52 protein-coding genes and 1 other RNA gene (1 of these 53 running past the window's edge) are annotated in these 57671 nt (G+C 48.7%); 26 read left to right on the top strand and 27 right to left on the bottom strand.

The genetic code is table 11. The features are described from left to right. Window positions 1-690, bottom strand: the 5' portion of a protein-coding gene (locus ACKFKF_RS05125; protein ID WP_446866701.1) for a murein hydrolase activator EnvC family protein. It extends 489 nt beyond the left edge of the window; the window shows 690 of its 1179 coding nt (coding positions 1-690); it begins with the start codon at window positions 688-690; the stop codon falls past the left edge of the window. A 331-nt stretch (window positions 691-1021) separates the two neighbouring features. On the opposite strand from ACKFKF_RS05125, the gene ACKFKF_RS05120 reads away from it, so the two are divergent. The 3 genes from ACKFKF_RS05120 to ACKFKF_RS05110 all read left to right on the top strand — a co-directional run bounded on the left by ACKFKF_RS05120 (window position 1022) and on the right by ACKFKF_RS05110 (window position 5512). Then, on the top strand, window positions 1022-1327 hold the full coding sequence (locus tag ACKFKF_RS05120; RefSeq protein ID WP_446859002.1) for a hypothetical protein: 306 nt from the start codon (window positions 1022-1024) through the stop codon (window positions 1325-1327). A 108-nt stretch (window positions 1328-1435) separates the two neighbouring features. Further along, window positions 1436-4537: a valine--tRNA ligase gene (locus tag ACKFKF_RS05115; protein WP_446866700.1), complete on the top strand. Its 3102-nt coding sequence runs from the start codon at window positions 1436-1438 to the stop codon at window positions 4535-4537. 417 nt (window positions 4538-4954) lie between these two features. Then, window positions 4955-5512 carry a hypothetical protein gene (locus ACKFKF_RS05110; protein ID WP_446866699.1) on the top strand — a complete coding sequence of 186 codons (558 nt, stop codon included), beginning with the start codon at window positions 4955-4957 and terminating at the stop codon, window positions 5510-5512. 79 nt (window positions 5513-5591) lie between these two features. On the opposite strand, the gene ACKFKF_RS05105 is transcribed toward ACKFKF_RS05110, so the two are convergent. Next, window positions 5592-7586, bottom strand: a complete 1995-nt coding sequence (locus ACKFKF_RS05105) for an ABC1 kinase family protein (protein WP_446859005.1) — start codon at window positions 7584-7586, stop codon at window positions 5592-5594. Window positions 7587-7841: 255 nt separating this feature from the next. Continuing rightward, entirely contained in the window at window positions 7842-8009 is a 168-nt protein-coding gene (locus ACKFKF_RS05100) for a hypothetical protein (RefSeq protein ID WP_446859006.1), read from the bottom strand. Between ACKFKF_RS05100 and recN the strand changes: the two genes are divergently transcribed. Further along, window positions 8008-9924 carry a DNA repair protein RecN gene (recN, locus tag ACKFKF_RS05095; RefSeq protein ID WP_446866698.1) on the top strand — a complete coding sequence of 639 codons (1917 nt, stop codon included), beginning with the start codon at window positions 8008-8010 and terminating at the stop codon, window positions 9922-9924. The two genes, ACKFKF_RS05100 and recN, sit on opposite strands and share 2 nt — an antisense overlap. Window positions 9925-10000: 76 nt before the next feature. On the opposite strand, the gene ACKFKF_RS05090 is transcribed toward recN, so the two are convergent. The 3 genes from ACKFKF_RS05090 to psbP form a co-directional block, all read right to left on the bottom strand. After that, entirely contained in the window at window positions 10001-11080 is a 1080-nt protein-coding gene (locus ACKFKF_RS05090) for a protein kinase domain-containing protein (protein ID WP_446859008.1), read from the bottom strand. A 114-nt stretch (window positions 11081-11194) separates the two neighbouring features. Continuing rightward, on the bottom strand, window positions 11195-11866 hold the full coding sequence (locus ACKFKF_RS05085; RefSeq protein WP_446866697.1) for a nucleoside triphosphate pyrophosphatase: 672 nt from the start codon (window positions 11864-11866) through the stop codon (window positions 11195-11197). A 56-nt stretch (window positions 11867-11922) separates the two neighbouring features. Then, entirely contained in the window at window positions 11923-12465 is a 543-nt protein-coding gene (gene psbP / locus ACKFKF_RS05080; protein ID WP_446866696.1) for a photosystem II reaction center PsbP, read from the bottom strand. Window positions 12466-12980: 515 nt separating this feature from the next. Between psbP and ACKFKF_RS05075 the strand changes: the two genes are divergently transcribed. The 7 genes from ACKFKF_RS05075 to ACKFKF_RS05045 all read left to right on the top strand — a co-directional run bounded on the left by ACKFKF_RS05075 (window position 12981) and on the right by ACKFKF_RS05045 (window position 21217). Continuing rightward, on the top strand, window positions 12981-13607 hold the full coding sequence (locus ACKFKF_RS05075) for a DUF3038 domain-containing protein (RefSeq protein ID WP_446859011.1): 627 nt from the start codon (window positions 12981-12983) through the stop codon (window positions 13605-13607). Continuing rightward, the gene (locus ACKFKF_RS05070; protein ID WP_446866695.1) at window positions 13604-15100 is read left to right on the top strand and encodes a DUF4335 domain-containing protein; all 1497 of its coding nucleotides are present in this window, start codon (window positions 13604-13606) and stop codon (window positions 15098-15100) included. Before ACKFKF_RS05075 ends, ACKFKF_RS05070 begins: the two co-directional genes overlap by 4 nt. Window positions 15101-15270: 170 nt before the next feature. Then, the gene (locus ACKFKF_RS05065) at window positions 15271-15636 is read left to right on the top strand and encodes a DUF6464 family protein (RefSeq protein ID WP_446866693.1); all 366 of its coding nucleotides are present in this window, start codon (window positions 15271-15273) and stop codon (window positions 15634-15636) included. Window positions 15637-15968: 332 nt separating this feature from the next. After that, on the top strand, window positions 15969-16187 hold the full coding sequence (locus ACKFKF_RS05060; protein ID WP_446859014.1) for a hypothetical protein: 219 nt from the start codon (window positions 15969-15971) through the stop codon (window positions 16185-16187). Between the two features lie 248 nt (window positions 16188-16435). After that, window positions 16436-18064, top strand: a complete 1629-nt coding sequence (locus tag ACKFKF_RS05055) for a B12-binding domain-containing radical SAM protein (RefSeq protein WP_446866692.1) — start codon at window positions 16436-16438, stop codon at window positions 18062-18064. 15 nt (window positions 18065-18079) lie between these two features. Next, on the top strand, window positions 18080-19084 hold the full coding sequence (locus ACKFKF_RS05050; RefSeq protein WP_446866691.1) for a glycosyltransferase family 2 protein: 1005 nt from the start codon (window positions 18080-18082) through the stop codon (window positions 19082-19084). 171 nt (window positions 19085-19255) lie between these two features. Continuing rightward, window positions 19256-21217 carry a heavy metal translocating P-type ATPase gene (locus ACKFKF_RS05045; RefSeq protein ID WP_446866690.1) on the top strand — a complete coding sequence of 654 codons (1962 nt, stop codon included), beginning with the start codon at window positions 19256-19258 and terminating at the stop codon, window positions 21215-21217. Window positions 21218-21243: 26 nt separating this feature from the next. Here ACKFKF_RS05045 and ACKFKF_RS05040 read toward each other — a convergent pair whose 3' ends face one another. From ACKFKF_RS05040 to topA, 4 genes are all read right to left on the bottom strand, one after another. Then, the gene (locus ACKFKF_RS05040) at window positions 21244-22560 is read right to left on the bottom strand and encodes an Nramp family divalent metal transporter (RefSeq protein WP_446866689.1); all 1317 of its coding nucleotides are present in this window, start codon (window positions 22558-22560) and stop codon (window positions 21244-21246) included. A gap of 221 nt (window positions 22561-22781) precedes the next feature. Continuing rightward, window positions 22782-23921, bottom strand: a complete 1140-nt coding sequence (locus tag ACKFKF_RS05035; protein ID WP_446866688.1) for a glycosyltransferase — start codon at window positions 23919-23921, stop codon at window positions 22782-22784. A gap of 19 nt (window positions 23922-23940) precedes the next feature. Then, a complete protein-coding gene (locus tag ACKFKF_RS05030) occupies window positions 23941-24090 on the bottom strand; it encodes a hypothetical protein (RefSeq protein WP_446866687.1) in 150 nt (49 codons plus the stop codon). A 28-nt stretch (window positions 24091-24118) separates the two neighbouring features. Next, window positions 24119-26920 (bottom strand): type I DNA topoisomerase, encoded by a 2802-nt coding sequence (topA, locus tag ACKFKF_RS05025; RefSeq protein ID WP_446866686.1) that lies wholly within the window; start codon window positions 26918-26920, stop codon window positions 24119-24121. Window positions 26921-27593: 673 nt separating this feature from the next. Here topA and ACKFKF_RS05020 point away from each other — a divergent pair. Then, window positions 27594-29159 (top strand): NAD(P)H-quinone oxidoreductase subunit N, encoded by a 1566-nt coding sequence (locus ACKFKF_RS05020; RefSeq protein ID WP_446859020.1) that lies wholly within the window; start codon window positions 27594-27596, stop codon window positions 29157-29159. Window positions 29160-29287: 128 nt separating this feature from the next. On the opposite strand, the gene ACKFKF_RS05015 is transcribed toward ACKFKF_RS05020, so the two are convergent. The 8 genes from ACKFKF_RS05015 to ACKFKF_RS04980 form a co-directional block, all read right to left on the bottom strand. Further along, entirely contained in the window at window positions 29288-29578 is a 291-nt protein-coding gene (locus ACKFKF_RS05015) for a DUF5615 family PIN-like protein (RefSeq protein WP_446866685.1), read from the bottom strand. Between the two features lie 3 nt (window positions 29579-29581). Then, window positions 29582-29737: a DUF433 domain-containing protein gene (locus ACKFKF_RS05010; RefSeq protein WP_446866683.1), complete on the bottom strand. Its 156-nt coding sequence runs from the start codon at window positions 29735-29737 to the stop codon at window positions 29582-29584. Beyond that, the gene (locus ACKFKF_RS05005) at window positions 29728-29907 is read right to left on the bottom strand and encodes a hypothetical protein (protein ID WP_446866682.1); all 180 of its coding nucleotides are present in this window, start codon (window positions 29905-29907) and stop codon (window positions 29728-29730) included. Before ACKFKF_RS05005 ends, ACKFKF_RS05010 begins: the two co-directional genes overlap by 10 nt. 74 nt (window positions 29908-29981) lie before the next feature. Further along, the gene (gene rnc, locus ACKFKF_RS05000) at window positions 29982-30662 is read right to left on the bottom strand and encodes a ribonuclease III (protein WP_446866681.1); all 681 of its coding nucleotides are present in this window, start codon (window positions 30660-30662) and stop codon (window positions 29982-29984) included. A gap of 37 nt (window positions 30663-30699) precedes the next feature. Continuing rightward, a complete protein-coding gene (locus ACKFKF_RS04995) occupies window positions 30700-31128 on the bottom strand; it encodes an NYN domain-containing protein (protein ID WP_446866680.1) in 429 nt (142 codons plus the stop codon). Between the two features lie 368 nt (window positions 31129-31496). After that, a complete protein-coding gene (locus tag ACKFKF_RS04990) occupies window positions 31497-33044 on the bottom strand; it encodes a hypothetical protein (RefSeq protein ID WP_446866679.1) in 1548 nt (515 codons plus the stop codon). A 10-nt stretch (window positions 33045-33054) separates the two neighbouring features. Further along, on the bottom strand, window positions 33055-33816 hold the full coding sequence (locus ACKFKF_RS04985; protein WP_446866678.1) for an ABC transporter ATP-binding protein: 762 nt from the start codon (window positions 33814-33816) through the stop codon (window positions 33055-33057). 62 nt (window positions 33817-33878) lie between these two features. Next, entirely contained in the window at window positions 33879-34397 is a 519-nt protein-coding gene (locus ACKFKF_RS04980) for a hypothetical protein (RefSeq protein ID WP_446866677.1), read from the bottom strand. 804 nt (window positions 34398-35201) lie between these two features. On the opposite strand from ACKFKF_RS04980, the gene ACKFKF_RS04975 reads away from it, so the two are divergent. The 7 genes from ACKFKF_RS04975 to ACKFKF_RS04945 all read left to right on the top strand — a co-directional run bounded on the left by ACKFKF_RS04975 (window position 35202) and on the right by ACKFKF_RS04945 (window position 41602). Next, window positions 35202-35966: a cobalamin biosynthesis protein gene (locus tag ACKFKF_RS04975; RefSeq protein ID WP_446866676.1), complete on the top strand. Its 765-nt coding sequence runs from the start codon at window positions 35202-35204 to the stop codon at window positions 35964-35966. Window positions 35967-35996: 30 nt separating this feature from the next. Beyond that, window positions 35997-36527 carry a pentapeptide repeat-containing protein gene (locus ACKFKF_RS04970; RefSeq protein WP_446866675.1) on the top strand — a complete coding sequence of 177 codons (531 nt, stop codon included), beginning with the start codon at window positions 35997-35999 and terminating at the stop codon, window positions 36525-36527. Window positions 36528-36743: 216 nt separating this feature from the next. Further along, window positions 36744-37235 carry a pentapeptide repeat-containing protein gene (locus tag ACKFKF_RS04965; RefSeq protein WP_446859027.1) on the top strand — a complete coding sequence of 164 codons (492 nt, stop codon included), beginning with the start codon at window positions 36744-36746 and terminating at the stop codon, window positions 37233-37235. Window positions 37236-37245: 10 nt separating this feature from the next. Beyond that, the gene (locus tag ACKFKF_RS04960; protein WP_446866673.1) at window positions 37246-38385 is read left to right on the top strand and encodes a 5-(carboxyamino)imidazole ribonucleotide synthase; all 1140 of its coding nucleotides are present in this window, start codon (window positions 37246-37248) and stop codon (window positions 38383-38385) included. A gap of 99 nt (window positions 38386-38484) precedes the next feature. Then, window positions 38485-38668: non-coding RNA, 6S RNA (gene ssrS, locus ACKFKF_RS04955), on the top strand. Between the two features lie 247 nt (window positions 38669-38915). Beyond that, a complete protein-coding gene (locus ACKFKF_RS04950; RefSeq protein ID WP_446866672.1) occupies window positions 38916-40259 on the top strand; it encodes a M16 family metallopeptidase in 1344 nt (447 codons plus the stop codon). A gap of 62 nt (window positions 40260-40321) precedes the next feature. Further along, complete coding sequence (locus ACKFKF_RS04945; protein WP_446866671.1) at window positions 40322-41602, top strand: M16 family metallopeptidase; 1281 nt, start codon at window positions 40322-40324, stop codon at window positions 41600-41602. Between the two features lie 200 nt (window positions 41603-41802). Here the strand turns inward: ACKFKF_RS04945 and ACKFKF_RS04940 are convergent, their stop codons facing one another. The 5 genes from ACKFKF_RS04940 to ACKFKF_RS04920 form a co-directional block, all read right to left on the bottom strand. Then, complete coding sequence (locus ACKFKF_RS04940; protein WP_446866670.1) at window positions 41803-42492, bottom strand: pentapeptide repeat-containing protein; 690 nt, start codon at window positions 42490-42492, stop codon at window positions 41803-41805. Between the two features lie 498 nt (window positions 42493-42990). Further along, window positions 42991-43182 (bottom strand): hypothetical protein, encoded by a 192-nt coding sequence (locus ACKFKF_RS04935; RefSeq protein WP_446866669.1) that lies wholly within the window; start codon window positions 43180-43182, stop codon window positions 42991-42993. Between the two features lie 205 nt (window positions 43183-43387). Next, on the bottom strand, window positions 43388-46078 hold the full coding sequence (locus tag ACKFKF_RS04930; protein ID WP_446866668.1) for a GAF domain-containing protein: 2691 nt from the start codon (window positions 46076-46078) through the stop codon (window positions 43388-43390). Between the two features lie 610 nt (window positions 46079-46688). Beyond that, window positions 46689-47366, bottom strand: coding sequence for a response regulator transcription factor (locus tag ACKFKF_RS04925; RefSeq protein WP_446866667.1), 678 nt, complete (start codon window positions 47364-47366; stop codon window positions 46689-46691). Further along, window positions 47363-48799 carry a sensor histidine kinase gene (locus ACKFKF_RS04920; RefSeq protein ID WP_446866666.1) on the bottom strand — a complete coding sequence of 479 codons (1437 nt, stop codon included), beginning with the start codon at window positions 48797-48799 and terminating at the stop codon, window positions 47363-47365. The genes ACKFKF_RS04925 and ACKFKF_RS04920 overlap by 4 nt, the downstream gene beginning before the upstream one ends. 209 nt (window positions 48800-49008) lie before the next feature. Between ACKFKF_RS04920 and ACKFKF_RS04915 the strand changes: the two genes are divergently transcribed. The 5 genes from ACKFKF_RS04915 (at window position 49009) to ACKFKF_RS04895 (ending at window position 51860) form a co-directional block, all read left to right on the top strand. Continuing rightward, on the top strand, window positions 49009-49857 hold the full coding sequence (locus tag ACKFKF_RS04915) for a hypothetical protein (RefSeq protein ID WP_446866665.1): 849 nt from the start codon (window positions 49009-49011) through the stop codon (window positions 49855-49857). 63 nt (window positions 49858-49920) lie between these two features. Continuing rightward, window positions 49921-50565 (top strand): hypothetical protein, encoded by a 645-nt coding sequence (locus tag ACKFKF_RS04910; protein WP_446866664.1) that lies wholly within the window; start codon window positions 49921-49923, stop codon window positions 50563-50565. 15 nt (window positions 50566-50580) lie between these two features. Next, on the top strand, window positions 50581-51039 hold the full coding sequence (locus tag ACKFKF_RS04905) for a hypothetical protein (protein WP_446866663.1): 459 nt from the start codon (window positions 50581-50583) through the stop codon (window positions 51037-51039). A 31-nt stretch (window positions 51040-51070) separates the two neighbouring features. Then, window positions 51071-51355 (top strand): hypothetical protein, encoded by a 285-nt coding sequence (locus ACKFKF_RS04900; RefSeq protein ID WP_446866662.1) that lies wholly within the window; start codon window positions 51071-51073, stop codon window positions 51353-51355. A 157-nt stretch (window positions 51356-51512) separates the two neighbouring features. Further along, complete coding sequence (locus tag ACKFKF_RS04895) at window positions 51513-51860, top strand: hypothetical protein (RefSeq protein WP_446866661.1); 348 nt, start codon at window positions 51513-51515, stop codon at window positions 51858-51860. Between the two features lie 216 nt (window positions 51861-52076). On the opposite strand, the gene ACKFKF_RS04890 is transcribed toward ACKFKF_RS04895, so the two are convergent. Then, window positions 52077-52235, bottom strand: a complete 159-nt coding sequence (locus ACKFKF_RS04890; RefSeq protein ID WP_446866660.1) for a hypothetical protein — start codon at window positions 52233-52235, stop codon at window positions 52077-52079. On the opposite strand from ACKFKF_RS04890, the gene ACKFKF_RS04885 reads away from it, so the two are divergent. Then, entirely contained in the window at window positions 52166-52432 is a 267-nt protein-coding gene (locus tag ACKFKF_RS04885) for a DUF4351 domain-containing protein (protein ID WP_446866743.1), read from the top strand. The genes ACKFKF_RS04890 and ACKFKF_RS04885 overlap by 70 nt on opposite strands. A 36-nt stretch (window positions 52433-52468) precedes the next feature. Further along, window positions 52469-52615 (top strand): hypothetical protein, encoded by a 147-nt coding sequence (locus tag ACKFKF_RS04880; RefSeq protein WP_446866659.1) that lies wholly within the window; start codon window positions 52469-52471, stop codon window positions 52613-52615. Here ACKFKF_RS04880 and ACKFKF_RS04875 read toward each other — a convergent pair. From ACKFKF_RS04875 to ACKFKF_RS04865, 3 genes are all read right to left on the bottom strand, one after another. After that, a complete protein-coding gene (locus ACKFKF_RS04875) occupies window positions 52605-53519 on the bottom strand; it encodes an ABC transporter substrate-binding protein (RefSeq protein WP_446866658.1) in 915 nt (304 codons plus the stop codon). The two genes, ACKFKF_RS04880 and ACKFKF_RS04875, sit on opposite strands and share 11 nt — an antisense overlap. A 119-nt stretch (window positions 53520-53638) precedes the next feature. Further along, complete coding sequence (locus tag ACKFKF_RS04870) at window positions 53639-56164, bottom strand: TonB-dependent siderophore receptor (RefSeq protein WP_446866657.1); 2526 nt, start codon at window positions 56162-56164, stop codon at window positions 53639-53641. Between the two features lie 136 nt (window positions 56165-56300). Beyond that, window positions 56301-57296 carry a helix-turn-helix domain-containing protein gene (locus tag ACKFKF_RS04865; protein ID WP_446866656.1) on the bottom strand — a complete coding sequence of 332 codons (996 nt, stop codon included), beginning with the start codon at window positions 57294-57296 and terminating at the stop codon, window positions 56301-56303. Window positions 57297-57671 lie beyond the last annotated feature (375 nt).

Raw genomic sequence — 57671 nt, 5'->3', positions numbered from 1 at the left:
GAGGGCACTGCGATCGCTCTTTAATCGCTCCACAACTTGTTTTTGATAATCAGCCTGTGCCTCAAATTCTGATTTTTGAGCGAGTAGCTGTTGAGTCAGGAGAGCAATGTCGTTTTTTTGCTGTTCGATCTGGCTACGCTTGCGATCGAGGCGATCGGCATCCGTCTTCAGGCTAGCGAGAATTTTGCGATCGGCTTGAAAGATCCGCTTGAGTTGATAGCGGCGATCGAGAAAATCATTCAGATTGCGACTTTGCAACAATACCGCCCACCCGCGACTTCCTTGCTGACGCTGAAGAAACTGAAGGCGAGAAATTGTCGAACTTTGGCGAGTGCGATAAATCTTCTCGGTCGCTTCTAGCGAAACTTCTAGCTTTTTGAGTTGCTGAGTGGCCGTGTTGAGTCTGGCTTCGCCGAGTTGAATCTGAGCCGCCGTCGCCTGAATATTTTTGCGAAGTCCTTTGAGGTTGGTTTGGGCAGACTGTTCGAGTTTTTGTAAGCGATCGCGCTCTTTTTGAATCAACGATCGCTGTTGATCAATCTGTTGCTGCTGCTGTTTGAGCGCGTCCACTTCCTGACTGACTCCCGGTTGAGCAAACAGCCATACCGCAAAGCTCAAGCAAATCACTCCCAAGAGAATGACCCACTTAAACCGCCGAATTTCTGTTGTTTTAGGCAACCAGGTCAGCATTCTTCACCAATGGCGCAAGACAAGACACCATTATCTCCATAGATGCGATTTCAGCAAGCCTGGATTAAAGTGAGTCGCCTTGCTGAATAAATTTCTCGCATCATCACAGAAAGACCTGTACCTCATCCCTTGATTAAAACGATCGCAGGAACTTTGAAGATGACTACTAGAAAGTTGGAGAGCGCAAATCGATCGGGAGTATTTTTACATTCTCTTTACAAACAACTTTCAGACTCGCCGACTCATTACGAAATTTGGTGCAATCTGCTGAGAGGTCAGACATTTCACGCTAAGGTGAACAGCAAATTATCAGCCTGTTGACGCAATCTGCATGAAGTATTTTTTCCTTTCGGAGGGGTGGGAAGTCGGTCGCGTCTGGGAACTTGGCGGACTTTGGAACGAAATCGCCTGGAGACGCAAGCCCCAAATCGAGCAAATGACCGTATGCATCTGGGAAAACAACGAAAAACTCTGGCTTTACCGCGTTGAAGATGCTGTTCTTATGGTCGAAGTCAAGCCAACTCCGGTTGCGGTGACCGTGACTCCAGAAAACGCGATCGGTCAAGTCGTTCTCAAGCGTCTAATTTCGGGAGATCAAGCGATCGAAATTCTCTGTGCCAACCAGTTTCCAAAATAATCTACAAAATAGACCAAATCAGGAACCGCAAACTAACCCTCACCTCACGCCCTTTGCCTCCTCCCGGTTTATCATGGCTAAATACGCAAAAACGCCCCCAGTCCTTCCATGACCGCAACGCCTCCCATGCTGTCCAGCCAGTACGATCCCGCCAGTGCCGATGCCAAGTGGCAGAAATTTTGGGAAGAACATCAAGTCTTTAAAGCTGACCCCAACGCATCCGGTGAGCCTTACTGTGTCGTGATCCCGCCGCCCAACGTCACGGGTAGCTTGCACATGGGTCACGCTTTTGAAAGTTCGCTGATCGATGTGTTGGTACGCTATCACCGCATGATCGGACGCAACACACTCTGGCTTCCAGGAACGGATCACGCCAGTATTGCAGTGCAAACGATTTTAGAGCGGCAGCTTAAGGCAGAAGGCAAGACGCGGCAAGATTTGGGGCGAGACGCTTTTCTAGATCGCGCTTGGAAGTGGAAAGCCGAATCTGGGGGAACGATCGTCAACCAACTGCGGCGACTGGGCGTTTCGGTCGATTGGTCACGCGAACGATTCACACTGGACGAAGGGCTATCAAAAGCGGTGCTGGATGCTTTCGCTATGCTCTATGAAGAAAAGCTGATCTATCGGGGCAAATATTTGGTCAACTGGTGCCCAGCGAGTCAGTCTGCTGTTTCTGATCTCGAAGTCGAAAACCAAGAGGTCAACGGTCATCTCTGGCATTTCAGGTATCCGCTTTTGGATGGGGATGGCTATGTCGAAGTGGCGACAACCCGACCGGAGACGATGTTGGGCGATACCGCAGTGTCCGTTAATCCGCAGGACGATCGCTACAAACATTTAATCGGTCAAACGCTGATTTTGCCTTTGGTGTATCGAGAAATTCCGATCATTGGCGATGAATTTGTCGATCCCAGCTTTGGAACGGGCTGCGTGAAAGTGACTCCGGCCCACGATCCCAACGATTTTGAGATGGGCAAGCGCAACAATTTGCAGTTCATCAACATTTTGAACAAAGACGGCACGCTCAACGAAAACGCTGGAGAGTTTCAGGGGCAGGATCGCTTCGTCGCCCGCAAAAATGTGGTCAAGCGGCTCGACGCAGAAGGTCTGTTGGTCAAAATTGAGGATTACAAGCACACGGTTCCCTATAGCGATCGTGGCAAAGTTCCGATAGAGCCGCTGCTTTCGACCCAATGGTTTGTCAAAATTCGTCCCCTTGCAGAACGGGCTTTAGCTGATTTGGATCAGCAATCTTCACCGCGATTTGTGCCCGATCGCTGGACAAAAGTTTACCGAGACTGGTTGGTCAGCCTGAAAGACTGGTGCATCTCTCGCCAACTGTGGTGGGGGCATCAGATCCCCGCGTGGTATGCCGTGAGTGAAACGGGCGGAGTGATCACCGATGAAACCCCGTTTATGGTGGCGCGAGATAAAACAGAGGCTAGAAAGAAAGCGATCGCGCTATTTGGTGAAACCGTTCAGTTAGAGCAAGATCCTGACGTGTTGGATACCTGGTTTTCTGCTGGTTTGTGGCCCTTCTCGACGCTGGGCTGGCCGCAAGAGACGGCTGATTTCGATCGCTACTATCCCACTACCACGCTGGTCACAGGCTTTGACATTATTTTCTTCTGGGTCGCCCGGATGACAATGATGGCCAAACACTTCACAGACAAAATGCCCTTCCAAACGGTTTACATTCACGGGCTGGTGCGGGATGAAAACAACAAAAAGATGTCTAAATCTGCCAACAATGGCATCGATCCCCTGATTTTGATCGACAAGTATGGGACAGATGCGCTGCGCTACACGCTGATTCGCGAAGTCACCGGAGCAGGGCAGGACATTCGATTAGAATACAACCGCAAAACGGATGAGTCGGCTTCTGTTGAAGCGTCACGCAACTTCACCAACAAATTGTGGAACGCCTCGCGGTTTGTTTTGATGAATCTGGACGGCAAATCGCCAGAACAGTTAGGGCTACCAGATTTCGACCAATTAGAACTGAGCGATCGCTGGATTCTCTCGCGCTTTAACCAAGTTTCTCAACAGATTCGAGACAATCTCGACAACTACGGCTTGGGCGAGTCAGCCAAACTGCTGTATGAATTCATTTGGGGCGATTTTTGCGACTGGTATATCGAACTCGTCAAACCTCGATTTCAAAGTGAGAACGCGACTTCTCGCAGGGTTGCCCAACAAACGATCGCCCAGGTTTTAGAAGGCATTTTGAAACTGCTGCACCCCTTCATGCCGCACATCACCGAGGAAATCTGGCACACCCTGACTCAAACTGAGGAATCGTCGGGAAAAGCCCTTGCTCTCCAGTCTTATCCAGTGCCCGATCCCGTCCGGATTGACGCTTCTCTAGAGCAGCAGTTTGATCTCCTCATTGGCACGATTCGCACAATTCGCAATCTGCGAGCCGAGGCAGACATCAAGCCCGGAGCCAAAATCGATGCCTTTTTGCAAACCGAGAGTCCGTCAGAAAAGCAGATTCTAATCGCGGGTCAGTCCTACATTCAAGACCTGTGTAAAGTCAAGACGCTGACTGTCAACCAGCCCGATGTTCTGACTCAGACTCAGACTCAGACAATGCAGGTTTCTGAATCTGAGGAGACGATTTTTACAGGCGTTGAGTCCTTCCTTCAAACAAATCGGCGGTTTCTCTCGACGATCGGACTCATTCTCCTGACCCTGATCACCCTCAAACTCCTGGGCGGCATTGTCGAAGGCATTCATCAAGTTCCGCTGTTACCCACTTTCACTGAATTGGTCGGGATCGCCTACAGCGTTTGGTTTGCGCGGAGAAACTTGCTGAGTCGGAGCGATCGTCAGCACTTATCACGCCAAATTCAACAGCTTAAAACCGAAATTGTTGGAGAATCTCTGTCCCCTCTGCCTCAAGTGATCCAAATTGCACCCTCTCCAGTGGATGGGGAGTCAGAGCAAACGATCGTTGGCGTTGTCGGAACGGTACAAGTCTCAATTCCGCTGGCAGGTTTAGTAGATCTCGTGGCAATGCGGGCCAAAACTGAGAAAGATCTCAACAAAGTGGAAGCCGAGACTCAGGCACTGTCTGCGAGATTGAGCAATTCTAAATTTGTAGACAAAGCTCCTCCTGAAGTCGTGCAAGCTGCGCGAGACGCTCTAGCCGAAGCCCAAAAGCAAGCGGAGATTCTACGGGCAAAACTCGATCGGCTCGAATAAAGAGATTTCAATTTGATGAAATTTTTCGCCTTTGTCATCCCGAAGCTTCCAGAATCAGGGAGTTGCAGCGTAGAAGCACTCAACAGCAAAGCGAAAAACCGTGTCGAACTGACCTTTATTCAGGGCATTCTGAAGCTGTGGCTGACAAGTTTCTATGACAGCAGACGGTCTAGAGTGGCGTTATACTATTTTGCATAGCGCGATCGCCACTTGACCTGGCTGTTCTCTGTCTTTCGACTGCTGCCTTGCGACACAAGACTCTTGAGAATGTAATCTAGAGGCAGATCGACTTTTTATTTCGTTACCAAGGTATAAAATTCTAGACAGACAGCTTTGCAACTGGTTGACCCTCCATTGCAGAGGCGGAGACATACTCTTATTGTGGTTCCCAACAGAGACAAGTAGAGAGAACAAGTAATGCTGCACTTGGCTCAAGTTCAAAAAAAAGGCTATTTAGGTAAGGCAGGTTTACACTTGCTGGCAACTCAGAAGTCTGAAAATATCTGGGTCGTTAATGCTGAAGAAGAAGTAATCCTGGCATCAGAAGCAAACGTCTACAGCGAAAATATGCTCGTTCTGGTCGAGCTGTCTAATACTCAACAGGTTCTCAGCATCCAAAATGCTAAGGACTGGGTGGTCGATCTCGTACAAAAGTTTTTGATTAACGGGGTTACACCCGCATTTTTGCATCAAGAAACCGAACGCGCCGAGCAATGGAGACAATCTCTCACCCTTCAAAGTCAAGAACTCGATCGCCGCGCCCTAGAACTTGAAGCCCGCCGAGAACAAATTCAATCCCTCGAAGAAGATCTGAAGCGCGAAAAGAAGCAGTTTGAGTCTTTGTCCCAAGAGCTAGAGTCCAAAAAACAGGAACTTGAGTCTTTGGCCCAAGAGCTAGAGTCCAAAAAACAAGAACTCGATCGTTCTTCTGATCCGATCAACCCGCCTCCAGAGTCCGATTCACCTAAAAAATAAGGGCAGCCACAGAAGCGCTACCCCTACTGTAGGTTAATTGAAGCCGACACCAAGCAACTTGCTTTCAGTGGAGAAACGCCTAACCTTTCGCGGCAGGCAATGCAGGTAAGGGCATTGGGTGACCGTTATGAACATCTGGCTGGTTCGCTAATAAGAACTCGCGGAGAAGCCGAACAGCCACTCTCTGAGCAAGTCCACCCACAACCTGTTGTCCCATTTTCTGAGTTTCGGGTCTGGCTAATAGTCGAGGCACTAATAAAAGCACTTTGTTCTGGTCAAATCCGCGCGTTTCCTGCAAGATATTCCAGACGCGCTTGAGATGATCGAGGGTTTGCTGATTTTCGGAAGGAATGGCAGGACGCTCCACGGTCAGTCCAACGCGCTCCCGCAGACCGTAGGTTAAGTTGTGCCACACGGTTTGCCCGATCGTATCCAGTCCCTTGATAATCTCATTGACTAGATTGTTGCGAATAAAGTCGCCTCGCTCAGAAAATAAGAAGTCAGCCGCCTGGTTGATTGCCAGATCCAGATCATAATCCTGGTTGCTGCGGGCGTTCTTCAGCAGGTTTTCTAATCGATTCCAGCGAAAGCTACCGTCTTTGAACAACAGATCGCGCAGAGAGAGCCGCAGTTCGGGAGCCGGATCGGTCAGCAAGCGCTTGGCCACGTAGGGATAGGCTTTGCTCAGAACTTTGAAATCGGGATCAACTTTAATCGCAATGCCTTCCAGGGTGACGAGCGATCGAATAATCAGCGCAAAAAATGCCGGAACCTGAAACGGATAGTCATACATCAGACCAGACAGCTTATCAGTAATGCTTTTGATGTTGATTTCGGCAACGCTTGCCCCCAACGCATCATTAAAGACTTCAGCCAGGGCGGGAATGATCGGACTCAGATCAGTCGTCGGCGAGAGAAACTCTAAATTTACATAGTCTCTGGCCAGACCTTCAAAGTCTCGATTGACCAAGTGAACGATCGCTTCGATTAATCCATACCGTTGATAAGGCTTAATTTCGCTCATCATGCCAAAATCCAGGTAGGCGAGTCGTCCGTCAGCCATCGCTAACAGGTTGCCTGGATGGGGATCGGCATGAAAAAACCCACTTTCTAATAACTGCCGCAGCGAGCACTGGACTCCTAAATCGATTAAGTGAGTGGGATCGATGCCCTGCGCTTTGATTTCGTCTAATTGAGTGAGCTTGGTTCCAGTGATCCACTCCATTGTCAAAACGCGCCGACCCGTGTACTGCCAATAGATTTGAGGAACGTAGATTTCTGGCATGTGCCCATAGAGTTCAGCAAACCGCTCGGCGTTGCGGCCTTCCTGGGTGTAGTCCAGTTCTTCAAAGATGCGGGTCGCAAGCTCGTCGGTGATGGCTACAAGATCACTTTTGACACGCTTAATATTTTTCATCGCCCAGACCGCCAATCCTCTAAGGATGTACATATCCAGTGCGATATTTTGGGCCAGTCCGGGGCGCTGAACTTTAACCGCAACGGTTTCCCCAGTCTTGAGTTTGCCTTTATAAACCTGTCCTAAAGAAGCGGCGGCGATCGGCAACGCGCTCAATTCTGCGTAGATCACTTCAGGACGATCGCCCAATTCTTCCTCAATAAACTGAAAGGCAATCTCGTTGGGAAAGGGAGGCAACTGATCCTGTAGCTTGGTGAGTTCTTCTAGATAATCAGGGGGCACCAGGTCGGGGCGAGTAGACAGCGCTTGTCCAATTTTGATGAAAGCTGGCCCCAATCGAGTCAGCATTTCTCTCAGGTGAACCGCTTGCTTTTGCTGATTATTTTGATTGCCTGTGAAGCGATCGACCCACAACCGCAGACCAAACACTAGAAACGGCAAAAAGATACTCAGCGCTCGACCCCAGACGCTCAAAGGACGCTGGCGATATTCAGCCGCAATCACGTCTGGGTCATACTGCAAAGCTGGCAATTGAGCCAACGTCGGTCTAAGTTCCTCTTGAGTCAAGACGATCGGCAAGCTTGATTCAAAATCAGCACCATAAGAGGGAGCGATCGCGGGTTCAGCAGAAGCAGGCTTGACGTTCGTGACATTCATGAGTGGAAACCAGATAAGCCTTAATGTGAAGTATTGTAACAACTCTAGAGGAACATTCTCCTAATTCCAGTTAATCATTTCTTCACGAATCCGAAAGCAATTGAGCCTTCTGGATTTCCGAACGATCTGATCAGGAAAACTGCCCTGTCGGGATTCAACTTTTCTCAAGTTAGCGTCGATCGCGAGATTCTCCCTCTTCAAAAAGCCTGAAACGTCCTCTTCCCTGGGTTTAGGACAAATTTACTATCAGCCGCACTAAAAAGAAGTCTTCAGACGTTCGGTGACAGTTAACATAAAGTTAGGTGCCTGCACGGCCCAAATTGCTCTAGAAAAGCTTTTCACAGACAAAAATCGCTTGTTAGATTCGGATGGATCAACCATTGGATCGATCGACGGTTTGCCCTCAGCCTGAAAGTTGCCCATGTTGCTGTCTTTGCGGATCGAAAATTTTGCGTTGATTGACCAGCTAGAACTGGAGTTTGGTTCAGGCTTGCACGTTTTGACTGGGGAGACGGGTGCAGGAAAATCGATTATTTTAGACGCGATCGACGCAGCCCTTGGTGGCAAAGTTACCAGTCGAGCCGTGCGTACTGGGGCAGACCGGGCGGCGATCGAAGCCACATTTCAGCTTGATCCCAGTCTTGAAGCGTGGTTGTCTAAAGAGCAAATTGAGCCGATCGAGGGCAATTCTCTAATCTGTAGTCGAGAAATTGTGGCCAGTCCCGCTCGCAATCGATCGCGGGTGAATGGCATTCTCGTCAACAAACAGCAAATGGAGTCGCTGCGCGATCGTCTGGTTGAAATCACCGCCCAAGGGCAAACGGTGCAACTGGGTCAGCCTGGATTACAGCGCGATTGGCTAGACAGTTTTGGCGGTAGCGCTTTGCTCAAACAGCGAGAAAAAGTTAGCGCGGCATATTCTCTCTACCAGCAAGCCTCTCAAGCGCTAGAGAAACGTCGCCAGTCCGAGCAGCAACGCCTGCAACAGCTTGACTTATTTGAGTATCAGCTTCGTGAATTGAATGCAGCCAGTTTGAGCGATCCTGATGAATTGGAGCAGCTTGAACAAGAACGCAAACGTCTTGGACACAGCGTCGAGCTACAGCAGCAAAGCTATCAGGTGTATCAGGCACTCTATCAAAATGAAACCGGAGACAAGGCGTGTTCTGATCTGTTGGCTAAGGCTGAATCGCTGCTGACAGATATGTTGCGCTACGACGAACAGCTTCGGCCGATTTTGGAACTAGTCACGTCGGCGCTGGCTCAAGTGCAAGAAGCAGGGCAAGAAATCAACGCCTACGGAGACGATTTAGAAACCGATCCTCAACGTTTACAAGAAGTCGAAGAGCGCATCATCGAACTCAAACAAATTTGCCGAAAATACGGCCCGACCTTGGGGGAAGCGATCGCCCTTCAGCAGTCTCTCCAAACCGAACTCGAAGAGATCACCGGAGCCGGACAATCGCTCGAAGATCTGGAAAAAACAGCCGAAGCGCGCAAAGCTGACCTGACTCAAACCTGCGAGAAACTCACCCAACTGCGACAGACGGCCGCCCAAGATCTCGAAAATCGCCTGATCGCCGAACTCAAACCTCTCGCAATGGAGAAAGTGCAGTTTCAAGTCGGCATTACGTCGATCGCTCCCACACCCGGAGGAGCCGATCGCATCACCTATCTGTTTAGCCCCAACCCCGGCGAACCGTTGCAACCTTTGACGGAGACCGCTTCTGGCGGTGAGATGAGTCGCTTTCTTTTGGCGCTACAGGCCTGCTTTTCTCAAGTCGAATCGGTGGGCACGCTGGTTTTTGACGAAATTGATGTCGGCGTTTCGGGACGAGTAGCCCAAGCGATCGCCGAAAAACTCCATCAACTCAGCCGTCACCATCAAGTGCTCTGTGTGACTCACCAGCCGATCGTTGCGGCGATGGCCGACCAGCACTTTCATGTAGACAAGCAGGTGATCGATCTGGGCAACGGGCATTCGGGAACGGGAACCAAAAAACAGAAAAAAGCAGCGCAGAATGGGTCGAGTGCTGATTCGATGTCTGAACCTTTGGCTACCACTTCAGAGGTGCGAACGGTGGTCAGGGTAAATCAACTCGATCGCCAGCAGCGTCAGCAAGAATTGGCTCAATTGGCGGGCGGACAGTCTAACGGTGACCACAATGGCTCCACGGATGGGGCAGCTTATGCGTTTGCAGAATCGCTCTTGGCTCAAGCCGCCACACTTCGAGAAACGCCCTCTGTCTCGGTGAATTCTGAAGCGCAGTCTGAACAGCCCGCCAAATCGGAGCCAAAACCCCGATCGCGCCGCTCCAAAACCGCAAAAAAGTCGTAAAGTGTGCGATCGCAGAAGTTTGAAACAATGTGAATGCATTGAAAGCGCAATCGCCCTACCCGACAAACCCCTGCAATCACCCTTCCGAAGACAACTGCTCGATCGCCGCCTGGAGTTCTCGTCTCGCTTGCAAACGCTCTTGCCACTCGCGAATCGCGATCGCCGTCCGAATCAAAGGGGGAATGTAGCCCTGATTGTTGGTCGATGGCAGACCACTGGAGGAGCGAGGCTGACTCGTCATGCAGGGCAAAAGATGATCGAGATAGGGTTCTAGTTCGATCGATCGCAGCACTTCTTCGGCAGATTGGTAGCGATCGCGAGGAGAAATCCTCAGCATCTTGTCCAAAACTTTTGCAAAATGGTCGCTGACTCGCACCAGACCGCGCCACTTCACCTCACCCGTTGTAAATTCGTACTCAAACTCCAGAGGAGCCTTGCCCGTCAACAAATAGAGACAGGTCATGCCCAACGCATACACATCGCTGGCAAACAAAGGACGCATCGACAACTGCTCTGGCGGCGCAAACCCAACCGTACCCACAAACTGAGTTGAAGTGCGAACGCTGGACTGCTCAATGCCAATAATCCGTTCTTTGACCGCTCCAAAATCGATTAATACCAGCCGTCCGTCGTCTTCACAGCGCAGCAGATTGGGCGGCTTGATGTCTCGATGAATGACGCGATTTTTGTGAACGTACTGCAACAGCGGCAAAAACTCCACCAAAAAATCTTTGACTTCTGCTTCTGAAAATAAGCCCGATCGCCGCACTTCTTTATTCAATGTGCTGCCGCGAATATATTCCTGCACTAGATAAAACTCGCCATTCACCTCAAAGTAGTCCAGCAGTTGCGGAATTTGAGAATGACAACCCAGCTTACTGAGGGTTTTGGCCTCCTGCTCAAACCGTTGGCGAGCCTTTTTGAGAGAAGCAGGATCTTGGACTTTGGGGCACAGTTGCTTGATCACACACCAGGGTTGGGCTGGCAGTTTGCGATCGCGCGCCAAAAACGTTACGCCAAACCCGCCTCTGCCCAAAATCTTGTGAATCTCATAGCGATCGCGAAACAACTGTTGAGAACCACAGATCTGCCCTAAGTATGTGTTGTGTAATACATCAGAGCGAAAGTTAGAGAAACTAGCGGGCGGACGGTTCATCGCGGTCACGGTTGGGTCATACCAGGATTCTGAATTGCTACCAGTCTAAGTATTGATTCGAGGAACTAGTGAAATCTTTAAACTTAAGATCCTTAAACTTAAGGTCTTCAAAACTCAAGATGCCCAAAAGTCCGTTACGTCATGCCCCAATTCTGCCAGCATTTGTCTAAGAAGCGGCATACTCAACCCAATGACATTTGTATGACAACCCTCAATTTTTTCGATAAACAGACTTCCCTTCCCTTCTAGTGCAAAACATCCAGCACAACTGAGCGGTTCCCCGGTAGCGACATAGGCGGCGATTTGACGATCGCTCACATCCGCAAAAAACACCCGCGTCATTTGAGCGCGCACGATCGGCGTAGGGGGCATCAGCAATCCCTGTTCTGAGTAGGTCGAAAACAGCGCATGACCTGTGTAGAGTTCTCCCATCTGACCGCGCATCAGTTTCCAACGGGCGATCGCCTCAGCAGGGTCAGCAGGCTTGCCATGAATTTCTCCCTTGATCGATAGAACTGAATCGCATCCCAAAATCACACCCGGTGTGCGAGAAAACAGCCGTCCCAGCCCAGCTAACTGCAATTCTCCTCGCTGCTCCCAGAGCGACTGCATGGAAGTTGCCGCCTTCTGCTCTGCCAGGATTTTGACCAACTCAGCCGGATCATTGGACTGAATCTGAGACTCATCAAAATTGCTGGGATGACCGATCGCATCAATGCCCACCATTTTTAGGAGCCGTCTACGGGCCGGCGAAGCAGAGGCCAAAACAAAGAGAGAAGGTGTCATGAAGAAAATTGGATCAGCAACCACTGATTAGACAATTTAGCTCACCTAAGCCAGAACTAATCGACCGAAAAAGATTTGACAGCCAATTGCAAAAGATCCTTCATTCTGCCCCAGCGATCTTCTGGAGTCGAAGCGTTGAAGGTGTAAAGTTTACCGCGATAAACGGTGGCGCTGGCTAGATTGTGCCGCTCTTGATTGTTGGGCAGTTTCACCACATATTCCAGTAAATAATAGAGCTTGTCCCCTACCTCGCGCTCCTCAGCATTGACCAGTTCGGCGGTGCGTCCAGAATCGGGAGGAGCGATCGCGCTCTTGCCCAATCGATAGCCCACTTCACTCGGAGTCCCTAGATCCGTCAGTTTTTTCTGACCCTGCGTAGGATTGATCACAACGCTGACATTCTCCGTCGGCTGGATAATATCGTGAAACACCACATCCGGGCCGTTGGCAACCTGCACCTGCGACCAACCGTTGGGGTACAAAAACCGATAGCCATCCGTACTGTCTGCAAAGCTTTTTAAGCCTCCGACTCCCGACACACAGCCCTGCAAACCGAGACTAAAGACCACCAGCAATACCGCGACGAATCGTTTGAGCATTTCCCTATTTCCTATCAACTTGGCTGTAGGTACGAAGTGAGCTACGTCCCTATTCGACCCAATTTTTCTATTCTCCCATCTCTGCTGCACCGATCAATCGGGAATGAGTAAATGAATCCACCTATCTCTGAATATTTTTTACACGTATTTTCAAAGAAACCTTAGAATTGAATGTTGGACGTTCTAATCCCTTAAACGTGGGTTAGATGTTCTTCTAAACGAGGCACTCTGCAATATAGTTCGGAATTTTAACGTTTCTGCTGCTAAATTGGCATGGGCGCAGGCTCCTTCTTAAATTGTTGACTAACAAATGGCAAGGATTCTCGTTAATTTCCAGGATTTTTCACCTGAGATCCTGATTTCGGTAGAATGCTTCTGGATGTTGAGCCACTAGGGTTAATTGTTGAGCCAAATTGCCCAGCCTGGAAACAGGAACTTTGAGAAATTAATCTGTATCCAGATTGACGACTTTTGTTTTCCGATCGCCTTCGACAGACCCCCTACTCGCAATTGGAATGAGTGTTTCCGTGAGCGTAATGCAGTTGAATAGTCCATCCGCCCCGACAACTCCGCTAATTTTAGACAGTTTGCCCGATCCGCCCGTCTCAGAGGGTGTTTGTCCCCGGCGGACTCGGTTACAGATCGATCTGCTGCTGCTGGCGATCGAGGCGTTAGATCTGGGTGGCTCAGAAGCAATTTTGGCGGTTGCCGCCGATCTAGATCTTCGGAGCGTGATCAAAAATCGGGTAGTTCTCTGGAGATTACGCAGCACCAACCCCTTTAGACGCTACAGCCAGCGCCGACCTTTGACCTTACTAGAAGCAAAAGCCCTGGTGGTGATTACCTGCTCTCTGGCCCGGCGGCTGACGGTTTTGATTCGCCAATTGCTCCTCGCTTATCAGCAACTCAGCGACAAACAGCTTTCTCCTGATCATCATTTCCGACTGGCTGAGTATTTAGAACGCTTCCGCGCCCATTTTCGCAGCCGAATGAATTCGCGGCGGGCGGGCGTGATGGCGTACAGTTCTGACGAAACGCTGAATGAACTGGCGCTCGAATTGCTCGGACAACTGCTGTTTTGCACCGGAACGTCAGGAATACAGCGTTTGTGGATCAGCTTGTTTGACGGAGAAGTGTCATGACCATCCAGCGCCAGTACAGTTTGCCCAATTGCATCCTGGTTTTGGAGGGGTTGTCTGATGCAGCAGCGGCTCAAACTGAGTTTCGTCCCGTGATGTCTCTGCTGATCAATGCAGAATGCCATCTCCCAGGTCAAGAAAAGCCTTTGAGCGGAGGGCGTGAGTTTTTTGAAAGTTTGGTGACGGCGGTGAGCTTGTATGCTCAAGAATTTTTGAGTGGAGTCCATTTGCCGCGCCACACCTACAGCGATAAGCCTTCGTTTGTGAAGTTAGAGCGGATCAACCGCACCCATCACCGCATCAGTGTAGAACCCAGCGCCGACCACAAAACGACTTCTGCTCAAGCGGTTGATATCAATACCGTTCAACTCTTTGATCTGGTAGAAGCGATCGACCAGTTTGTGGCTGATACCCAAACCTTACCGTTCTGGTCGCTCAATCTGGCCCCAGTGCCCAAAAAGTATGCCGGGTCTCGTGAATCTGTGTCCAAGCAGGCTGTTCCAGCGGCGATCGGAGTGTCTGGATTAGCGCTGGCGGCGATCGCTTTTCTCGCGTTGCCCATGCCCAGAGTCAACAAACCCGCCTGCTTGACGGCTGGAGAATGCCCGACTTCGACCGCCTCGCCCAATCCAACGGCCAGTCCTGCGGTCAGCCCCAGCCCAACATCCAGCCCAACGGCCAGTCCGACTTCTAGCCCGATCGCCACTGCCTCGCCCGACCTGGCTCAGTTAGAAACTGCCTTGAACGCGGCTCCTGCGATCACCGACCCTCAAGAGTTGGATGCTTTGAGACAAAAGCTCACTGATCAAATCAGCAGCAAATGGAAGGCAACTCCAACCTTTACAGAAAATTTGGTCTATCGAGTCGGCGTGGGTAAAGATGGCGCGATCGTGGGCTACAAACCCGACAATCAAGCCGCACTCGACCAGGTAAAACAAACGCCCCTATTGGATTTGCTCTACCTGCCAGTCGGGGGAAGTGTGCCGTCTCAAGACCCGATCGCTCAGTTCAAAGTAATCTTTACGCCCCAAGGCAAGCTAGAAGTGACTCCCTGGGAAGGGGCTTCTGTCAGCACTTCGCCTGCTCCTGAAACATCACCCAGCCCGCAGGTGGCGGCTTCTCCCAGTCCGGAGGCATTGCCCAGTCCGGAGGCAGCGGTGAGTGCTGTTTCGGGATCACCTGTAGAGATTACAGAAAAGTCTCAGCTTGAGAACTTGCAGCCCAAACTGTACGACCAGATCGACCAAAACTGGAAGGGAACGCCTTCGTTTGAAAAAGATTTGGTGTTTCGTGTCAGGGTCAAAGCAGATGGCACGATCGCTGACTATGAGCCTGACAGCCAACTCGCCAACGACAACACCAAAGCTACGCCTCTTCCACAACTGAGCAAGCCAGCTGATCCAAACGCGACTCCTTCTGAATCGCTGGCTTCGTTTAAAGTTGTCTTCAAACCCAGTGGTGTCTTGCAGGTCAACCCGTGGCATGGGAGACGGTAGCGCAAAAGTGAGGAAAAAAGTGGGGTTTGTTAGTGGGGTTTGTGGATGCTTTTTACGCCTCACCCCTCACCCCTCACTAATTCTGTGCAGAATCTAAACTCAAAGTCATCTTGGGAACGATCGCGATACCATCAAGAAGCTTTGATGTCAGCCACAACACCTCTATCCCTATGGAGCAACCCTCACTGCCGACGGAGTTGATTTTGACGCATCCGCTTCGCACGATCAAGATGCTGCAATTGGATTGGTCACCTCAACCAGGAGCCTATCTCGATGTGGAGGGCGAAACTTACGCAGTCTTAGAGCGCCATCATCGCTATCAGCTTAAGGCAGGGCGCTATCATCTTCACAAAGTTGCGCTGTATGTGCAGGTGGTTCAACGTCCGAGTGAACGAACTTTATTTGAGGGGCGTTGGGTGTTGGGAGATGCTACCTGTCGGTTTAACGCCCATTCTGAACTGATTCGCTGTGCAGTTAATCCCGCTGGGCTGTGCGAACAGTGCAAATTCTACGAAAAATCTGCGGAAGAGCTTTAGGCGTTGAACCTTTGACAGAAGACCGAGGCACCGAAAATTAAAGGCCTCTAAAACTACTTTTTCCAAAATCTAGAGTTCAAGGTCTAAAGTTCAGCGTCCAAAATCTCTTACTAGACTTGCTGAGATTTCTCTCTTTAGCGGTTGACAAGTCTGGGATTTATTGGATTGAATCAGTGAATCGCGAAAGCCATGAAATGCAGACGTTGTAAGCGTTGAAGCCGCTGCTCTCGTGATCGTGTCGTTCTGTATTGATCCGTGAATGTTGTGTCAAAACTCACCACAAACTGAAAAACTGTGTAAATATAAAGAAAATCTTAAGAGATACAGAATCTATGCTGACTCCAACCATGATTCGTCGTCTGTGGACACTGATCGAATCGACCCAAACCACCATCCTGCTTCAGTTTGAAGACTCGGCTCTGGTGCAGTTGTTGCTCAACCAATTTACAGATCAGCAGCCGATCGACGATCAAGCCGCCGTTTATCTCAATTCTTACATTCAACAACGATTGCCTTTGATTCGAGATACGGCAGAAGGGAGAGCGCTTTAGTAGGGATGAGGGAGAACTTTGATGATCTGTTCCCCTTTTGGGGTAATCCGCTTGCGATGAAGGATGAGGGATGAAGCAGTCAGGTAGTCTTCATTTCGGGTTCGGTCTCCTCAGATTTGGTAGGTTGCACTGGGGTCAGGAATTGAATGGGCGATCGCGTCTGGCGTAACAAGGGAGTTCATTTCATAATTGGGTAGGTTGACCAAAACCTCTAAGCCCTCTTCTTTGTTGTGTGAGAAGGAACCGAAATGACAGGTTTGCTTGCATCTTCCCAAGAGACGACTTCTAACCATTCTTTTGAGTCCAGACAAAAGTTTTATACGCCACAAAACCATCGCAAAGTTCTGTGTGTATTTCCTGAATACAGTCGATCATTTGGCACACTACACCACGCCTACCCCTTGATGCGGAATGTGCGAGCCTTTATGCCGCCGCAGGGTCTGTTGATTGTGGCCGCTTATTTACCCCAAGCGTGGGACGTGCGATTTGTGGACGAAAATGTGCGAGCAACAACTCCCAGCGATTATCAGTGGGCTGATGTTGTGATCGTAAGTGGAATGCACATTCAGCGTCCTCAAATTAATCGAATTAATCAACTGGCGCATCAGGCAGGAAAGCTGACGATCGTGGGCGGGCCATCGGTTTCAGGCTGTCCAGAGTATTATCCTGACTTTGATATTTTGCACATTGGCGAATTGGGAGATGCCACCGATCGGTTGATCAAATGGCTGGATCAGAGGATTGAACGTCCCGATCAGCAGCTTCGATTTGAGACGCAGAATCGGCTGCCCTTGAGTGATTTTCCGGTTCCCGCCTACGACAAGCTAGAATTAAATCGCTATTTTTTGACCAACATTCAGTTTTCGAGTGGGTGCCCTTACCGCTGTGAGTTTTGCGACATTCCCGAACTCTACGGGCGCAATCCTCGAATGAAAACGCCAGAACAAGTGATGCGTGAGCTAGATGCCATGCTCAAGGTGGGCAATCCGGGGGCTGTGTATTTTGTGGATGACAACTTTGTGGGCGATCGCCGCGCCGTGATGAATCTGTTACCCCATCTGATCGACTGGCAAAAACAAAATGGCTATCCTGTACAGTTTGCCTGTGAAGCGACGCTCAATCTGGCCCAGAGTCCAAAACTGCTGGAAATGATGCGGGAAGCGTATTTTTGCACCGTTTTTTGTGGGATCGAAACGCCAGAGCCGCAAGCGCTGAAGTCGATTTCTAAAGACCAGAATTTGAGTATGCCGATCGTCGAGGCGGTGAAAACGTTAAATCGATACGGCATGGAGGTGGTTTCTGGGATTATTTTGGGATTGGATACCGACACGCCAGAAACGGGCGATCGCATTCTAGAATTTATCCGGCTTTCTCAGATTCCCATGTTGACGATCAATCTGCTGTATGCGTTGCCCAAGACTCCTCTCTGGCGACGGCTTGAGGCAGAAGGACGACTGATTTTGGACGAGGGACGAGAATCGAATGTGGCGTTTTTGATGCCTTACGATCGAGTCATCGAAATGTGGCGGCGGTGCATCACTGAGGCTTACGATCCCGAATTTTTATTTGAGCGATTTGCTTATCAGTGCGAACACACCTATCCCAATCGCATTCAGGTGCCCAACAGTCCAGCGCGGGTGTCAAAAGCGAATATCCTCAAGGGTTTGACGATGTTGAGCAAGATTTTGCTGCGGGTGGGCGTGTTGGGCAACTATCGCAAAACGTTCTGGAAAATGGCCAAACCTGCGCTACAAAAAGGACAAATCGAACAGGTGATTCACATCGGATTGGTGGCCCATCATCTGATTCAGTTTACGCAGGAGTGTGCGATCGGAGAAGAATCCGCGTCGTTTTATTCGCAAAAGTTTCGTCGATAAAGTGAGGTGTGCGGGGTGAGGGGTGAGGCGCGTCAGTGGGATGTAAAAACGGTTGAGGGGTTGAGTTTTTCGATCATTCTCGAAACTGAGAATTTGGCAAATGCGGATTTCAATGGATTGGTGAAGTCGATCGAATCTTTAGCGCAACAAGATCCGCCCCCGACCTGTGCCAATGAGGTGTTGCTGATCGACAGTGGAGATACGCCAACTGAGTTGCTCGATCGTTTGTGTCAACAATATGCCTGGATCAAGGTTCACGAGGCACCTCCAGGGACGGGCTACTATGGCTCCAAAATGCTAGGGGCAACGCTGGCAACAGGCGACATCATTGTTTACTACGACTCAGACTGCATCTACGAGCCAACTTGGTTGAGAACAATGCTCACCAGTTTTTCTCACGCCTCTGCCCCCCAAATCATCGCTGGAGAAACCACCACTCGCGGCTTTGGCCCTTATGCGACAGCGATGTCTATGACTTACATTTTTCCGCAATATTCCGGTCAGAAAACCCTGATCCCCAGTTCTCAGTACTTTTTGAATAACGTGGCGTTTCGGCGATCGTTTCTCTTAGCCAACCCCATCCCCACCGATCTGCCACTTTATCGAGGCAACTGTGTCATTCACGCTCAGGAGCTATCTGAGAAGGCTTACACCATCTGGCGACAGCCCCAAGCACGAGCGACCCACGCCCCTCCCAACGGGCTATCTCATTTCTTTTGGCGATTTTTGCTGATTGGGCATGATTACTATTGGCAAAAACGAATTCTCAGAGCGCGAGGATTTCAAAAAGTCAACGATCCCGCTATGTCGAGTCAGGGGAAAATTCAGATTTTTAGCGATCGCATTAGCAAATTATTTGTGAACGACCCGCGTCATGCCCTTTTCTTTCCTCTGGCCGTCCCGATTATGGTTGCCTCAGCGATGCTCATTTACCTGGGCTATTCCATTACAGTTCGTAATCCAAACTATCTTTTGAAGGCTTACAGTAGGGTTTTGAGCGATCGTGAATTGAGGTCATGAAGTCAAATTTAGAGGCTTGAGTCCAGTTTGAACCGTCGCTTCTACCTCAACAGCAAAGCACTTCCCTTGAAGCCTCACAATGATTATCATTCTGAATCTATGAATATATGTTCAGATGTTACTTTAATTGACTATAATCAGAACCAATATTTCTCTAGTCCCAATCAGCTTATGAAACCTTCACCTTCAAGCTGCTGTAGCTGTCGTGACGATCATCACGATCGACCTCCTCAAGACCATGACCACGATCATGACCATGACCACGGTGCCGCAGATTTCAACTTAAAGCGAGAACTATTGCCGTTGGTTGTAGTGATAGCTCTGTTGAGTCTAGGAATGGTCTTTGAAAGCCCCCTACACAATACCTTTTTCTCAATTGGCGAGTATGCCCTATTCATCCCAGCCTATTTAATTAGCGGTTGGAGTGTGTTGACGAGTGCTGGACGTAATTTGCTCAAGGGGCGAGCTTTTGATGAGAACTTTTTGATGACGGTGGCAACTTTGGGGGCGATCGCCATTCATCAACTACCCGAAGCGGTGGGCGTGATGCTGTTTTTTAAGGTAGGAGAATTGTTTCAGGAGATGGCGGTGAGTCAGTCCCGTCGCTCTATCAAATCGCTCTTAGAAGTTCGCCCTGACTCTGCCCACCTTAAAACTGAGCATGGTGTTCAAACGGTTCCCCCAGACTCTGTGAATGTTGGCGATACTATTCTGGTCAAACCAGGGGAAAAGGTGCCACTGGATGGTGAAGTTTTAGAAGGCAAGTCGCAGGTCGATACTTCTGCGCTCACGGGCGAGTCCGTTCCTCGAACCATTCACCAGGGAGGAGTAATCCTGGCAGGAATGATCAATCAAACTGGGCTTCTAACTGTAGAGGTTACAAAACGCTTTGAGGAATCCTCCATTGCTAAGATTTTGAACCTGGTTGAAAACGCCAGCAGCAAAAAAGCGGAAACTCAGAAGTTCATCACTCAATTTGCCCAGCGTTACACGCCCATTGTTGTATTTCTATCGCTGGCAGTGGCGCTATTGCCTCCCTTGCTGATTTCAGGTGCAACTTCCAGAGAATGGGTCTATCGAGCCTTGGTGCTATTGGTAATTTCTTGCCCCTGTGGACTCGTGATCAGCATTCCCCTGGGCTACTTTGGCGGGATTGGAGGAGCGGCCAAACGAGGCATTTTGGTCAAAGGATCAGCGTTTTTAGATGTGTTAGCGGCTGTCACCGCGATCGCATTTGACAAGACTGGCACGTTGACCGAGGGGGTGTTCAAAGTTTCTCAGATTGTGCCCTACAACGGTTTCAATCAAGACGATTTACTACGACTAGCCGCAGCAGCAGAATCACACTCTAATCACCCGATCGCTAAATCGATTCGAGAAGCCTACAGCCAGCCGATTCATGAATCAATTATTTCTGACTACACAGAGATTGCAGGCTGCGGTATTCAAGCAAAAGTCGAAAACCGTTTGGTCATTGTCGGCAACGATCGACTGCTGCATCGAGAAAATATTGTCCATGATACCTGTCAGATAGAGGGAACTGTGGTGCATTTAGCGGTCGATCGTCTCTACGCCGGATACCTGATGATCGCTGATCAGCTAAAGTCGGATGCTGCAAGTGCTGTTCAATCTCTAAAAGCACTCAACGTCAAAACGATTGTGATGCTGACGGGAGATGCTCAAGCTGTTGCTCAACGAGTCGCTGAAACGCTGAATATAAGCGCTTATCATGCTGAATTATTACCTGAAGACAAGGTGACTGCAATTGAAGCCCTGCTCCGCAAAGTTGGGCAAAATGGCAAAGTTGCTTTTGTCGGAGATGGGATTAACGATGCGCCCGTGATTGCTAGAGCCGATGTCGGGATCGCAATGGGTGGATTGGGTTCAGATGCTGCGATCGAGACGGCAGATGTCGTTTTGATGACCGATGCCCCTTCTAAAGTGGCAGAAGCGATTCAAATCGCTCGAAAGACCCGTCGAATTGTTTGGCAAAACATCATCATGGCAATGTCTGTGAAGGGTCTGTTCATTACGCTAGGCATCTTTGGTGTTGCTACCATGTGGGAGGCTGTATTTGCAGATGTGGGTGTCGCATTGTTAGCCGTCTTCAATGCAACTAGAGTTTTGAGATAAAGCTTTTATTTCAAGGTTTGATGATGCTAAACAAGCCACCCTGAGAAGGTTTGTAGCAATAACCAAGCATTTAATCCAACGATGACAGTTGCGACTGCATAAGCGGTTACTTTGAGCCAGCGAGGATTGACAAACTCTCCCATTAGCCGACGATCGCTGGTAAACATAATGAGTGGAATGACTGCAAACGGAAGCTGAAAACTCAGAATCACTTGACTCAGAATCAGCAAATTGGTTGTACTTCCTTCACCAAAGAAAATAATTGTCACAAGGGCTGGAACGATCGCAACCAGGCGAGTCAGTAAACGACGCAGCCAGGGCTTTAAACGGATCTGGAGAAATCCTTCCATCACAATCTGCCCAGCCATCGTTGCAGTTAAGGTAGAGTTTTGCCCGGATGCCAGCAAAGCGATCGCGAAAATCACACTGGCAGTCCCAACCCCAAGCAGGGGAGATAGAAGCTTGTAAGCATCTTGGATTTCTGCCACGTCTTGATAACCAGAGAAGTGAAAGCTAGCAGCAGACAAAATCAAAATCGCTGAGTTGATAAATAAAGCAATTGACAACGCAACGGTTGAATCAATAGTTCCAAATCTAATGGCTTCATGCTTTTTCTCTGAGGTATCTTGCCAATCGCGTGTTTGAACGATCGCAGAGTGGAGATAAAGGTTATGTGGCATGACCGTTGCCCCTAAAATCCCGATCGCAATGTAGAGTGCTTCAGGATTTTGCACCACTTTTGCTTGAGGAAGATAACCTTGTAAAACGCCTGCCAAATCAGGACGAGCAAAGATTAGTTCAGCAATAAAGCACCCTCCAATCACGATGATCACCGCGATTACTAGCGCTTCAATATAGCGAAAGCCCTTGTTTTGTAGGAACAGCACCACAAAGATATCTAGAGCAGTGATGCAGACACCTACGGCTAGTGGAATGTCAAACAAGAGTTGTAGTGCGATCGCACTTCCAACTAATTCTGCTAAGTCACAAGCGGAAATTGCAATCTCACACACAATCCACAAGCAAAAGCTAACACGCGGACTGAAGTAGTCTCGACAAGCTTGCGCCAAGTCCCGTCCGGTTGCGACTCCTAGTTTGACGCAAAGTGCTTGCAACAAGATTGCCATCAAGTTAGAAACCAAGATGACACTCAAAAGGGTATAGCCAAATTTAGCGCCACCTGCCAAATCGGTGGCCCAGTTGCCAGGATCCATGTAACCCACAGAAACTAAATATCCTGGGCCCGCATAGGCAAACATTTTGCGCCAGAACTTACCTTGAGTGGGAACCTTGATGGTGCGATGCACTTCTGGCAGAGAAGGAATGCGATCGGGTTGAGTCATCAGTGCTTATTTCACAATCATTTCATAATCTACAAATATACCACCCAGAGTTCATCTTTTTTTGTGAGTAGGCTGAACGATCGTTCCACTTCAGACAATCCAGCAGCAGCGATTCAAAGCAGCCTCCAGCATTGCTCAACTGTATTGGCAGAACTGTATTGGCAGGAGCAAATGTAGCGCTACTGGCAGTTTCCAAAGCGATCTGCTTTGAGGTGAATGCTCTACTGCTCCCAGGGCTTAATAATGCCATCACCTTCAATTTTTAACTTGCGACCGCGCCAATATACGCCTCGCCCAAATGCGCCGATCGCCCAAACACCCAAACTCAAACTATCCCGCAAAGGCAACGCCCAAAACCAGCGCACCAGCTTCGGACAACCCATATTCAACGCAGCGATGAATGCTTGAAGGTAGCGAACGGCGAACGTAAAGAGAGTCACTGCGATCGCCCAGTTTGCAAACCCTGACAGCAAAAGTAGAGGAATGCAAAAGACAACACCGTAACAAAAGACGATCGTGTAGTAAATAGCACCCCGATTAAAGCGAATGGTTCTTGACCAGCGCAACTCTCGCTGAAACAGTTGATCAATGCTCTCGCGCCCGGTGTCAGATTCCAGCAGCAAATCAGAGAGCTTGATTTGATATCCCGCTTGAGCGGCCCGTTTACCCAGGTTGTAGTCTGAGCCAATGCGATCGAGATGGAGTCCGCCAAAGTCTGCCAGCGTTGATTTGCGCGTGGCGATCGTGGCTCCGATGGCAAATTTTAGACCGCGATCGAGCTTCTGAGCCACCAGCGCACTAGGAATAAAATCACAGCAACGCCCCAAAGCAGCCAGCGCCGATCCTAAGAATTCGGGATTGTGAGCCACAAACGCACAGGTAACAAGCCCCACTTTTGGATCAGCAAGAGGAGCCGTCACCGTCTGAACGTAGTCGGGTCTAACCTGAATATCACTGTCTGCAAAGATAATCACCTCATGTTGCGCTTCTTCCAGCAGATAGCTGAGGGTGCTGTCTTTGTGATTGATGCCACGAGGAGTGAGTCCGGTGAAAAGGTGGACGCGATCGGGAGACAGGTTGACCAGCTTTTCAAGCATCGGAATAGCCGGATCATCCAAATCGACCACCCCAAACAGCACTTCATAGCAGGGATAATCTTGTTTACAAAAAGCTGACCAGTTTTCCCAGGCTGCCTCGTCTAGACCACAGATTGGCACCATCAGAGACACGGCATCTTGGACGGAAGTTGTGAGCGATTTAGGAGCGGTAAAAAACTGATAGGCAACCAGGGCGCAGGCAACATAGAAGACGATCGAGCCAGCAATTAGAACCAGCAAAACAATTTGCAGCAGAGTAATCATTTCGCGTTAGCAAACCTTTCTAACCAGCGACGAGTCGTTGAGCTTGAGCAATCAGAAGGTGTTTGAGAATTTGCAAACGGGCGAGCGATCGCGCTTTGTCATAATTCTGCAAATAGAGTGCAAATAGAAACCGTCTTGCGCTTACCACGATTTGAGTGGAAACGACCATGTGAACGATCGCTCCTCGACAGAACCTTCTACTCTTCAGCCGTTTGTAGCTTTTTGCGGGTTGTACTGGTCGTTTTTTTGGCGGCTGCGGCAGTCTTGCGAGTGGTTGTTTTTTTGGCGGTAGACTTGGTAGCTGCCTTCTTGGTGGTTTTCTTTTCAGCTACTTCAGAATCGTCGTCTGCGGTCTTTTTGGATGCGGTCTTTTTGGATGCGGTTGTTTTGGAGGTAGCGGCTTTTGATTTAGTCGTGCCAGATTTTTTGCCTTTGGTGCCTGCTTTGGCATTGAGCGCTTCTACCGCCACCTCCATTGAGATTTCCTCGACGGTCTGACCTTCTGGCAGTGAGGCATTCACCTTGCCATGCTTGATGTAAGCTCCATAGGGCCCGTCGTAAATGTTTACAGGCTCATTGTCTTCAGGGTGGGCACCGAGTTCTCGCAACGGTTTGGCTGCGCCTCGTTTACCACGGGTGGCTTTGGGTTCGGCTAGGAGTGCTAAGGCGCGATCAAAGCTAATCGACAACACATCATCATCCCCTTTGAGCGATCGGTATTCCTTCACGCCTTTGCCCTGGTCATGCACGATGTAAGGGCCAAATCGTCCCAAGCTTGCCTGAACCTTGCCGCCGTCGGGGTGCATTCCCAAGTTGCGGGGCAGCGCGAGTAGCCCAACTGCTTGCTCTAAAGTGACGGTATCGGTGGTCACGCCTTTGGGTAAGGAAGCCCGTTTGGGTTTGGGATTTTCATCCGTCGCGTCGCCAAGCTGAACGTAAGGGCCATACGCGCCGATCAGAACGTAGATTGGTTCACCCGTCTCAGGATGAAAACCGAGTTTGTCCGGGCCTTCTGTCTTTTGTCGGAGCAGCGTTTCGACCTGTTCGGGATCAAGATCAGCGGGAGTGAGATCTTTTGGAATGGAAGCTTTGACCATCCCATCGCCGTTCTCGACTTCGATGTAGGCCCCATAGCGACCAATCCGAACTTTGGCAGCGAGTTGTTCTAGTTCAACCGTGCGGGCTTCGGTGGGATCAATCTGACTTTCGCGATCGCGTACCTGCGTTTCCAATCCATCGTCCCCCAGGTAAAATTCCTTGAGATAGGGCAGCCACTGCACCTCACCTGTCGAAATATCATCCAGCGTGCGCTCCATTTTGGCGGTGAAGCTAGTGTCTACCAGATCGGGGAAATGCTTCTCTAATAAAGAGGTGACAGCAAAGGCGGTAAACGTGGGGATCAACGCATTGCTGACCAATTGAGCGTAGCCGCGATCGATAATCGTGCTGATAATGCTGGCGTAGGTACTCGGACGACCAATGCCTTCACTTTCGAGCATTTTGACAAGGGAAGCTTCGGTGTAGCGGGCGGGGGGTTGGGTTTCGTGGCCGATCGCGTCCAGGCTGCGGCAGTTGGGATGGTCGCCGACACGCATGGCGGGGAGAATGATTTCCTGGTTCTCGATCGCCGCATTGGGATCATCGGAGCCTTCAACGTATGCTCGAAAGAAGCCCGGAAAGTCAATCCGCTTACCGCTGGCGCGAAATCCAGCATCCTCTACCTGAATCTGCACCGAGATCTGGGTCTGACGAGCATCGGCCATTTGAGTCGCCACAGTCCGCTTCCAGATCAGATCGTAGAGTTGAAACTCTCGCCCACTCAGTCCAGTCTGCTGAGGCGTGCGGAAACTACTACCTGCCGGACGAATCGCCTCGTGGGCCTCCTGTGCGCCTTTGCTCTTGGTCGTGAACTGACGTGGCTGAGGACTGAGATAGTTGGCACCATACATTTGCTCAACACACTCACGAGCAGCAGAAACGGCCTGACTCGACAAATGTACTGAATCCGTTCTCATGTAGGTAATGTAGCCCTGCTCATACAAACTTTGCGCCGTCCGCATTGTGTCACGAGCCGAGAGACTGAGCTTGCGGTTTGATTCTTGTTGCAGCGTTGAGGTTGTGAAGGGCGGGGAAGGTTTGCGCGTGACGGGGCGCTCTTCGAGATCCGCAACCGTCCAGGCTTTGTCTGTCAGTCGTTCTTGGAGCGCTCTGGCTTCGATTTCGTTGAGCAAAACGACATTGCGACCTGCGGCAACTTGTCCGGTTGCTTCGTCAAAGTCGGCACCTGTGGCCAGTTTGCGTCCCGCCAGCGTGGTTAGCTTTGCTTCAAACTGGTTGTCGGGCTTGTCGGAATGGGTGGATTCTCCGATCGCCAACAGCGCTTTGAGATCCCAGTAAGCCCCTTTGCGGAAGGCTCGACGCTGCCGTTCACGAGTCACCAACAGCCGCACCGCAACCGATTGCACCCGCCCAGCAGACAGCCCGTAAGCAACTTTCTTCCAGAGCAAGGGAGAAAGCGTGTAGCCAACTAAGCGATCGAGGATGCGCCGCGTCTCTTGCGCCCTGACCAGTCCTTCGTCAATATCTCGACAATTATTGATCGCTTCTCGGATCGCTTCTTGCGTGATCTCGTGAAACACCATGCGCTTGACAGGCACCTTGGGCTTGAGAAGCTGCAACAGATGCCAGCTAATGCTTTCCCCTTCACGGTCTTCGTCAGTCGCCAGCACCAACTCCGTCGCGTCCTTAAGGGCATCCTTTAGGGTTTTGACAATTTTGGCTTTGTCTTTGGGCACTAGATAAATCGGCTCAAAGTCCGCATCCACATTCACGCCCATCTCTCTGACCTTCTTATCAGTGATCGAGGCAGGAACGTCGCTAGTAGACTGAGGCAAATCGCGGACGTGCCCCATCGACGCTTCTACCCGATAGCTAGAAGGCAGATAGTTGCGAATGGTGCGGGCTTTAGTGGGGGATTCGACGATGACAAGCGTTGACATGAGTCTCGTTAGCTTCCAGAGAAAAGAGCGATCGGGCAGGCGATTAAATCAGTTAAATCAGTGAGGGAGATTTCAGGATGACGTATCTCATCAATAACACCAAATCTGAATAGATTGCAGAATCTTGGATTTGGTAAGTCCAGTGTAGAAACTAAGTTAAAGGCTTTTTGTGCCTCAAATCTAAAAAGATTGCTAAATCTCCATTTTTATAGGGGATTTCGACAATTGACAAAACGCACAATCGAAGAGCCTATCTCTCCTAACTTATAACCATACCCACAGCCCAGGAGATTTCACCACAAAGATTTTTGGCGGATCTCTCTACTATCTGCGCCGGGTTTCTCGCTCAACCGCAGGTTTTCTCTCCAAAAAACGTAAACTTTACGAGGGGTTCTCCTCAACGTTAAGTTTTAATTTCTAGTCGTCAACCCAAGATAAACCGTTCTCTTGTCCCTTGTGCTTTCTCTATGCATCATCGAGATCCATAAACTCAATTAGATGCCAGCTTCTCAGAGAACCAATCTCGGTTTGAGCACGGATCGCAGAAATTAACGGGATCTAGAGTACCGGGCACGTTAAAATCCGTAAAAGATCTGTACTAACTTAGGATTCTCTTGTCTTTAAGGCGTTGAGTTCCTAAATTTTCGTTAACCGCTCAATCGGACTCAGCTTTATGGACTTTGCTACTCTTGCAGCCCAGTTAAACGCGGGAACGATCTTGCCAGAGGGAATCGTCATCGTCACGATTCTGTTGGTGATCGTGGGTGACTTGATTGTGGGGCGCACCGCCTCCGCCCGTTGGACTCCTTATGTGGCGATCGGGGGCTTGCTGTCCGCCGTCTTCGCCCTCTACCAGCGCTGGGACTCCACCAGCCCGATTTCTTTTTTTGGAGAGTTTAACGCCGACAACATGAGTGTGGTCTTCCGGGGGATCATTGCGCTCTCGGCGGCTGTGACGATTTTGATGTCGATTCGCTATGTCGAGCAGTCGGGCACGGCTCTGGCAGAATTTCTCACCATCTTGCTCACGGCTGTTTTGGGCGGCATGTTCCTCTCTGGCTCAGACGAGCTAGTGTCGGTCTATGTCTCGCTCGAAACGCTCAGTATTTCTTCTTATTTGTTAACGGGCTATACCAAACGTGACCCGCGATCGAATGAGGCTGCGCTCAAATATCTGCTGATTGGGGCATCGAGTTCGGCGATTTTCCTCTATGGTGCGTCGTTGCTGTATGGGCTATCGGGTGGAGAAACTCGTCTGAGTGCCATCTCTACCAGCATTGGGGCAGCGGGCTTAGAGAACTCGATCGGTCTGGTGATTGCGCTGGTATTTGCGATCGCGGGCATCGCTTTCAAAATTGCCGCCGTTCCCTTTCACCAGTGGACTCCAGATGTGTATGAGGGGTCACCGACTCCCGTGGTTGCCTTCTTATCGGTGGGGTCAAAGGCGGCTGGATTTGCGCTGGCGATTCGGCTGCTTGTGACGGCCTTCCCGCTGGTGACGGAGCAGTGGCACCTGGTCATGACAACTCTCGCTCTCTTGAGTATGGTGTTGGGCAACGTGGTCGCTCTGGCGCAAACGAGTATGAAGCGGCTTTTGGCCTATTCGTCGATCGGTCAAGCAGGTTTCGTCATGATTGGGCTGGTGATTGGCACCGATGCCGGATATGCCAGCATGATCTTCTACCTGATGATCTATCTGTTCATGAACTTGGGCGCATTTACCTGCATTATTCTCTTCACGTTGAGAACGGGAACTGACCAGATCAGCGAATACTCTGGTTTGTATCAGAAAGATCCGCTGTTGACGTTGGCTCTCAGCGTCTGTCTCCTGTCTCTGGGTGGCATTCCGCCTCTGGCTGGCTTCTTTGGTAAGCTGTATCTCTTTTGGGCAGGTTGGCAAGCGGGCGCGTATCCGTTGGTACTGTTGGGTTTGGTAGCGAGTGTGATTTCGATCTACTACTACATTCGTGTGGTGAAGATGATGGTCGTCAAAGAGCCGCAGGAAATGTCTGAATCGGTGAAAAACTATCCTGCGATTCGCTGGGATTTGCCGGGGATGCGTCCTTTGCAAGTCGGTTTGATCATGACGCTGATCGCGACGACGGTGGCTGGCATTCTCTCCAATCCGCTGTTTACGCTGGCAAACAACTCGGTGACACAAACGCCGATGCTGCAAGCGGCTGACAAACCTGCTCTGCAAGTGAGCAAAGATGTAGAGAGATCTCCCTTGAATCTGTAAATTTTGGCTTGAAGACCGATCGCTCTTGAGTGCTTAAACTTGAGGGCGATTTTTTTGTGCAATTAACCAGGACGATTAACTCGAATTAACTTGCCATTTAGAGGTTCAGAAAGGGCGATCTCTTCGAGTTACCCGCAAGGGGTCGCTTCACTGATTCGATTTGCCATGCTTGCGCGATCGGACTCGTCTCGACAAATCACAATCCCAGCATGGTCGGGTTGCACCTGATGCAATCGAATCAAGTGACGAGGATTGAGGGTCAAAACGGCTCTTCCAGTCATCGTGGCAAAGCTCAAAACTTCCTCGTCAGACAGTCCTCGATTGTTTGCTTCTTGAACGGTGAGTACGTTGTGCTGTAGAAATCGTAGCCCTTCAACCACTCGTTGAGGAAATTGCTCATCGGCATCGAGGTCAGCCACTAATCACGCTTCCTCGTTTTCTCGAATCGTCGCTGCAATCTCCTCAGAATGCGCGTCTGCATAGACCCAGGCGTTTGCTAGATCCGTTGCAGAGATAGTGGGATAGTCTTTCAGAAGATCCATTTCGCTGATTCCCAGATTTCTCGCTTCTACCAGCACCCAGACTGGAATGCGCGTTCCTTCGATGCAAGCGTCGCCCCACAGACTCCTGGCGTTTTGGTGATGCCGCGCCAATTGCTGCTGAGGCTGCGCGTCAAGATCTGAATCGCTTCGGCTTTTTCGGAAGGACTGAGCGAGAGTAGCTGTGCCTGAAGTTCTTTGAGCGTCATGGCGATTTCTCAAGCAAAAAGCGGCTTCTTTATTGTGAGGGATTTGGAGGAGCGATCGTCTTAATCTCGATCGCTCAAATCAAGCCTCGTTTTTTGAGTTTGGCAAGTGCATCTTCGGCTGCTCGTTTTTCAGCATCTTTTTTGCTGGTGCCTTTGCCTTCTCCATACACTTTGTCACCGACCAAAACTTTAGAGATAAATTCTGGTTTGTGATCCATTCCTCCGGCTTTTTCTGTGTGATATTTAGGTGGCGTTGAACTGATGTTTGCTTGTACCACTTCTTGAAGTCGATTTTTAGAATCTACGCTAGAGCGAGACACGACGATTCCTTCAGGAACTGAGTCAAAAAATTGCTCGATCAAAGGGCGAACTTTTTCAATATCTCGATCGCAATCCAAGTAGTAAGCAGCGACAACTGCCTCAAAGGTACTGCTCAACAAATTTGGATTTTGATAGCCCCCGTCTTGAATCGTGCCTCTGCCCAACCGCATTCTAAAATCGATGCCAACTTCTATTGCAAATTTGGCTAATTGTCTTTCGTCAACGAGTGCCGATCGTCGTCGGGTCATTTCGTCTTCTCCCATTTCTGGATGGCGACGATACAGATATTCTCCACTCAAGAAAGTCAGGATTGCGTCTCCCAAAAATTCCAGCCGTTCATTCTGCATTTCCCCTGGATTTTCGTTGATATAAGAACGATGGGTCAGTGCATGACGCAACAGGTTTTCATTGTGAAATGTCAGAAGTTTGTGCATTGTAATCCCTTCTCTCTTGAGTAGATTTTCTACCTGATTAAGCAGCTTGTTTGAAAAGCTCACTCACGTAGCGAAACTCGTTAGCTAATTCACGTAGTTTCTTACTAACGTTGCCTTGAGCAATGATGATGACCCATTTCCCTTTAGCTTTTAGGTCACGAACTAATGGTGCAAAATCTTTATCTCCAGAGACAAGAATCACAACATCAATCTGTGGATTATTCAAAGCTTGGCTTCTACAATCTTGAATCAGTTGGTCATCCACACTGTTCTTTTGACGTGAGGGGATGTTGACGCACTCAAGTCCAATTTTGTAGAGGAACTCTTCGCGTTGCTCGTTTTCACGCCGCCAGTAAGCGTAAGCTTTTTTGCTCTTCAGGTTAAATACAATGTCTGCCCAACGACCAAGTTGAGCGGCGACGAGAAAACTAGAGCGAAGCGAAAAACCTCCAAATCGCCGCTCCAACGACTTGTTAGCTGGCTGCAACTTCAATCTAACCTTAAACCCCAACGAAGACATACAGCACTTTGCAGATAGATGAAGTACAAAATAAATGGCTGAAACTTCTAGAGGATGAAGTTTTTTGCTAACTCAACTGTACTTCACCAAGTAGAAATCTGCTGTAACCCTCTTAAATCACTCTGGGTAAACCAAATCAGCTTATAAACGCCGAAAGACTTCTCTAGCAACCTATCTAGCATTCGCACTTCATTTCCCACTCTTTTGAAGGAATAGAAACAAGTTGTGAATGCTAAAACACTGACTGAAAAGGGGTTACATCGTTTTTTGGCGGTTTTACTTCCTCTAGAGTGACATAAGAGGGGTAATGTAGTTCACAATAGCTGAGTTGAAGTGCCAATTTGACGACTTCGCAAGTAAAAGACGATAACAATCAACAATGCAACAGTTATACAAACGCAAGTCCAGTCTAATTTCCCTTGAGAAATAGTGTAAGAGATTGCAGCCCAAACAAACAATAGAATTAATTCTAAGACTCTAAACAAGAAATCCTTTTGACGAACTTTACGGACTTTAAAGGGATCATTCGTAATGACAGGGTGAGCGCTCCAAAAGCCTAGAACTACTGAATATAAGGCTATTCCTAAAACCATAGTTAATAGGTCGAGAAAGTCAACTTTGTTCATCATTAGAACAATAGAAATTGGGACAAGCAGAAAATAGGTAGGGACTAAAGCCGCCAAAATCTTAAATTTTCGTAAACTTAAACCATTGAAAGGTGATGCTTTCAATAAATCAGGAGCCTCTTCTTTTGAGATACAAAAATGAATAAACTTATTTACTAAAGTGCCGCTGATGACTGTTGCTACTGGAATTAATTTTGCAGAAGAATCTCCCAAGTAATCAAAATATGCACCCTGCTGGACAACTAGTATAGCAATAGCAAAATAAAAAGTTAGTAAAAGAACTTCTAAAGCGAAGTTCTCTTCCCGCCACATTAAGCGCCATTCTTTCAGTAGTAAAGTATTGTGGAAACTGGTGCTGTAAGATTTATTCCGAGAGTACTGTTGATTCTGGGAGTTGTAGGAAATGGCTTGCTGAAAGCCTTGTACAAAAGGCTGATGCATAGTTAGAACTACTCCTCCAAATAGCCCTAAACCTGCCAAAATAGTGAAGAAAAGAGATGACGGATCGAAAAAGACTGCACGAACTGGAAACCATATCCAACTACTAGTATCTAACAAACCCCAATGGTCAAATAGCCTCCACAACCAAAACGGCATCATTATTTCATGAGGAGCCACTGCGTTCGACAATCGATTGATTTGAAAGAGGACAAGAAAAAATACGATTAAGAAGGCATACCTAAGAAACTGAGCAGATGATTGAGCTTTTCTCAATCCTAACCATCGAACCAAACTTAAGCATAGTAGCATTGCAAAGCTAGTAACTGCTAACGTTAAGCTAATCAATGTAGGATAAATACCAAGTAATAAGGGAATTCTAAAAAATAAAATTAGAAGGCTTAGAGGAATTACAAACAAGCAACACTGTAAAAAAAGCTTAAAGGCGATACCAAGTAATCGACTTGCAAAAATCACCTGGCTATTAAGTGGAGATGATAACAACAAGTTAAGCTCTCCACGCTGAGAAATTGCGATCATACTCAGGTTTATCGCTTGGGTGAAGATATAGAAACCAGCAAAAAAACAAGCGCTAAGGGTAGACCAGAATACCGTTGAAGAAGTAGTGGATTCAACAGCTAACTGCTCACTTCTAATTAGCAAAAAGTACTGACCAACTACTAGAGTGATAACGACGAGTACCAAGAACATCATGACGAACTTTATGGTTTTATCAGTTTCGCGCCACCATAGTTTTAGTTCCTGCTGAATCAACCAACTCAGAGTGCCAGTCTGCATAATCTTACTCTTAGTTTGTGGAATTTTCGTTAGCTGTTTGATTCTTTGTAAGCTCTAGTAATACGGATTCTAAAGTGCCACCCGCTTGGTTACTCTGGCTCTTCAAGTCGTCGAAGGTTCCCTCAGCAATAAGCTGCCCATCGTGAATAATCCCAATCCGCTCTGCCATTTTTTCGGCGATTTCCATAATATGAGTGGTTATAATAACTGTGTTGCCACTGTCCACATACTGCTTTAGTTTATCTTTGACTTTTTTTACAGAAACAACATCAAGACCTGAAAGAGGTTCGTCTAGAATCACGACTTTAGGCTCGTGAATAAATGCTCCAGCAATAGAAACCTTTTGCCTTTCACCTTTATTTAAGACTTCACAAAATTGATTGGCATCACCTGAAAACCCTACATTTTCCAGCAATTGATTAGCTGTTTCCGCTACTTTTTTAGCTGGAATTCCCCAAAGACCTGCAACAAACTCTAGGTATTCTAGAGGGGTCAACTTACCGTAAAGTAGTGGCTCATCTGGTACATAAGCTAAATTCTTCTTTGCTTTAGCTGGAGATTGTTTGACACTTTCTCCTAATATAAATGTGTCGCCATCATCAGCTTGAAGCAATCCTGCAAGCATACGTAGAGTAGTAGTTTTTCCAGCACCATTGCGTCCTAACAAGGCATAACACTCACCTCTCCTAATTGAAAGATTTAGGGAATTGACTGCTTGCTTTTCTCCAAACCGCTTACTCAGGTTTTTCACCTGTAACGCCTCTGCTGCCATAATAAAGAACCCTTCAATAACATCTACGAAAAGTCAAACTCGCCCAGATAAACGGTCTGTCCTTACTTGTAGACTACGTTAAGAAATACGTCGCCCCTATTGATAGTAACGATATAGCTATGTTTCGCGAATTCTTTGAAGAGAGCAGCAACTTCCCCTCCAGCAGCCCCTAATCCAGCACACGAAGCTGAAGTCTGTATGGGATTAACACCAAACTCAACGAAGGGCAATGATAGCACTCCACAAGTTGCTCCTAATGCAACTGCCCAAAAGGTAATACTTCCAACATGGTTAACTGCTTGAGCATCCGGATTGATTCTAAAATTCCCTGTTCTATCTTGTTCTATTAGATCCTTCAGATCATCTGGGAAACTATCATAATTACTGAACTTCGTGTGGATCACTATGTTCTTTCTCTCTGTCACTAAGCTAACAGCTTGTGAGTGGAACGATTTAAGGTCAGGTTTAGGGTAGGTTAACTCTACTGTAGAGCCAGCCATAGCAGGTTCCACAGTAAAAACGATCAGCAAGAAAGCTAGAAGAACTGAACAGATTCTTCTCAAAATTTGTTTGCCATTCATATACACGCTTCCTGATTTGGATTTATTGAAATCGTTCAAAAACGGCACTGCTATTTTGCCCTGACAACTCTCCAACAGCAATATTGTCTCTATTTCTTTTAGCGTATGTATTCATGAACCTGCCATACGCAGACTGATCCCGTAATTATTCGTAACTTAGTGTTTGTAAACAGTCTTAAATGTGTATTACCAATAACTTTCGACGATTTGAACCTGAATCCTTGCCGATAACCTTCAAACTACTTGTCACTACCTATAACCGAAGCCAGCTAACTCAACAAATAGTCTGCTTCGTTGTCAGTACATCTGACGTTTTGCCAGTCCCAGTACAAAGCGCAAGAGGGAGTTGAATTGCCAAAATTTTGCATGTTCATCATGCGTAAAGCTCCTAATAATTTTGTTAGAAGCGTCGGACATCTATTTGGCACAACCTGAATTCTCTAAGAGAGACCCAGGCACAAAATCGAATCCTCTGAGAGAAACCCGATCGAATTACTTAGTAACCTTGATGGTTATCGTCTCAAAAACAGTATCTCAGAGCTTCAAATTGATGTACAGCCAGTATTCTGAACCAGCATCCATCTAAATTTTGACCTTCTGAATCTCTAGCTAGATAAATGTTGAGCCAAAATACGAGCTACACATTAACCTGAAACTTTGAGATGCTGCACATGAGACGGAAACCCAAGCCTTGCGCTTAACGTTTATGTCTTTCGCTATGCGTGAAATATGACACCTCCTTTCAGTGTTTGTCAAGCCTCTCGTTGTACTAATTTCAAAAAGTAAGATTTGGAACGATCGCTCATGCTAGAAATCGACCGATTTGCAGAATTGTATGGCTGGCAAAAAGGCAGCGGAGATTGGGAAGGCGTGAAGGAAGCAATCGCTTTGAGTTACCCGCCAGGGGTCGCCAACCAAGATCCCATTCAAGTCATTCAAGAAGCAGGCTCAACGCAGTGGCAATCTGAATTACCGTCTGATCATTCGTTCTATTTTGGCTTTCCTGAATACACCGCGACCCAACGAGATCAGCCCCCAACGCCCAAAGCGCGAATTTGGATTAGTCCGATTCAGCGGCGGTTTGCTCCAGGGTCAAGTTTACCCAAAGTGCAGTGGCATCCCAGAGTGTTGTGGGTGGGCGTTGGCTGTGAGCGGGGCGTTTCTTCAGCGCTGATTGACCAGGCAATTCGAGAGATTTTTCAAGCGAATCATTTAGCTGAGTTGGCGATCGCCGCCTTGACCACGATCGACACCAAATCCAATGAAGCCGGACTACTGGAATTTTGCGGTCAGCGTCATCTCCCTTTGCGTTACTTTTCTGCCGAAGCGCTGCGATCGATTCCCGTTCCCAATCCCTCAGCCATTGTCGCGAGCAGATCACAAACGCCCAGCGTCTCAGAAGCGTCCGCCATTTTGGGAAGTGGAAACCCTGATCTCTTGATTCCCAAGAAAATCTTTCGAGTTGAAGGATCTGGAGCCGTGACGATCTCCGTCGCTCAGTCAAACCAGGAATACGCAGACCAAGAATACACAGAAGACAGCGACCAACAAAGCGCCCCTTCCTCATAAACTAAGAATGGACTCTCTTAACATTCAGCAATGATCTGCACACCGTTGATGCCTCGGCTGCGAACTTTGATTTTGTCGATCGTTCTTGCCGTTCTTTTCTGCCTAAATGGGACGCTTCCCGCAAATGCGGCCGCCTCGACTGCGGCCAGTGGTAAATCCCTCGACTTTGCCAGCGACGCATCTGGAAACAAAGATTTCTCAGGCAGAGATTTGCGAACCGAAGAATTTCCGGGCGCTGATCTCGATAAAGCCAATTTCTCAAACAGCAATCTTGAAGGAGCGGTATTCAGCACCTCAACGCTTAGAGAAACCAACTTTCAGGGCGCAAATCTCAATCAGGTCATGATGGATCAAGTTCGTCTTCTGAACGTGAATCTGAGTGATGCCGTTCTCACCGACGCTATGCTGCTGCGGACGGAGTTTCGCGATGCCAACGTGACGGGCGCAGACTTTAGTGGTGCAATCTTGAGTGCCCTTCAGGTCAAAGAGCTTTGCAAATCAGCCAGCGGCACAAATTCAAAAACAGGAGTTGATACGAGAGAATCGTTGGGTTGTCGTTGAAAAAGGGATGAGGGAGAACTTCAATGATCTGTTCCCCCTTTGGGAGTAATCTGCTTCGCGAGGAGAGATGAAAAGACGGTTTGGTTGATTGAGAGATGATGGCATTTCTGAGTTCTCGTTCGGCATTTGGCACGATCTCTTCGAGTTACCCGCAAGGGGTCGATTTAAGGTTTCATTCGTGAGGTAAGCTGACTTTATTCACGATCGAGAAATCTTATGATGCTTTGGCGATCGGCTGCCTTTCTGTTAGCGCTGATTCTCTGGTTCTGTTCGCTCCCGGCTCAAGCGTTGGACTATCCGCCACCCCTTTCTTACAGCAATGCGGAATTGGCGAGGAAAGACTTTTCGGGGCAGACGTTGCGATCGGCGGAGTTTTCTAACGCCAATCTCGAAAGCACCAATTTTGCCAACGCTGATATGAAAGGGGTCGTGTTAAGTGCCTCTGTGTTGACGATGACCGACTTACAGGGAGCCGACTTAACCAACGCATTCATGGATCAAGTCAAGTTTACTCGCACGAATTTGAGTGATGCGATTTTGACCGATGCAATTTTGTTGCGCTCCACCTTTAAAGACATCAACATTAACGGAACCGACTTCACCAACGCTGTTTTAGACGGTGCCCAAATTCGAGAACTTTGTCAGGTTGCTCAAGGCACAAATTCCAAAACGGGTGTCAATACGAGAGAATCTTTAGGTTGCCGTTAATGTCGTTGCGATGAACTCAGAAAGTGCTAACCCTGCTCGAACCGTTGGCGTGATTGGAGGCGGACAGTTAGCCTGGATGATGGCAGACGCAGCCAAAAAGTTGGGCGTTGCGTTAATCATTCAAACTCCCGAAGAGACCGATCCGGCTGTGTCGATCGCTGCTCAGACCATCCTTGCCCCGATCGAGAACGCCGCCGCCACCGCTCAACTCGCTCAACAGTGCGAAGTCATCACTTTTGAAAACGAATTCGTCGATTTAGCGGCACTCTCTCAGCTTCAAAAGGCTTGCTTTCGTCCCAGTTTAGAGTCTCTCAAACCGCTCCTGGATAAGTACGATCAGCGCTGCTATTTGCGCGATCGTCACCTTCCCACCCCTCAATTTTCCGACTTCTCAAACGCCAATATTTCTAAGTTTCCGATCGTTCTCAAAACGCGCCGCCACGGTTACGACGGTCAAGGCACGTTCATTCTCAGAAACTTCGACGAGCTAGAAGCCACCCTCAAAAAACTAGGGGATCAGCCGCTTCTAATTGAAGAATTTGTGCCCTTTGAGCGGGAATTGGCCGTGATGGCAGCCCGATCGCTCACGGGAGAACTCGTCGTCTATCCCGTTGTCGAGACTCAGCAAGAAAATCAAGTTTGCCGTCGCGTCATTGCCCCGGCCGATCTGCCTGCGTCCACTGTTCAAGAAGTGGAAGCGATCGCTCGTACGCTCTTAGACAGCCTGCAAGTCGTCGGTATTTTTGGAATTGAGCTATTTCTCACATCTGAAGGAAACGTTTTAGTCAACGAAATCGCGCCCCGGACTCACAACTCTGGGCACTATACGATCGACGCTTGCGCCCCTTCCCAATTTGAGCAACAGCTTCGAGCCGTCTGCGGATTGCCGCTAGAAACTCCCAAAATGAAGGGTGCAGGCGCTCTCATGGTCAATCTTTTAGGCTACGAAAATTCCCACAGCGACTATCTCCCCAAGCGCCAACAACTCGCCCAAATTCCCAACGCCTTCATCCACTGGTACGGCAAAACCGAATCGCGCCCCGGCCGAAAACTAGGACACGTCACCGTTCTACTAAACACCTCCCAGGATTTGAGAGGAGACGCAATCGCTCTTTCCAAGACGATCGAATCCATCTGGTACAGCCCCTAAAACATTTCATCCCTCATCCCTCATCCCTCATCCCTCATCCCTCATCCCTCCTTCAACCCCCTCTCCCCAAACTCCCCCTTTCCCGCTAGAATGAGTGAGGTTCAACTGCGGCGTTGGTGACTGCCAATAATGTTTTATGATCTTGCTTTTCAATTAGGGAACTTAAATCCGTCTGGCGGCAGTAGACCGGACTTGCATCCGGAAACTTTAAGTCGGGCGATCGGCTCCCACCTGGTCTCGCACCAGGTCAAAAACTGAGGTAAAACGGCGTTGCGGTGAACTTCACAGAATTGCTTTCCCTTGTTGAACTCAGCAGGGGAATTTTTGTACGAAAGTCTAGAAATCTTTACACTCACAACTAATCCCGCAAGATTACGCCTAAAGACGCTGCAAAATCGTGTGATGAATGGGTTAAAGAATGAATAAGATGAGTAGATGGGTCGGTAAAGTTTTGATGATTAGCCGACTTGTTTGATTGTCCAATCCTCTCCTCAGCTTGGACTGTCCCTCAACCCCACCCAAAAATAATCTTGAACTTACCCCGATCGTCCCAGTTCTCGACAGCCCCCTTTCCAGCCAACATTCTCACGCTAGAGGGCGGATTAACGCTGATTCACCAACACGTTCCTTCTGGTGTCGTCGCGGTTGATGTCTGGGTCAAAGCAGGCGCGATCGTTGAACCCGACGAATGGTCAGGCATGGCCCACTTTCTCGAACACATGATTTTTAAGGGCACCGATCGCCAACCTCCCGGCAGCTTTGATCACGCGATCGAAAATCGAGGCGGCATGACCAACGCAGCTACCAGCTACGACTACGCCCACTATTTCATCACCACGGCTGCTCATCATCTGGGCGATACGTTACCTCACTTGGGCGATCTGCTGGTGAATGCGGCGATCCCTGATGACGAGTTCGATCGAGAGCGCGATGTCGTGTTAGAAGAAATTCGCCAAACCTACGACAATCCAGACTGCATCGCCTTTGAAGCCTTGATGGAAAGTGTTTATCAACGACATCCTTACGGACGATCGATTCTGGGCACCGAAGAAAAACTGATGGAGCGATCGCCCGCAGAAATGCGCCAGTTTCATCGCAGCCACTACCAGCCTGACAACATGACCGTGGTGATCGTAGGAGACGTTTCGCAGGATGAGGCAATTCGGGAAGTCGATCGCGCCTTTCATCCCTTCCAAATGCCGCTCACCTGTGCCCAATCCAGTCTCGAAGCCGAGCCGCCTCTAACTGGAATTCGTCGTCAAGAACTCAGACTGCCTCGACTAGAGCAAGCCCGTTTGATGATGGCGTGGATGACTCCGGGGATCAAGACTCCTCCATTGCGACCCGATGTAGAAACTTTGCCCTGGCAACGATTTCCTGAAGCCGAACACCGAGACCCGCTACAAGATGCCTATGGGCTAGAGGTGCTATCAGTTTTGCTGGCGGAGAGTCGATCGTCCCGGTTAGTTCAAGAACTGCGTGAAGAACGGCAACTCGTCCAAGGGATCAGCAGTGGATTTACACTTCAGCGCGAATCCGGGATCTTTACAATCACTGCATGGCTTGATCCCGACCAGCTAGAACGAGTTGAGGCCTTGATTTGCGATCGCCTTTCAGAACTGATCACCACTCCCGTCGCCGCAGGAGAGCTTGCCCGCGCCAAACGCCTGCTCTGTAACGACTACGCCTTTTCAACTGAGACTCCCAGCCAGCTTGCCGGACTGTATGGCTACTACCACACGATCGCTCAGGCAGAGGTTGCCGTCAGCTATCCCCAACGGATTCAAGCCATCACCCTCGAAGACTTGCAGGAGTTGGCGAGTTGCTATTTGTCCCCTTACCGATATGCCACGATCGTCATGAAAGCTCTTTAAACCTCGTCAAACGACGGCTGAAAACCTTAGATTTAGCAATATTCATCAGGACTTTTACGATCGTGACTTCCACTCTTGCCCAGCGCACCATCCATCGCACCGTTCTCAACAATGGCATCGTCGTTTTAGTAGTCGAAAATCCCTCGGCTGACATCATTGCCGCTAGAATCTTTGTCCGATCTGGGAGCCGATGGGAATCTCCTCAACAGTCCGGTTTGTCTCATCTCGTCGCATCCGTCATCACCAAAGGCAGCCAGCAGTTTTCATCCCTGGAGATTGCCGAACAGGTCGAAACGATCGGAGCCAGCTTAAATACAGATTCGACCTCCGATTACTTCTTAATGAGCCTAAAAACTGTCTCTTCAGACTTTGCTCAGATGTTAACGCTGGCGGGAGAACTGCTGCGATCGCCCACCTTCCCCTTAGAAGAGGTCGAGTTAGAACGGCGGCTCACCCTGCAAGCCATTCGCTCTCAACAAGAGCAACCCTTTACGATCGCGATGGATCAGTTGCGTCAAGCCATGTATGGTCAGCATCCCTACGCTCGATCGGGCTTGGGCACCGAGGAAACCGTTGCAAAACTGACGCAGCAAGACTTACAGCAGTATCATCAAACCTATTTTCGACCCGACAATCTTGTGATCAGCATTGCAGGACGAGTGACTTCCGAAGCCGCGATCGCGCAAGTCGAGTCTGTATTGGGCAATTGGCAAGCCCCCTCCGTTCCCCTACCGACTTTGAATTTGCCGCCGATCGTCGCCGCCCCCAAGCAAGCCATCACGCCCCAGGAAACGCAACAGTCGATCGTCATGCTGGGTTATCTTGCCCCTGCGGTCAGCTTGGATGCCACAACTGCCTCAGACTACGCCGCCCTCAAAGTCTTAAACACCTACTTAGGCAACGGACTGTCGAGCCGCCTATTTGTCGAGTTGAGGGAGAAACGAGGACTAGCCTACGAAGTATCTGCCTTCTACCCCACCCGCCTCGACACCTCCCAATTTGTCGTCTACATGGGCACCGCACCAGAGAATACGGCGATCGCTCAAGAAGGTTTGCAAACTGAAGTCGATCGCCTCCGCACGACAACCCTGACCCCAGAAGAATTGCAGTCCGCCAAAAACAAGATGCTGGGTCAATACGCCCTTGGCAAACAGACCAATTCTCAGCTTGCTCAAATTTTTGGCTGGTACGAAACCTTGGGATTAGGCATCGAGTTTGACACCCGCTTTCAAGAAGAGGTAGCGGCCGTAACGGTAGAAGGGGCCCAATCGGCAGCCGATCGCTGCTTCATCGAACCCTACCTCTCGCTACTGGGCCCTGCCGCCGTTGTTAACCCGACTTGATAGCCGATCGTGTCTTGTCAGACTTTAGACTTTGAACTTTAAACAGAGCGAGTGAGAGTCTCGGATCTAGGGTCTTCGCAGGTCTGATGGCGCTCAGTAGAGAATTGGGATGGCTAAAGGATCAAACCCTAACTCATCCCTCATCTCTCCTCACGAAGCAGATTACCCCCAAAGGGGGAACAGATCATCGAAGTTCTCCCTCATCCCCCAAAAATCGCCCCCCGCTGCTTCAAGTCACGCCTCATTTCCTTCGACAGTTCTGAGACTTGACTAAATCGAGTTCTTTCAACTTTAGTGCCTGTGAAATCGGCATCTGCAAGGATTGAGTTTCTCAAATCGGCACTGCTGAGGTCAGTTCCATACAAGCTGGCACCCCTCAAGTCAGCATCCATCAGGCTCACTCGACGCAGGTCAGAATGATTCAGGTTTGCCCCGCTCAAATTTGCGCCCTCTAGTCTGGCTCCTAGTAGAGTTGTCCGCCGAATGTCTGCCTGACTGAGATTAGCGCTGACCAGAGTCACCTCGATCAAATTGGCATTATCTAATGCTGCACTCATCAAAACGGCGGCCGTCAAGTTGGCGCTGATTAGTTTTGCTCCTGTGAGAATGGCGCTGATCAGGGTTGCGTTGGTCAGATTGGCGCTGATCAGGTTCGCCTCGGTCAAATTGGTGTTGATCAGGTTGGCACCGACTAGATTGGCACCAATTAGATCAGCATGAGACATATTCTTAGAGCGTAAATCAACGCCGCTCAAATTCGCCTCAGAAAAATCTTTTAGCGGGTTGAGTCCAGCAATATGGGCGAGGTCGAAAAAGTCATCTGTATCGGCTTTCTCGACATTAACAATTAGTTCTTGAAGAATCTGAAGGGACTGCTCTTTGGTCATCATTGTTTTAGCCTGCCTATCTGAGACCATGCGGGGGAACGGGCATTGCACTCAAAGAGGACTACAGACTATTCCAGAATGATTTCGCAAGACAGGTCAGGGAATTTACGGATTTCTCTAAATACCTGATCGTAAATTTACAAAATCAAATCGGGGGTGCTGGCAGGTAGCTTTAATTAGCGTCGGTTCGATGAAGATTTTTCGCTGCGTTGTCAACCGCTTCTGCCCCCCAACCTCCCATTCTGGGGGACTTCAAAACAATTACTCCGGCTCAAAGTCCCTCACTTGTGGGGGATGTAGGGGGCGTTCCCAGATGGACAATCGGAGTGAAGCAATCCATCGAATTCACATTTAATTAGCGTCAATTCAACAATGTTTTTTGATTCGATGTTCCGCCCTTCTGTCGCCGATCCCCCCATGCTGACGCACTTTTAGACAAGATTCATGGGAGATTTAGGGACAACTCGACTCCATAACCGAAGTGAATACTCGAATTCACATTTAATTAGCGCTTTCTGCTTGATGTAGCGCAATCAATCGCTCAATAATGGCCCGTTTGTTAGGACTAAGATTTTGAGGAATGAGTGTTTCGAGATTTGGCAAATGGTTTAATTCAAGACCAGACTGACGAGAGTCTGGCTTAAAGTCATTCTGAGAGAAATGAAGGCTATCAGCGTGATTTGAGTGAGACATTATGAAAAATGATGGTGAAACCATTTCAAATCCAGGGCGACTCAACTTCCTGGGTTAACTTTCTGTGGAACTTACCAGACTGGCCGAATCAAGCTTTACTAGCAGCAGTTTAACTTTTCTCAGCCTGACTGCCCATTACCTGATTGGGCTAATTGCTTCTGCTCAAAGATAGGATTGGCTTTTTTAACTGTGAAGAAAATTCAGGCTATTTTTCGGTGAGCGCCCAGGCTCCATCCCAGTCGTCAGGCGGGGGATTGGTCAGCCAATGTTGACAGCGAATCATGTGCAAAGATGAGGCTCGATCGTGGCTGTCAATCTCCAAAACCTGGGCAAACTCACCCACTGCCAGAGCAAACTTGCGCTTTAGATAATGCTCTCTCGCTTTGTGGTAATGCTCGATCGCCTGCTGTTTTTGGGCAGGGATCGATTGATCGCGCAGCCCTACCAGTTCGTAGACGGCGACGGGCTGATTTTTGCCTTTGACTTTGATGAAATCAAGCTCTCTCGCCCAAACCCGATCGGCACAGGGTCGATACGTACTTTCACTAATGACAATATCGGTGCCATAGAGTTTGGTTGCGCCTTCGAGTCGGGCACCCAGATTAACCCCATCGCCGATCGCCGTAAACTCCATCCGCTTGCTACAGCCAATATTGCCGCTGATCACGGTATCTGAATTGATGCCAATACCAATTTTGATCGCTTTCTGATTTTCGGCTTCGCGTCTTTCGTTAAAGAGTTCCAGTCGTTCTCGCATCTCTACTGCCGTTTTGACTGCCATCCACTGATGATCATCCAGCGGCAACGGTGAGCCAAAAACCGCCATGATCGCGTCGCCGATGTACTTGTCAAGAATACCTTTGTGAGCAAAGACCGCATCCACCATCGACTCAAAATATTGGTTGAGCATTTCCACGACTTCTTCGGCGGCCAGCGTTTCTGTCAGGGTTGTATAGCTGCGAATGTCGGAGAACAGGACAGACACTTCTTTGCGATCGCCTCCCATCTTGGCGGCATCTGGATTTTCTAATAGCTGCTCTGCCAGTTCCTGGGTCATATAGCGGTACATCGTACTTTTGAGCCGCTTTTCGTCACTGATGTCATCCATCACCACTAGCGCACCGGACACTTTTTGGTTGTCATTGGCCGCGGCGATCGTGTTGATCGACAAATTAATGCTGTGCTGTTCTTCGCCGACGACCGATTGCAGCGTCTGATCGGGATAGTACTGCTCACGATTTTGCGCGTCTAGCGACATTTTGAACCAGCGACAAAAATCACCCGTCTCAATGCGAATCAGATCCGTGATCAGACGACCTTCGATCGCCGCCAACCCATCCAGTCCCAAAAGTTTTTTCGCACTTTCGTTAGCGGCAATAATGAAGCCTTCTTTATCTGTTGAGATCACACCGTTGGAGAGCGATCGCAAGATATCACGCTGCATCTGCTCTTGCTGTTTGACAGTTTCAAAGAGTTTGGCGTTTTGCAATGCGACCCCGGCCTGAATGTTGAAGGTGGCCATAAAATCTTGATCACTGCGGTTAAAACTCGCTCTCCAGCATTCGGGAGCCTGGGGCCAGTTAGCAGGATCGTAGGAAGGGTAGTCGCCCTGTCTCTGCTTGTTGACCAGTTGAGTCACCCCGATCAGTTCACCGTCTGAGTTGTGAACGGGCATACAGAGCAGACTACAGGTACGATAGCCCGTCGCTTGATCGGTTTGCTTGGCGGTTTCTGCGCCGTCGTGTTCGTAGAGGTCAAAGGAAATATTGAGCACTTCGCCCGACGCGGCCACTTGCCCGACAAAGCTGCCCAATCCGATCGGTAATCGCAATTCTCTCAAGGTGCCGTCCGCTAGGGTGACGCGAGTCCAGACTTCATCCCGTTCGCGATCGATCAGCCAGAGGGTACTGCGATCGGCGTTCATCAGTTTTTTGGCCTCGTCCATCACGCGCTTGAGGGTGTCGTCGAGGTCGAGGCTGCTCTGGCTCAAAGATTGGGTCGCTTTGATCAGAGCATTGGCGGCCCGTTGCTTTTGAGTGGCAATGTAGAACGATCGAGAGGATTCTAAAATCAGCCGAATCGACGGCGCAAAATCTTCAAAAACCTGCTCATCGTAGTCAGTAAAGCCATTGAGATCAATCTGCTCATCAATGGGAGCGTGACGATCGCAGCCTGGTTTTAATTTGTTGACCAATTGCACAACGGCGACTAGCTCTTCTTGGTCATTGAGTAAAGGCAGGGTCAGCATCGTAAAGGTTCGATATCCCGTCTTTTGATACTGAATTTTGGCTTGAGTCGATCGCGGATCGTTGAAAAAATCGAAGGGGTTGTAGACGGCTCGTTTAAAGGTTGCCACTTCGCCCGCGATCCCCTGGTCGATCGGAAAGCGAATCTCAATGCTGCGTCCCTCTTCTCCTTCTGCGGTCGTGGTGTAAAGCTCGTTCTTTTCCTCATCCAATAGATAAATCGTTGTGCGATCGGCGTTGAGCAATTCTCCTGTTTTGGAGGTGATCGAGTTGAGCATCTCTTCGAGAATGGTTTCAAACCCTTGCATGTCCAGCATTGAGAGGGTCTGATTCACGATTTGCAGCTTTTGCTCAACCTCTTTGACGACTTCTTTAAATCTGGTCTGCGTCAGGGGAGCCAGAAAAGAGGCAAACCGACCTTTGGCGGGTAGTGAAGTGGTCTGAGTCGAGACGAGAGCAGACTCTGCAAGAGACGGTGCAACTACAAACTCTGCCCGACCCACATTAGGCGGCTCCCCATGTGGGATCACATCCATCACGACATGATTGAGGGGCACCCGTTCACTGGTGAGAGAAGATTTGCTGGTGACGAAGGTGTCTTTGAGAAGATCACCAACGTGGCGGTTGGGCAGATGAGGAGATGCAGTCATAACGGTTTTCAGTGAGAAGCTAAAGGATTCCTTGAGCCAGTGGCGATCGGGGCGGGTTAAAACTTGCGGCCAGCCATTGGGCGATCGATCGGCTCAGATCTTGCGGAGCTTGGAATGCGTTTCACGTTTAATCTAGGATGATTTTGGCACGATGACCAGAGACTAGATGTACCAATTTCTACCAAGTCTAAATCAGCGATCAGGCTTTTGGGACTCCTCGAATGGATGGGCTGTCGTAAATTTTGACACCCATATCTAGAGCATCATGTGTCTAAAAGAAAGGGCGAGTAGACAAAGATATCGAACACCCTGGATATCTACAGCACTTTTATCTAGAATTCCCTCTCATTCGCAACTTTAAGCTGAAAATCAGTAATCTTTCAATCCAATTGAGGGATTTCTCAGTAACCCTGACATTTTACTTTTACCTGACAGAAGTAAAAATAGCTGTAAAGCTTGCGTGAATTACATACGAGGATATAAAGAAAACTACAGCCTTGCCTGGGTTAGCGGTTTTTAAGTGAGTCAAGCTTGTTTGCCGCCTGCAACTTTTCTTGCACTCTGCCTATTTTGTAGGGATTAATTGCGTGAGGTTGGGAGCCGAGAGCTTTTATTTTCTGACAGATTCAGAATTCTCAGACAACTTTGGGGTGAGAAAGGAATGGGCAAAGACGGCGATTTGAGTGCGATCGCGCAGATTTAGCCGACTCAAAATGCTGGAGACATGGTTTTTCACCGTCTTCTCAGTAATGCAGAGAATTTCAGCAATTTCGCGGTTGTTGGCACCTGTGGCAATCAGGCTCAGTACTTCCCGTTCTCTAGGGGATAATTCTGCTAATTCAATTTTTGACGAACTGACTGAATTTGGGGAGGCGACCCGCTGAGAAAACACTTTCTGAAACAGTCCGGGGCCGAGCTGGGTGTAGCCTCTGTGAGCAGAACGGATGGCATCGGCAAGTTCATCTGAAGGGGTATCTTTGAGGAGATAGCCGATCGCGCCAAAGTCCATCGCCTGTTGAATATAGTGCTCGTCGTCAAAGGTGGTGAGAATCAGAACTTTGATTTGAGGGCTGCGATCGCAAATCATTTGAGTCGCGGCAACGCCATCCATTACAGGCATTTGCACATCCATTAAGACCAAATCGGGTTGAAGCTGCGCGGCTTGCTCGATCGCTTGTTGCCCGTTTTCTGCTTCTCCAATCACCTGTAGATCTGATTGCGCCTCTAACAAACGTCTGAGTCCCTGACGGAGTAGCGTTTGATCTTCGACTAGAAGCAGGCGAATCATAAAATCACTTGAGGGAGTGGAATGGTTACACAGACTTTGCAACCTGCGCCCGGAGCACTGATGATCTGGAAGGTTCCGCCTGGACTTTCGGCGCGTTCTTGCATTCCTCGTAGCCCAAATCCGGTTGCATTTTGCTCAACTTGGAACCCTCGCCCATCATCCTCGATTTGCAGAGAAAGATGAAAAGTTTTTTCAGTTAATTCTAGTTTAATTTGAATGTTAACCTGAGTGGCATTGCTATATTTCTGGATGTTGGTTAGAGCTTCTTCGATGATCCGGTAGACTGCAACTTGTATTCTGGTCGGTAAGGCTACTTGTGTCTCCAGGCGAACCGTTGGATATAACCCTGTTGCAAGCTGAAAGTTTTGGGTAAGTGTGGCAATGGCATCACTCAGCGATCGACCTTCTAGCGGATCAGAACGGAGCAGTGCGATCGATTGTCGCAGTTCTCTCAGCGCATCTGAAGAAATTTGTCGGCTTTGATCGAGAAACGTTTTTGCCTCATCAGAATTTGACTGTAGTGAGAGAGCCGCATTTTGTAGCAACACATTCTGAGTCGTCAACAGATGACCTAGAGAATCGTGAATGTCACGAGCAATGCGGGTGCGTTCTTGTAATGTTGCCTGGTCTTCAATTTGAATTGAATATTGATAAAGCTGTTCGTGTGCCTGTGCAAGTTTGCGTCGTCCGTTCCGCTCATTGACGACTGAACCAACTAAAAGGAGAACAAATAATAGAATCAACCCAAATGAAAGCAAGCTATCTGTTAAGAAGAACAGAATAAAATCCTGTAGATAGTCAAAGAACTTGCTAACTTGTTCTGCACTAAATTCTGCATTGAGACGAGCGCCGCCGTTGGGTAAGAATGTAAGCCAGTCAAAGGATGTCCATTCACCTTTAGACCGGATGGCAGGATGTAGAATAATCCAAACCAGCAGAAAAGGAAATAGGGTGATTGGATAAATGCACCACATCAAGACTGCCATGATCCAACGATCGCGCTTCTGAAACATCAGACAACTGCGTAACAGAACAATCAGCAATAAGGGTGAAAGCGTTTCTAATCCCCAACCTTGAATATTTGCGATCGTCCCAATGATCATGAATGCGATCGAGGTATAAATCCACTTACCCACGCGCGTGGTTGGCAATCCGAAGCCCATTAATCCAAACGCCAGTAAGAGACTCAAAATCGTAATTGTATCGGTGGGTTTAAGGCTAATTTGCACAAAGTATTCTGACCCATTCCAGAAGGAGGGCTTGCCCCAGGTGTGCGTTTTACCATCCCACAGGGCGGGCTGCATCCAGGCTGGAAATCCAAAGATTTTGAAGGTCGAAATCCCTAGTAGAATCCATTCTAAATACAACAACAATCGAAACGGATGGGGCTGTAAATGTAACCAGGATTTGATGATAGAAAGTTTGCTGAACATGAGGACGCGGTATGGAGAAGTTGCTTTCTTGTATCACATTCTGCTCAATTTACGCTTGGGACTACAGCCCTATCTCTTAATTCATCTAGGACTCCAGACCTATCAGAAAATCAGGACTCTAGCCTCATGCAAATAACCCTTGCTAACTCGTAGATTTGATTTGTTCTGAGAGGAACAAGCAAACTACAAAGTTAATGAAGGTGAAAGCAATGAACGGATTGAATCGTGTTCGGTTGTCGATGAATCAGATGAAAGCTCTAATTGCCGCTAGTACGCTCGCAGTGACAATGGGCTATGCTCAACTAGCGCAAGCGAAGCCACTCACTGGGGCAACCACACCAGCACCAGAGTTCGTCCGTGGGGGTGGCGGCTGCGGACAGTTTGGGCGCGTCGATCCCGGTCGGACAACGCCTGCGGGTCGTGAAGTCGCGACTCGAGTACTACTAGAACTAATCATGCGACGCTGTGTGATGGAAGGTGTCCCCGTCACAACGGCAGAAGAGGATCGCATCTATCCCCTGATCAAAGCGCTAACCGCAGGAATAGGAGACAATCTCGGTAATGATGCTGGAACTAAGGCGCAGTACGATACATTCCTCGCTGGTGCGCGTCGAATTCTGGATGCAAACCGTATAGGACGCATTGAGGCGCATGTGGCTGCTTTGCTGGCAAGTAATACTGCATCCCGCCCCAGTAATGGGACACAAATGATCACCGAGTCACAACCTGCTGGTGGGACACAGTTGTTGCAGCCTGAATTTCAGAGGGGTCGAGGCTGTTCGGTGTTTGGCACTGCAAATGCTGGCAAGGTATCAAGAAACATTCAGCAAGCGGTGAGCCGTGTTGTTCTTCAGTCAGTCTTCCGCCGCTGTCTACTCGAAAACGTCCCTCTCACGGATGCCGAGGATGCGCGATTGTTCCCGGCTCTCAATGCACTTGCACAAGGAGCAGGGCCACGACAGTATGAGCGGTTTGTAACTGTTGCGCGGCAAACACTCGACCCGGCACGCGCTGCACGAGTAGAAGCCAATGTAGCCCAAGCTCGACGCGGACTTTAGTCGATCGCACAGGGTAAAGGTCAAATGTTCCCAACAAACCTAGAAATTTCCAAGGTGAAACCGATGAGACACAGCAAATTAGCGCTGCTGATGACGAGTGTAATGATGTTGAGCAGTGTCAGTATTCCAAGTGCGGCAAATGCTCAAGTGCGGGTTAGCGATTGGACTTCGTTCGATCGAGTCGTCACAACTCAAAGAACCTTAGTTCCAGCGGGAACACGTATCTCCGTGCAACACGAAAAAGACCAGATTTTTGTAGCTGCTTCAGAAGGAATGCCCTTGACTTTGACGGTTCGCAATCCTGTGTTTCGCAACAATCGAATTGTGATTCCCGCAGGCGCTCAAATTGAGGGAGAACTGCGCCCCGCTGGAACTGGCAGTCGATTTGTGGCGAGAACGCTGATTTTACAGAACGGACAACGCTATGAGATCGCAGCGCAATCTTCGGTCGTCAGCCATCGAGAAACGATTCGTCAAAATCCAAAACTCGGCAGGGTGTTGACGGGTGCAGGTATCGGAGCAGCAGCGGCGGCAATTTTGGCAGGCATTACGGGCGATCGTAAAATCGACGCGCTAGAAGTCATCGGCGGAGCGGCAGTCGGCGGTGCAGGCAGCTTTGCGCTAGGCAAACAACAGTCAGAACGTATCTCTATCAGACCCCATGCTGATTTGACGCTCGAACTTCGTTCAGATTTAGCATTTCGATAGTCAGGAAGTACAACCATGAATATGAAAGTTTGGATTCCGGTGCTTTTACTTGCGACCAGTATTAGCTTAGTTGGCTGCGACGATCGCAAGGCAAAAGAACAATTGAATACCACCATGAGCAGTTGGGTGGGTCGCAATGTAAATGAGTTTGTTCGCAAATATGGTGCGCCAACTACTTCGTTTGCTTTGCCGAATGGAAACACGCTCTATTCTTACATTGTCGATCGAGAAGAGCTTTCTAAAGAACCAACCTATGTCAATGAGTCTCGCAATCGTCGGGGCGAAAAGGAAACTGTTGTCACGGGTGGAGGAACGATCGTCGATCGAGACTTTTGCGAAATTAATGTGGAGTTCGATCGAACAGGCAAGATCTTGACTTGGCGCTATGAAGGCGATTCTCCTCGGCACTGCAAAATCAAAAGTCTGCCAAAATCGTTCCAAAAGCAATTGCAAAAAGATGGCGTTTTTCCTTAGTTCAAGGACATCAATTAACGTGAGGAAAACAATGAGACGATTGTTGATGACTGTTGTTGCTAGTACTGCAATCTTGGTTGGATTGGTAAGTGTGACGGTTGCTCAGTCTCCAAAAGATGCCTTGGTTGACTCGATCGATAAAGCAAGTTGGGAAGTGTTGCCTGTCATTGATCACGAAAGCGATCCAGCCGTTGAGAAGCGCAATCTGAACAATGAATTTAGAGGTACAAATCTCACGCCTCGACAGTTTGAGCAAGTTCGCAAGGCTAATACCAAATTGATCTTTGAGTGCTACAGATCTTGGAGAGCAACCTAAATCCGCCACTTGTAGGGGACTTCAAGTCAAAGAAGTCTCGGATTCTCAAAGTTCCTCAGAATGGGGGATCTAGGGGCAAAGGATCTGTAGCATTCACAAATTGATTGGGTATAAACCTCTTGTTTTCTAATTGCACACCCACTCAGGAGAACCAGCAATGCAACCGGATGATTCTCGATCAGATTGGACAATGGAAGTTCAAAGCTGGGAGGAGATTCGACAAATGTATGAGGATGCGGGGGTGCCGTTGAGTCCTGAGCAAGAAGCTCAATATCAGCAAGCCAATGAGCAACTAAAAGCCAGAATTGAGCCAGAGTTTCGAGCCGCACCGATCGTATTTATTCTCAGGTTCCTCGTCATGGCGATTTTGCCAAAGATGGTCTTGGACATTGTGGGAGGCTTGCTTCTCGGAGATGCAATTGTGGATTATCTCAAAGCAATGGCTCAAATTTTGACACCAGAACAACTGGAAGTCTGGGAGCGGAGTTTTAAGCACGATCGCTAACATCATTCAATTTAGAGAACATAACAATGGGACGCATTATTCTCATGCTGGTACTTGGAACGATCGAAACAGGATCGGACGGAGTAGCGCGATCGCAGTTCTACTTCTAATTCCGGCGTTGCTGAATCAGGGGATGAATTGCCCCAAAGCGGGGGAAGCCCAATGTTCAAGACTCAACGGGTTCGTGCAATCGATTAGTTCATGGCATTGCTCAAACTAAGGTAGCCGAATTAGATGGAGCGATCGTTCTGACTTAAAGTGCGATCGTTCTCCTTCAGAACACGAAGTTTGCATCTCAGAACACGATCGTTCCACTTCAGAACTCGAAATTTGGAGTTTGGAACTCGATCGTTCGGGAAGAAGAGGCGATCGCATTTGTAACCCGTCTTCTCGCCCGACAACTGAGACGGGAACTTTCGGAGGAACTGCGCGCTGCTCCGCAGATACCGCTAGGGTCGCGCCTTTTAACTTTGTTTCTACCGATGCTAGAAGACTTGGGCGAGGCGTTGTTAGATTTCACCAGTGTGGCTGATTTAGAAGCTTGGTTGAAGGAGCGATCGCCAGAGGGATAAGCGACCCTTGCGGTATCTGCATAGCAGCGCGACCTCTTGAGAAATCATCAAGCGATCGCAGTTCATCATCGAGCGATCGACCATCAAAGCGCGACCCTGGCGGTATCTGCGGAGCAGCGCGCACTTCACAACTTAACGATCGACTATCAGCGAAATCAGTTCTTGCTATCCTTTAGTAGATAAGTAGATAACTGGAAAGCTCATCTAGTAGTTTATCGACTCCCAGAGGACCATACGGAAACCATGTATCCGCTCCAACAGCATAAGCCTGCTGGTTTTTGGCAGATTTTAATGATGCAATCAAAGGATTCTGCAAAAAGTAAGATGATGGCTTGTTATCGAAATCAACAATAAATAAGATATCAGCATCATATTCAGAAATGACTTCGATACTGATCGGCAAGTATTCAGTTTGGTTCAGAAATACAGATTTGATGGGGACATTGAGATCGTTTAGCACCTGAAAACAAATCGCCTCACTTGCTGGTGCTTGAAACTGTCCTCCTACATGATAAATGACCGAAACTTCTGGTTTTTGGGGCTGACTTTCTAAGCGTCTTTGTAATCTGCTGACTTTTTCTTCATAGCGATCGAGAATTTTTTCTGCTTCTGCCTCGCGATCTAGCAGTTGAGCGATCGAGCGAAAGTTATCTTTGAAAGAGAACTTGATTTTTTCAAATTCTCGGACTACTGTTGGCGCGATCGTGGAGATTGGATTGTAAAGTCGCGGATCAAGATCAAGGGCAATGACTAAATCTGGCTTCAATCCTAAAACTCGTTCTAAAGAGGGCTGATTCTCAGATCCAATAATCTCAATTCCTGCAACTTCCGCATCCGAAAGTCCAGGAAAATAGCTTCCTTCTCCATAATTATAAGTATTTGTTGCAATTGGTTTTAGACCCAGTGCCAAAACTGGATCAAGCGTCCAAGAAATTCCTAGGGCAATGATGCGCTGTGGTTGCTTTGGAACACAGGTTTCCCCTAATTTGTGTTGAACAACTTGACAGTCAGGTAGTTTTACTTGAGCAGATTGCTCTTGTACTGATGAATGTTGACAGGCGGCAAGTAGAAAGGTAGAGAAAGCCATCAGTAGGAACAACTGAAATAGGTAGCAGATTTGCTTTTTCCCTATCAAGTTTCGTAGACTCTCCGCAAACTGATCGATCATGGCAATTGCTTACCTAACGTCAACTGGTAAACATCTTCTCAAAATTCCCAACCGATCGAGCCAACAACGGTAAACGGTTCTCCTCGATCGACATATAACTTGTAGGCAGACGAACTAATATAGTTCACGTTAAAGAGATTACGGATGTTGATCGCAGCATTAAATCCATTGCGACGGTAGTAGACTGCCGCATCAGTCCGTAAATAGTCCCCTAGTGAAAATGTGTTTTCTAAATCACCTTCACGATCGCCCACATAAAACAGCCCGAAGCCAAATCCCAATCCTTTCGCATTCCCCTTTTGAATTTCGTAGGTCGTCCACAAACTAGCTTGATTTTGCGGCACATTTGCAAGGCGGTTACCAACTTTACTAGGACTAGAATTATCGGTAGTGACAGTTGCATCAGTATACGCATAGGAAGCGATGATCCTCCAACCCGGTAAAATTTCGCCCGCGACATCTAGCTCAATCCCGCGACTGCGTTGTTCCCCAACTTGCACTTGGAAGCCCTGCACCGCCAAGCTAGGATCAGGATCAGGAGTCAGCACATTTGTCTTTGTAATGTTATAAGCTGCTAAAGTTGCCGAAAGCCTACCATTGAAAAAATCAGTCTTAACTCCAGCTTCGTATTGCGTTCCCTTAGTTGGCTCAAACGGGCGATCATCTGGATTGCGTCCGATCGCTGGATTGAACGACTGGGTATAGCTGGCATAAAGTGAAACAGTTTTACTGGGCTGATAAACTAAGCCAATGCGAGGGCTGAAGGCTGCATCATTTTGCACAGAAGTAGTCCTGACATCATCCAGACTAATCGATCCTGTATCATCAGATATCCAGTCATAGCGTCCGCCGATCAGTAATTTCCATTGATCACTAAAGGTGATCTGATCTTGAATATAGAGTCCATAGGATTTTCTATCAGTTACATTTGTAGGAGATGCAGAAACCTCTGGTTTTGCTGTCAAAGCATTGTAGTTGGGGTTGCGGATATCTAAAAAGGGGATAACGGTTGGATCGAAATTACCAGCACTGACACCCTTAGTCGTGTAGTAGTTGAAATCCAAGCCTATCAAAACGTTGTGGGAAACAGACCCAGTCCTAAACTTGCTGAGTAAGTCAACTCCGGCATAGTAGTTGTAATAGCTCTCATCGGCATCAAAAGTACCAAATCGGAGAAAACGATTGTCCACAACTGAGTCTACGTAGCCTTGTCTTCTTTTGTAGAATGTATTAGTAAAAGCAAAATTGTTGCGGATCTGCAAATTTTCATTAAAGCTGTGGGTTAATGAATAACCAGCCCTTCTATCACTCGCATCGATTTCATTAAAACCGGGATAACCAGGGTACACACTGCGTTCAGGCAAACTGCCATCGTCAAAAACTGGAACCCCAGATATGAAGGGATTAGCATAGTACCTGCTGTACTCGAAGTACAAATCTAGATCTGTCCGATCGCCCAGCTTAAATGAAATTGAAGGCGCGAATGACGTAATTTCGGAGTTGCCGAATTTTTGGATACTCTCTCGACGTTCGTAGGCAGCAATGAGGCGGTAAAGGGCATTTTTATCGGCTGTCAGCGGACCTGATAGATCAATACTAGGCTGATACCGTCCAAAACTCCCTGCCTCAAAGCCAATCTTGTAGGAAGGATCGCGCAAAGGCTGCTTAGTGACATAGTTAATAATCCCACCCGGTTCTATCGCACCCGACACTACTGAGGATGGACCTTTCAGAATCTCTAACCGATCAAGGACAATTGCGGGGATAGTACTAACGGGCGAATTACCAGCGTTCTCAGGGAATCCATTTCGGAGAGTTCGGGAAACTGTAAAGCCGCGAATGCTTATGGAGTCGTTCGTGCCGTTGAAGTACTTGCCAGCTTCAACTACGCCACTCACAGTCTCTATTCCTTCTCCAATCGATCGTATTCTACGATCGCGCAACACCTTCTGCGGCACAACCTGAATCGACTGCGGAATATCCCGAATCGGCGTATCCGTCCTCGTCGCCGTACTCGCATTCGGCACTCGATAGCCTCGCGCTCCTTCCCCCGTCACCGTAATCTCTTCTTCAACTTCTTCCTCTGGGGTCACTGCCAACACTAACCCCTGTCCCGCCACAATCTCAGCACTCGGTAAATCCTTCAGTCCCGTAATGCTCACCCGAATCGTCGTCGCATCCGCTTGCGTCACGGCAATGCGATCGATTCCCTCCCCTGGCTTCTGAACTTCAAACGCCTGCCCACTGCTCAACGCCAATACCGCATTCGGAACCGTCAAAATCAGCGTATCGCCCTCCGCCTGTTGTGTCGCCTGCAACGCCTGCCCATTTTCCGTCTCCAGCACAATCTCCAATCCCTGCGGCGTTGGATTCACCTTCACCCCCGTCACCCGCACCAACTGCGCCTGCTGTGCCTCCGTTTGCGCCATCCATTCCTTTACGGTTGTCGCCGCTTTCGGACGGTCTTGCAGCCGAGAAACCGTCGGCTCTGTTGCCATTGCGGACAGTGCCCCAACCAGAACAAACGCGCCAGAAACGAAAAGCGATCGTAGCCACACACTCATCATCATCACACCAGTACTTAGGAATCGTTATCAATAGACAATACTGGAGATGCAATTGAGATTGGAAGCCCTTTTTGGTCGATAGACGTACTTTTTTTGGTCGATAGACGTACTTTTTTTCAAGCTCACGCCCGACCTATCGTCTGTGTCGCTGTTGACGGCTATATTCTCCTGGATTTATGCCAAACTTTTTACGAAACGCTGCTGCAAAATAGCTCCGACTGGTAAAGCCCACCCGCTGCATCACTTCTTCACTCTTCAGATCGCCCGTCAATAGCAACTGCTGTGCCTGCTCCAATCGGTAGTGGTGCAAGTAATTAAACACAGTCGTGCCAAAACAAGCCCGGAACCCTTCCTTCAAAATTCGATCGTTGAGTCCCACCAATCGCGCCAATTCAGCGATCGAAGGCGGATTCTCTAATCGCTGCAACAGAATTTTTCTTGCAGCATAAATGCGATCGACCTGTTCCGACTTCAGATTTCCTGGTAACTGCTCAAGCGATAGTAAAGGCGACTCTTCTAACAATGGCTCAACCGACAGCAACAGCAACTCCCAGATTTTCGTTTCGAGATACCGTTGCTTCATCACCCCATGATAGGGACATTGCCAAATTTGCTGTAAGGCAATCTCCATTGCGGGAGTTGATCGATATCCCTGAACAAACGACAACTGATCTGGTGATCCAATCAATGGTTGTAATCCAGCAGGTAGCTGACCGAAGAACGATCGAATTTCCTCGATCGAAATCGAAAAAGCAATTTCTCTCAACGGTTCCGCAGCAGATTCAAATGATCCTTTAGACGATGCACCTCGACCGATCAAAGAGTACTCTCCCGGACAAACGGTAACTTCAAGACTGTGATGAACGCCTGATAAATGAAACCCAACTCTTAGATAATCAGGCTCGTGAACTTCTTCCCAGGAGACTGCAAAACCATTTAAGGGTTCATAATAGTCCATGACCAATCCGATTCCTTCTCGTAGGTCAATGATTCGAGATAGCCCTCGCCCCAGTTCAGACGGAAACGGAATAATCACATCTGCCTCATCTTCAGGATCGGGATAGCGCATCTGCTCCAGCATTTCCTCAAACAAAGCGTCATAAGTCTGACTAGAAAGTGCGATCGTCATGGTGATCCAGATACTCCGATAAGAAAGGCGCAAACCTCAAAAGTATCTTGACCTAATTGGGATTGATTTGCAATAAGCTCAGAAACCATTGCATGATCGACCTGGCTCAAATCGGGCGATCGGTTTGTCATCTAGCATCGGTGAGTAAGACGCTCTGTGGATGTTCTTGAAAATTTTTTACAAAGATGCCGTCTGATTTGGGTAGCTGGGTGTGGTCGGGTAGCGTCAGCCCTGACAGATCAGAGGCAAGTCAGTAGTTCATAGATCAGTACCAATAAGTAGACAGACCTAATTAAACATAAGATGCCGCAAACTGCCCTCCCTTGTATCTTAAGAGAGTGGCAGACCGACCCCCCTAAGATTCACGAAATCGGG

The sequence above is a fragment of the Phormidesmis sp. 146-12 genome, assembly GCF_052939495.1.
Note: the sequence above shows the minus strand (reverse complement) of the source record. Positions and strands in the feature narration are given on the sequence as shown.

What these genes read in the sequence shown, in the direction of transcription:
- ACKFKF_RS04875 (WP_446866658.1), bottom strand. Translation starts at nt 53,519, where the DNA reads ATGGCTTTCTCTACCTTTCTACTTGCCGCCTGTCAACATTCATCAGTA.
- ACKFKF_RS05120 (WP_446859002.1), top strand. Translation starts at nt 1,022, where the DNA reads ATGAAGTATTTTTTCCTTTCGGAGGGGTGGGAAGTCGGTCGCGTCTGG.
- ACKFKF_RS04965 (WP_446859027.1), top strand. Translation starts at nt 36,744, where the DNA reads ATGATGCTTTGGCGATCGGCTGCCTTTCTGTTAGCGCTGATTCTCTGG.
- ACKFKF_RS04895 (WP_446866661.1), top strand. Translation starts at nt 51,513, where the DNA reads ATGCAACCGGATGATTCTCGATCAGATTGGACAATGGAAGTTCAAAGC.
- ACKFKF_RS04980 (WP_446866677.1), bottom strand. Translation starts at nt 34,397, where the DNA reads ATGAATGGCAAACAAATTTTGAGAAGAATCTGTTCAGTTCTTCTAGCT.
- ACKFKF_RS05105 (WP_446859005.1), bottom strand. Translation starts at nt 7,586, where the DNA reads ATGAATGTCACGAACGTCAAGCCTGCTTCTGCTGAACCCGCGATCGCT.
- ACKFKF_RS05020 (WP_446859020.1), top strand. Translation starts at nt 27,594, where the DNA reads ATGGACTTTGCTACTCTTGCAGCCCAGTTAAACGCGGGAACGATCTTG.
- ACKFKF_RS05040 (WP_446866689.1), bottom strand. Translation starts at nt 22,560, where the DNA reads ATGACTCAACCCGATCGCATTCCTTCTCTGCCAGAAGTGCATCGCACC.
- ACKFKF_RS04985 (WP_446866678.1), bottom strand. Translation starts at nt 33,816, where the DNA reads ATGGCAGCAGAGGCGTTACAGGTGAAAAACCTGAGTAAGCGGTTTGGA.
- ACKFKF_RS04940 (WP_446866670.1), bottom strand. Translation starts at nt 42,492, where the DNA reads ATGATGACCAAAGAGCAGTCCCTTCAGATTCTTCAAGAACTAATTGTT.
- ACKFKF_RS05085 (WP_446866697.1), bottom strand. Translation starts at nt 11,866, where the DNA reads ATGACACCTTCTCTCTTTGTTTTGGCCTCTGCTTCGCCGGCCCGTAGA.
- ACKFKF_RS05055 (WP_446866692.1), top strand. Translation starts at nt 16,436, where the DNA reads ATGACAGGTTTGCTTGCATCTTCCCAAGAGACGACTTCTAACCATTCT.
- ACKFKF_RS04990 (WP_446866679.1), bottom strand. Translation starts at nt 33,044, where the DNA reads ATGCAGACTGGCACTCTGAGTTGGTTGATTCAGCAGGAACTAAAACTA.
- ACKFKF_RS05045 (WP_446866690.1), top strand. Translation starts at nt 19,256, where the DNA reads ATGAAACCTTCACCTTCAAGCTGCTGTAGCTGTCGTGACGATCATCAC.
- ACKFKF_RS05115 (WP_446866700.1), top strand. Translation starts at nt 1,436, where the DNA reads ATGACCGCAACGCCTCCCATGCTGTCCAGCCAGTACGATCCCGCCAGT.
- ACKFKF_RS05065 (WP_446866693.1), top strand. Translation starts at nt 15,271, where the DNA reads ATGGAGCAACCCTCACTGCCGACGGAGTTGATTTTGACGCATCCGCTT.
- ACKFKF_RS05035 (WP_446866688.1), bottom strand. Translation starts at nt 23,921, where the DNA reads ATGATTACTCTGCTGCAAATTGTTTTGCTGGTTCTAATTGCTGGCTCG.
- ACKFKF_RS04960 (WP_446866673.1), top strand. Translation starts at nt 37,246, where the DNA reads ATGAACTCAGAAAGTGCTAACCCTGCTCGAACCGTTGGCGTGATTGGA.
- ACKFKF_RS05090 (WP_446859008.1), bottom strand. Translation starts at nt 11,080, where the DNA reads ATGAACCGTCCGCCCGCTAGTTTCTCTAACTTTCGCTCTGATGTATTA.
- psbP (WP_446866696.1), bottom strand. Translation starts at nt 12,465, where the DNA reads ATGCTCAAACGATTCGTCGCGGTATTGCTGGTGGTCTTTAGTCTCGGT.
- ACKFKF_RS04870 (WP_446866657.1), bottom strand. Translation starts at nt 56,164, where the DNA reads ATGAGTGTGTGGCTACGATCGCTTTTCGTTTCTGGCGCGTTTGTTCTG.
- ACKFKF_RS04970 (WP_446866675.1), top strand. Translation starts at nt 35,997, where the DNA reads ATGATCTGCACACCGTTGATGCCTCGGCTGCGAACTTTGATTTTGTCG.
- ACKFKF_RS04890 (WP_446866660.1), bottom strand. Translation starts at nt 52,235, where the DNA reads ATGCGATCGCCTCTTCTTCCCGAACGATCGAGTTCCAAACTCCAAATT.
- ACKFKF_RS04915 (WP_446866665.1), top strand. Translation starts at nt 49,009, where the DNA reads ATGAACGGATTGAATCGTGTTCGGTTGTCGATGAATCAGATGAAAGCT.
- ACKFKF_RS04900 (WP_446866662.1), top strand. Translation starts at nt 51,071, where the DNA reads ATGAGACGATTGTTGATGACTGTTGTTGCTAGTACTGCAATCTTGGTT.
- ACKFKF_RS05005 (WP_446866682.1), bottom strand. Translation starts at nt 29,907, where the DNA reads ATGACGCTCAAAGAACTTCAGGCACAGCTACTCTCGCTCAGTCCTTCC.
- ACKFKF_RS04920 (WP_446866666.1), bottom strand. Translation starts at nt 48,799, where the DNA reads ATGTTCAGCAAACTTTCTATCATCAAATCCTGGTTACATTTACAGCCC.
- ACKFKF_RS04935 (WP_446866669.1), bottom strand. Translation starts at nt 43,182, where the DNA reads ATGTCTCACTCAAATCACGCTGATAGCCTTCATTTCTCTCAGAATGAC.
- ACKFKF_RS05110 (WP_446866699.1), top strand. Translation starts at nt 4,955, where the DNA reads ATGCTGCACTTGGCTCAAGTTCAAAAAAAAGGCTATTTAGGTAAGGCA.
- ACKFKF_RS05030 (WP_446866687.1), bottom strand. Translation starts at nt 24,090, where the DNA reads ATGGTCGTTTCCACTCAAATCGTGGTAAGCGCAAGACGGTTTCTATTT.
- recN (WP_446866698.1), top strand. Translation starts at nt 8,008, where the DNA reads ATGTTGCTGTCTTTGCGGATCGAAAATTTTGCGTTGATTGACCAGCTA.
- ACKFKF_RS04910 (WP_446866664.1), top strand. Translation starts at nt 49,921, where the DNA reads ATGAGACACAGCAAATTAGCGCTGCTGATGACGAGTGTAATGATGTTG.
- ACKFKF_RS04865 (WP_446866656.1), bottom strand. Translation starts at nt 57,296, where the DNA reads ATGACGATCGCACTTTCTAGTCAGACTTATGACGCTTTGTTTGAGGAA.
- ACKFKF_RS04975 (WP_446866676.1), top strand. Translation starts at nt 35,202, where the DNA reads ATGCTAGAAATCGACCGATTTGCAGAATTGTATGGCTGGCAAAAAGGC.
- ACKFKF_RS04930 (WP_446866668.1), bottom strand. Translation starts at nt 46,078, where the DNA reads ATGACTGCATCTCCTCATCTGCCCAACCGCCACGTTGGTGATCTTCTC.
- ACKFKF_RS05060 (WP_446859014.1), top strand. Translation starts at nt 15,969, where the DNA reads ATGCTGACTCCAACCATGATTCGTCGTCTGTGGACACTGATCGAATCG.
- ACKFKF_RS05075 (WP_446859011.1), top strand. Translation starts at nt 12,981, where the DNA reads ATGAGTGTTTCCGTGAGCGTAATGCAGTTGAATAGTCCATCCGCCCCG.
- ACKFKF_RS05100 (WP_446859006.1), bottom strand. Translation starts at nt 8,009, where the DNA reads ATGGGCAACTTTCAGGCTGAGGGCAAACCGTCGATCGATCCAATGGTT.
- topA (WP_446866686.1), bottom strand. Translation starts at nt 26,920, where the DNA reads ATGTCAACGCTTGTCATCGTCGAATCCCCCACTAAAGCCCGCACCATT.
- ACKFKF_RS04925 (WP_446866667.1), bottom strand. Translation starts at nt 47,366, where the DNA reads ATGATTCGCCTGCTTCTAGTCGAAGATCAAACGCTACTCCGTCAGGGA.
- ACKFKF_RS04905 (WP_446866663.1), top strand. Translation starts at nt 50,581, where the DNA reads ATGAATATGAAAGTTTGGATTCCGGTGCTTTTACTTGCGACCAGTATT.
- ACKFKF_RS05070 (WP_446866695.1), top strand. Translation starts at nt 13,604, where the DNA reads ATGACCATCCAGCGCCAGTACAGTTTGCCCAATTGCATCCTGGTTTTG.
- rnc (WP_446866681.1), bottom strand. Translation starts at nt 30,662, where the DNA reads ATGCACAAACTTCTGACATTTCACAATGAAAACCTGTTGCGTCATGCA.